Here is a 46,455-nt window from a genome sequence, read left to right as displayed (position 1 = left end):
TATCAATGTAACTGACCCACCGCCTTCGCGAGCAAGCCCGCTCCCACATGAGGTTCTGTGGTGATTCATAGGCGAGGGATCAGCGCTCCCGGCACCTGGATCACCCGGCTTGCCAACCGGTGCCCGGCCTCGGCGGCGTCCACCGGGCTGCCACCCAGCAGGCGGCTCGCCAGGTAGGCGGCGCTGAACGAATCCCCGGCCGCCGTGGTGTCCACCACGCGTTCGACGCGTTGGGCGGGCACCTCGTAAGACTGCCCCTCGTAGCGGATCAAACAGGCCTCGGCACCGCGCTTGAGCACCACCTCAGGCGTGCCCAGAGACGCATAGGCAGCAAACACCGCGTCGCTGTCCTGATGACCGAACAACGCCTGCTCGTCGTCCACCGTCAGCAACGCCAGCGTCACATAGGGCAGGACGCTGCGATACGCCGCCCGAGCCGCATCAATCGAGGCCCAGAGCCTGGGCCGAAAGTTATTGTCGAACACCACCTGGGCCCCGCGCCGGCGAGCCTCGACCAAGGTTTCGATGAGCTTGTCGCGCCCCTGCTCCCCCAGCACCGCCAGGGTGATACCGCTGAAATACAGCACGTCGTAGCCTGGCAGCGCCGCCAGGATCGGCGCGGCGGCCGGGGTGGTGAAGCAATCACGCACCGCCGCCTCGTTGCGCCAATACAGAAACCGCCGCTCGCCGGCCGCGTCGGTCTGGATGCAATACAAGCCCGGCAGGCGCCCGGGCAAGCGCTGGACCCGTTCCAGGCCAATGTTTTCCGCCGCCCAGCCCTGGCACATGGCGTCGCTGAAGCTGTCATCGCCCAAGGCCGTGACGTAATCCACCGCGCCCCTGTCGCCCAAGGCGCGGGCCAGGTACACCGCGGTGTTCAGGGTATCGCCGCCGAAACTCTGGTGCAGGCTGCCGTCGGCGCGTTGTTGCAGTTCGATCATGCACTCGCCGATCAGGGCGATGCGGGGGATGGAGTGGCTCATGGGTGATCCTGATTATTTTGTGGTGTCTGGCAGGTCGCTATCGCGAGCAAGCCCGCTCCCACAGTGGATTGGCTGAGAACACATGCTCTGTCATCACCACGAACCCTGTGGGAGCGGGCTTGCCCGCGAAGGCCGCGACGCGGTCTCAGCCTAGAAACATGTCTGCATGCTCTCGACCACCCGCAACTGCTCATCCACCAGGCACCCGACCCGCCACTTATCAAAGGTCAGGCACGGATGCGAGGTGCCGAACGAAATGATATCGCCGACCCGCAACGCCACCCCCGGCGCCACGGTCATGAACGCGTGCTGGTCCATCACCGCCGTCACCTGGCAACCGCTCACGTCGTCGCCCGCCACCGAATCCGAACCCGGCGTGTAGCGCTTGAGCGGCACCGGCAAGCCGGCGTCGTAGGCCACATCGCGCTTGCCCAGGGCGATCACCGCGAAACCCGGCTCCGGCAGCGATTGCACGTGGGCCCAGACTTCCAGGGCCGGGCGCAAGCCTTCGTGCAGGTCATTGCGACGCCCCAGCACGCAGCACTGGGCCTCTTTGTAGATCCCATGGTCGTGGGCCACGTAACTGCCGGGGCGCAGCACACTGAGGAAGCGCCCATGGGCGTTCTGGGCCTCGAACGACTCGGCGATCAAGTCGTACCAGGCCGACCCCGAGGCGGTGATGATCGGTCGATCGATGGCAAACGCGCCGCTGTCTTGCAACTGCACCGCCAAACTGACCAGGGACGCGGCGAACGCGCGGATACCGCTGATGGCGTGGTCACCGTGGATCACACCCTCGTAACCCTCGATACCGGTCAGTGCCAGCGCCGGTTGCGCCCGGATCGCCTCGGCCAGGGCCAGCACCTCGGCCTCCGTACGGCAACCACAACGCCCACCGACCACGCCGTATTCGATCATCACATTCAATGTCACACCGCGAGCGGCAAAGAACGCGCCCAGGTCTGCCACGTTGTCCGGGTGATCGACCATGCAATGGAATTCGAACGCTGGATCGGCGAGCAAATCGGCGACCAGGGCCATGTTCGGCGTGCCCACCAGTTGGTTGGCCATCAACACCCGGCGCACGCCATGGGCGTACGCGGCACGGGTCTGCACGGCGGTGGCGAGGGTCAGGCCCCAGGCGCCGGCGTCGAGCTGACGACGGAACAGGGCCGGGGTCATGCTGGTCTTGCCGTGGGGCGCCAGTTCGGCACCGCTATTGCTGACGAACGCTTGCATCCAGCGGATGTTGTGCTCCAGGGCCTGGCGATGCAGCACCAAAGCCGGCAGGCTCACGTCCCGCAACAGGTGAGCACCCACGGTGGCGGCGCCCTTCTCTACGGCTGCGTCCTGAATGGTAGAAGACATGGTCGAACTCCTCTCGCGGTCGCGGGTGACCGCTATTGTCTATTCATTGATGCGCCGGGCCAGGTGGTTGGCGCTTTCGATCAGTACCCGGCGGTAGTCGGCGTAATTGTTCTTGGCGTCGGCCCGTGGGGCGACGATGCACAGCGTGGCGATGGCGACACCGTTCGGGTCTTTGACCGGTGCGGCGAAGCAGTGGGTGAAGGTGTCGGCCACGCTGTCGAAAGAGAAGAACCCCTCGTCACCGGCCTGACGGATTTCCCTCAGGAACTGCTCCAGAGGCAGGCGCTCGCCGTCTGGCAGGATGAAGTCATCGGGATCGATCAGGTCGACGATCTGCTGGTCGCTCAGATGCGCCAGCAACAGGCGACCGGAGGCTGTCCAAGGGATGGGCGCGTTTTCGCCGATGTCCGATGAAATACGGAAATGCCGCTCGCCCTCCTTCATCAGCGCCACGGTGTATTTGCGCCCGTTGAGCAGGCACATCTGCGCGGTTTCCCGGGTCTGGCGCACGATGTCCTGCAAGGCCTGGTCGGCCTCGCGGCTCAGGTCGAAATGGCGCAGGTGCGCCTGGCCGAGAAAGTACAACTGGCGGCCCAGGTAAACATGGCCGTCCTTGCCCACCGGTTCGAGGATGCGTCGCTCCAGCAGCGACGCCACCAGCTCATAGACCGTGGACTTGGGGCTGCCGATGCCGCTGGCGATGTCGTTCGGACGCAGCGGCTGGCCGATTTCCTTGAGGAAATCGAGGATATCGAACGCCCGATCCAGTCCCCGGGCCCGGCGTTTGATGGTGTCTTCGGTCATGTCTTGGGTTTCCGATCATTCACTCGTAGGTGGCCAGTATTCACGGTGGCAAGGGCGCTTGCTGTGGCGAGGAACTGTGGCGAGGGAGCTTGCTCCCGCTGGGGCGCGCAGCGGCCCTGAGCTTTTGGGGCGGCTACGCCACCCAGCGGGAGCAAGCTCCCTCGCCACAGCAAGCTCCCTTGCCACCGTTCCTCGCCAGAGTAAGCGCCCGTGCCACAGCAGCGCTCTCGCCACGATGAATCAAACAAGCCCGCAGTGACAGTGCTTTCGCTGGACTCAGGCTTTTTTCTTGTACGCAATGCAATCGATCTCGACCTTGCAATCGACCATCATGCTGGCCTGCACACAAGCCCGGGCCGGGGCGTGTTCCGGGCTGAAATATTCGCCGAACACCTTGTTGAAGCTCCAGAAATCCCGCGGGTCGTCCAGCCACACGCCACAGCGCACCACGTCTTCCAGGCCATAGCCGGCTTCTTCGAGAATGGCGATCAGGTTCTTCATCGTCTGGTGCGTCTGCTCGACGATCCCGCCAACGATGATCTCACCGTCCACCGCCGGCACCTGGCCGGACACGTGCAGCCAGCCATCGGCCTCCACGGCCCGGGCGAAGGGCCGAGGCTGTCCGCCGCCTGCGCTGCTGCCAGTGCCGTAACGGGTAATGCTCATGGGTGTTTCTCCTTATGCAATGCAGTTAAAAACGGGTGTTCTTGAGAAATTCCGCCAACCGTGGCGATTGCGGGCGTTCGAACAATTCCTTCGGCGGGCCCTGCTCTTCGATGCGGCCCTGGTTCATGAACACGATCTTGTCGGAGACCTCGAAGGCAAAGCGCATTTCATGGGTCACCAGCAGCATGGTCATACCGTCTTCGGCCAGGCCCTTGATCACGTTCAGCACTTCACCCACCAACTCGGGGTCGAGGGCCGAGGTCACCTCGTCGAACAGCATCAGGCTGGGGTTCATGGCAATTGCACGGGCAATCGCCACGCGCTGCTGCTGGCCGCCGGACAACTGACCGGGAAAGTGATTGCGCCGTTCCAGCAGGCCGACCCGCGCCAACCACTTCTCGGCCAGGGCCACCGCTTCATCCTTGGGCAGCTTTTTCACCTTGAGCAGGCCCAGGGTGACGTTCTGCAAGGCAGTCAGGTGGGGGAACAGGTTGAATTGCTGGAAGGCCATGCCGGTCATGGCCCGATGCCGGGCAATGACCTTCTCGGGGTGGCGCACGCGCTTGCCGTCAATCTCGTCGTAGCCGATGGCCTCGCCGTCGAGCATGATTCGCCCGCCCTGGAACTCTTCCAGCATGTTCACGCAGCGCAACAGCGTGGTCTTGCCTGAGCCGCTGGAGCCGATCAGCGTGACCACGTTGCCGCGCTGCAGGCTCAGGTCCACGCCCTTGAGCACTTCGAGCGGGCCGTATTGTTTGCGCAGGCCGCGAATGTCCAGCAGCGGCTGGGCGTTGGAGGAAGTCGAAACATCAGTCATGGCAAGGCCACCCGCTTTTCAATGTGCCGGCCGAGTAACTCGATGGCGTAATTGATGATGAAAAAGAGAAAACCTGCGAACAGGTAGAACTCCAGCGTCATGAAGGTCCGGGCAATGACCTGCTGGGTGCTGAGCAGCAGTTCGGCCACCCCGATCACCGACAACAGCGTCGAGGCCTTGACGATCTCGGTGGAGGAATTGACCCAGGTCGGCAAGATCTGCCGCAACGCCTGGGGCAACAGCACATAGCCCAGGGCCTGGTAGAACGTCAGGCCGATAGCCTGGCTCGCCTCCATCTGCCCGCGGGGCAACGCCTGCAAGGCACCGCGCACGATCTCGGCCACGTGGGAGCCACAAAACAGCGTCAGGCCCAGGACACCGGCCTGGAACGCGCCGATCTGCCAGCCCAGCGCCGGGGCCATGTAAAAGCAGGCCAGCACCAGCACGAACACCGGCGTGCCACGAATCAGGTCGACATAGAAGCGAAACGGCGCGCGCATCCTGATTCGGCCATAGGTCAATACCAGCCCGGCGACCAGGCCGATCAAGGTGCCCAGCAAAATCGCCAGTATCGAACACTGCACGCTGGTCACAAAGCCCGCCCACAAGGTGTCCCGCGCCACCCACAACTCATGCAACCAACTGGGGGATTCGTACATGGCAAGCTCCTAACGGCGGATCGCCAGGCGCTGCTCGAAGTACCGCAGCAGCATGGCAATGAGGTAACAGGCCGCGACATACAGGGCCGTGGTCACCAGCCAGGTTTCGATCACCCGGTAGCTCTCCACGTTGATCTTGCGGGCGTAGTAGGTCAGCTCCGGCACGGCAATCGCCGCGGCCAGGGAGGTGTCCTTGAACAGCGAGATGAAGTTGTTCGACAAAGCCGGCAGTACGTTGCGCAGCATCACCGGCACGGTGATGTAGGCCTTCACCTGCCACTCCCCCAGGCCGATCGCCAGGCCCGCTTCACGCTGGCCCTTGTGAATGCTCATCAAACCGCCGCGGAACACCTCGGTCAGGTAGGCCCCGGCGTATAGCGACAAGGTGATGACGAACGACGGCAGCTTGTCCAGGCGAATGCCCAGGCTCGGCAAGGCGAAGTAGATCAACAGGATCAGCACCAGGATCGGCGTATTGCGGATCACCGTCACATACACCGAGGCCAGCAGGCGCAGGAGGCGGTGCTTGCTCAGCAGCGCGAATGCCATCGCCAGGCCGATCACACAACCGATGGCGATCGACACCAGCGCCAGGGAAAGCCCCAGCCCGAGCCCCGCCAGCAAGGTGTCGAAATCGCGCCAGACGGCGGCAAAGTTCAACTGATAGTTCATGGTCGACAGTACCTTCGGCGGGACGCCCGCGACGGGCATCCCGGGCTTACAGGGTCATTTGTATTCAACGGGGAAACCGATGGCCGGCGACGGCAGGTCCACGCCGAACCATTGCTTGAACGACGCCGCGTAGGTGGGGAACTCCACGCCGGTCATGGCTTCATGCAAGGTGGTGTTGACGAAGTTCAGCCAGTCCTGGTCGCCGCGCTTGACCGCACAGGCATAGGTTTGCGGGCTCCAGGCGTAGGCCGGGCTGCGGTAGCGGCCGGGGTTCTGCACCATCAGGTACTTCACCGAGGACTGGTCCGTGGCGGCGGCATCGGCACGGCCGGAGTTCACCGCCTGGTACATCAGGTCGACGCTGTCGTACTGGTCGACCTTGGCCTTGGGCAGTGCCTGGTGCACCAGCTCTTCGGCGTAGACGTTCTGCAGCACCGCTACGGTGACATCGTCGCCAGCGGCCTTGAGGTCTTCGATCTCCTTGTACTTGCTGTTGGCCGGCAACAACAGGCCGACCCCTTCGCGGTAGTACGGCAAGGTGAACGCCACCTGCTGCGCGCGGCTGGCGGTGACGGTGATGAACTGGCAGCTCATGTCGACCTTGTCGGTCAGCAGGTTGGGGATCCGCGCATCGGAAGACTGCACCACGAACTCGACTTTTTCCGGGTCATTGAACAGGCCCTTGGCGACCATCCGCGCAATGTCGATATCGAACCCCTGCAACTTGCCATCCGCTCCCTGGAAGTGCCACGGCGCATTGGTGCTGCCCGTGCCCACGATCAATTTCCCGCGTTGCAGCACGCTGTCCAGCTTGCTGTCCGCCGCCTGGGCGACACCCACGGCCGCCATGGAGGCGGCGAAGAGAAAAACACATGCTTTGAACAAGGAAGGTCGGCGTTGCATGGCTAGCACTCCAGGATGAGTTTATTCCGCTATACCGGAACATGGTTTGTAACAACGGAATAGACAGCAGAAAGTGTGCCACAGGCTTGGCGCCGATGGGCCAAGAAAATGGAAAGTGAATGGAATCAGATAGATGGGAAAATCAGCCGTGCGTGACGACGTCGGACGTCATTCCAGGGATTGCTACCGTTAGCTACGACAGGCGGGTAACAAGGCCCCAGAACGGTGCCTCGCCCCCCTGTGGGAGCGGGCTTGCTCGCGAAGAGGCCGGCATATCCAACATTGATGTCGATTGTCACACCGTCTTCGCGGGCAAGCCCGCTCCCACAGGAGGAGGTCGGCGGTATTGCGCTACTTGCGTTTGTAACTCTTGCTGCCGCCGGGCGTGAGGCAATAAACGCCGCCGCGCGGGCCAACGCAGTAACTGCCGCTGCCGCATTGGCAACCGTCGGCCTGCTTGAGTAATGACGAGGGTCGGGTTTCATTGCGAATCCCCAACACAGCGGAACAGGATTTTTTCGAAGCGCTGATGGACCCGTCGTTGCACAGGAACGTGTCACCGTCACACCCGGCGATCCCGCCCTTGCGCCCGGAACAGGGAGTATTGGCGGCGATGGCCGAAGCACAGACCATCAACAATACAATCGCGACACCGGCGCGAAGCAGGCTCGACATTCCGTGACAGCGGTTCATGGCAGCGTCCTGGCTGATAGATGGCCCTATGCTAGCACCTCATCCCATCTGCACCTAGCGTCCGCAGAACCTCACCCTCGACAATGCCCGCAGGTCCCCCTCGCGGTAATAGTCATCGCTCCAGCTGTCGTCCACTGCCAGCGGCCTGACCTGCTTGAGGGCGAGTTGTTTCGCGAAGTAGCGAAAGCGGTAATGCTCATAAAAACGCAGCAACTCCAGCCCGTAACGGTCAGCCAGGTCGATGTCGCCCTGGATGATGAGGTAGTTCTCGTCATTGTCATTGCTGGCGGCGGCACTCAGGTTGTGGCTGCCGCTGATGATGGTCGGCGAGTCACTGGTGAAGTCGGTGACGATGGCCTTGGTGTGGACCAGCAGGTTGCCTTTCTGGCCCTTCATGTTTTCCCTGAGCCAGCCTTCCAACCCGGTGTTGAGCAGCGCGGTGGCGGCGAATTGGGCGGTGCGGTCGGCATGGAAACCGGTGATGCGGCTGGCGGTGTTCTGCAGGCCGTAGCGCAGCACGTCATCGTTGGGCTGGCCGAGCAAGGCGTCGAGGATCCGCTCGGGCAGGACGAACGCGGTGACGAACAGCAGGTCCTTGCGGGCACCGTTGATGATGTCGACGAAACGGTCGAGGTCGCCTTCACCCGTACGCGGTGAGAAACCGGCGAACAGCGGCTCTTGCGGCGCCATCGGGTTGTTCAGGGTCAGCCACTGGCGGGTGGCGTCGACGTCTTGCGGTGCGGCCCAGATCTGCTCGAACACCTGGCGGTAGCTGTCGCTCACCCGCGGTTCATCCAGCACGTGAACGACGTTGGCCTGGCGATAGACACCGTTGGCGGTGAAGTTGGTGCTGCCGCACAGGACCGCTTGCGGTTGCAACGAACCGACGCCGTCCACCCGGCTCAGGACGATAAACTTGTCGTGGAAGATCTTATGAGTGACCCGCCCGCGCTTGTTGGCCGCCGGCAGTTTTTCGAGGCTGGCCTCGTTGCGCTGCGTGGTGTCGTCGCCCGGCTCGGCGTGGTACAGCACCCGCACCTGCGCGCCTCGGGCGAAAGCGGCGTTCACCGCGTCGACGATCACCGGCAGTTCGTATTCGTAGATGGCAACGTCCAGGGCCCAGGTGGCATCGAGGGCCCGGTCGATGAAGCCGATCAGGCGTCCCAACAGGCCGTTTTCCAACCAGCGACGCGGCGCGTCGGGCCAGTCATCGATGGACAGGTTGCGATTGGCGCTGATCAGCGCATCCAGCTCGGGAAACTTGCGCTGGAACGCCTGGCTGGCGGCCACGGCTCGGTTGAAGATCACGCGCTGGTTGACCGGCTGCCCGTTATCGCTGGTGACGCTGATGTCCAGTGATTCGCCCAACTGCGGCGCGTCGGGGCTGCCATAGGCCAGGTGCACGCGGTAGTTCATCGTCACGCCGGGGTTGACGGCGTAGTCGGCCCAGCGAAATTTCTGCAACGGCGCCTGGTCGCTGGGTGTGGCGTGAAACTGGGGGAACGTATGGGCCTTGCCGGGGAAGGTCAGGCTGTTGAACAGGAACAGCCAGGGCTTGTCGCCCTGCTGTTTCTCGATGGCAAAACCCAGCAGCCCCTTGCGACGGGACTCGGCCAGGTCCATGGCGAGCAGCACGCCGTTGGTGCCAGCGTAGGCCTTGACCCGAAAATCATCCTGGGGATTGGTAACGAGTACGCGCATGGTTCACTCCTGTGAGGGGCTGCCTGAGCATAGAACAGAGTGGGCGAATCCGATGCCGAGGTGATCCACACTTGATCGGCGGCATGTCGCGGCCCTTGTGGGAGCGGGCTTGCCCGCGAAGGCGTCCGCCCAGACAACCGCAAAAAAGGCATCAAACCTGGTCGATATGCCGATACTCGGCCCCCAACTGCCCCGCCAATTGCCGGGCACGACCCAGGCGGATCGGGCCGCGCTCAATGTCGATCAACAGGCTCGGGCAGTCGAGTGGCGACGGCGCCAGGCCTTCCTTCAGACGTCCGTCCGTCATCACCAGCACCCGCTGCTGCTCTGCCGGGTAGCGTTTGCGCCGGGCTTGCAGCCAACGCCCGGCCTCTTGCAACGCGGCCTGCAACGGCGTGCCGCCGCCGGCGCCGAGTGCATCGAGCCAGTGTCGCAGCCCAGCCGAGGCCTTGAGCCCCTGCACCTGCCAGCGCGGAGCACTGCCACTGGCGGTCAACAGGGCCAGTCGCGCGCGCTGTCGGTAGGCGTCGTCGAACAGTTGCGCCAGCAGGCCTTTGCCATCGCTCAAGGCACGATGACGACGGGTCGAGGCCGAGGCGTCGACGATCACCAGCCACAGTTCATGGGGCGAGCGATGACGGCGGTGAAAGCGCAGGTCGTCATAGCGTTGGGGACGGCCCTTGAGCAAAGTGCCCGGCCAGTTCACCGTGCCACTGGAGGCGACTTTGCTGCGCCCCTGGCGTCCATCGTCCAACCGCCCCGCCCGGGGCCTGGCATCCGCCCCCACGGCCGAACGGGGGCGAATGCCTAAGGCTTTTTTGGCCAGCTCGGCACGTCACGCCGTGCACCGGTGGGCAAGGCCTGGGCCGGCAAGTCGCCCCACTGGCCCTGGCCTTCGTTGGGCTGGGCCGCGCGATCGCCCGTCGAGGGTGCCTGGGGCGGCGCAGGGGCCGGGGCCGAGTGCCCGCGCCGCCGATGGCGCAAGGCAAACTCGGCGACGGCGTCGATATCTTCGTCGGCGATGGCCTGTGCCCCACGCCAGGCGGCGTGGGCCCTGGCGGCCCGCAACCAGACCAGGTCGGCACGCAGGCCATCGACCCCGGCGGCAAAACAGCGTTCGGTGATCTGGGCAAGCGTCACGTCATCCAGGGCGATTCCGGCCAGGCGGTCGCGGGCCTGCTGGCAGCGTTCACGCAGGGCCTGCTGGGCGCTCTCCCAGTGCGCACAGAACGCCGCCGGATCAGTGTCGAAATCCAACCGCCGCCGAATGATCTGCCCGCGTTCAACTGCCGGGGTGTGCCCGTCGAGGGCCACGTTCAGGCCAAACCGGTCGAGCAACTGCGGGCGCAGTTCGCCCTCTTCCGGGTTCATGGTGCCGATCAGCACAAACCGCGCCGGGTGCCGATGGGAAATGCCATCGCGCTCGATCAGGTTAGTGCCGCTTGCCGCCACGTCCAGCAACACGTCCACCAGATGATCGGGCAGCAGGTTCACTTCATCGACGTACAACACGCCGCCGTCGGCCTTGGCCAGCACACCGGGAGAGAACTGCGCGCGCCCCTCCCCCAGCGCCGCGTCCAGATCGAGGGTGCCCACCAGACGCTCCTCGGTGGCGCCCAAGGGCAAGGTGACGAACTGACCGCTGGCCAGCAGGTCGGCCAGGCCCCGGGCCAGGGTGGACTTGGCCATGCCCCGCGGCCCCTCGATCAGCACACCGCCGATCTTCGGGTCGATGGCGGCCAGGCACAGCGCCAGTTTCAGGTCATCAGCGCCGACCACGGCGGAGAGTGGGAAATGAGGGGTGTCGATCATGTGGAGGATCTCATAAATGTTCGATAGTCCGCTGTGGCGAGGGAGCTTGCTCCCGCTGGGGCGCGAAGCGGCCCCAAACCGGCCAACGCGGTGCACCTGAAGTGTCGCGTTGCCTGGATTACGACTGCTGCGCAGCCGAGCGGGAGCAAGCTCCCTCGCCACAAGTGCACCTCAGCCATCTTCTTCAATGTCCAACAGCAAATTCTCCAACGCCTCGCGGTAGTCGCCTGGCGCCTGCCACATGCCCCGCTGTTGCGCTTCGAGCATGCGCTCGGTCATGTCGCGCAGGGCGTCGGGGTTGTGCTGGCGGACAAACGCCCGGGTGTCCGGGTCGAGCAGGTAGGCGTCGGCCAGCAGCGCGTACTGGTGGTCGTCGATCAGTTGCGTGGTGGCGTCGAAGGCGAACAGGTTGTCCACCGTCGCCGCCAGCTCGAACGCGCCCTTGTAGCCGTGGCGCTTGGCCCCGTCGATCCATTTCGGGTTGGCCGCCCGGGACCGGATGACGCGGTTGAGCTCTTCTTTCAGGGTACGGATCCGCGGCAGGTCCGGCTGGCTGTGATCGCCGTGGTAACTGGCCGCCTTTTGCCCGCTCAAGGTTTCCACCGCCGCCAGCATGCCGCCCTGGAACTGGTAATAATCGTTGGAATCGAGCACGTCGTGTTCGCGGTTGTCCTGGTTCTGCAACACCGCCTGCGCCTGGCTCAAGCGCCGGGAAAACGGCTCCCGGGCGGCAGTGCCTTCGTCGTGGGCACCGTAAGCGTAGCCACCCCAGTTCAGGTACACCTCGGCCAGGTCCTCACGGCTCTGCCACAGGCGCCCGTCGATGGCGCCCTGCACACCCGCGCCATAGGCGCCCGGCTTGGCGCCGAAGATCCGCCAGCCGGCCTGCCGGGTCGCCGCCTCTGCCGTCAGGCCCGACGCCAGCAAGCTGTCACGCTCGCTGCGCACCTTGGCGGCCAGGGGGTTCATGTCGGCCGGTTCATCGAGGCTCGCGACCGCTTGAACCGCCGCATCGAACAGGCGAATCAGATTGGCGAAGGCATCGCGGAAGAATCCGGAGACCCGCAGCGTCACATCCACCCGAGGCCTGTCCAACAGGCTCAGCGGCAAGATCTCGAAATCGTCCACCCGCTGGCTGCCAGTGGCCCAGACCGGGCGCACGCCCATCAATGCCATGGCCTGGGCGATGTCGTCGCCGCCGGTGCGCATGGTCGCGGTGCCCCACACTGACAGGCCGAGCTGGCGCAAATGATCGCCGTGATCCTGCAAATGCCGTTCGAGCATCAGGTTGGCCGACTGGAACCCGATGCGCCACGCCGTGGTGGTGGGCAGGTTGCGCACGTCTACCGAGAAAAAGTTACGCCCGGTGGGCAGCACGTCCAGGCGCCCGCGACTTGGCGCACCGCTGGGGCCGGCCGGCACGAAGCGCCCGCCCAAGGCATCAAGCAGGCCGCGCATTTCTGCCGGGCCGCAGGCGTCCAGGCGCGGGGCAACGACGGCGCGCAGGTTTTCGACGATGCTGCGCGCCGTTTCCCAGCCCGGCGCCTCCAGCCGCTGGACGTCGCCTGCCAGCGCTTGCTCGATCAAGCACGCCGCGAACAGCTCCAGGCGCTCGCGCGTATCACCGGCGGTGCGCCAGGGTTCGGCGCTGACCTGCTGCAACGCCTCGGGACAAGGGCCGGCCCAAGGGTCGGCCAAGGCGCAATCCAGTGGATCGAAGCCCAGCTCAAAGGCGTTCGACAGCGCCCGCAGCAGGCTCGACTGTGCACCTTTGCCGTCGCCGCGGGGAATGCGCAATAACGCCAGCAACGTGTCGATGCGCAGCCGTCCGCTGGGCGACTCGCCGAAGATGTGCAGGCCGTCGCGGATCTGCGACTCCTTCAGGTCGCACAGGTAGGTGTCCAGGCGCGGCAGCCAGACCGCCGCGTCGGCGTCAGCCTCCAATTGCAGTTCGCGGTCGATGTGGGTTTCGCGCACCAGGTTCAGGATGTCCCGCTGCAATTCTCGGGCGCGGCGCGGATCGAGCAGTTGCGCCTCGTAGTATTCGTCGGCCAGCCGTTCGAGGTCGCGCAGCGGCCCGTAGGTTTCGGCGCGGGTCAGCGGCGGCATCAGGTGGTCGATAATCACCGCCTGGGTCCGGCGCTTGGCCTGGGCACCCTCGCCCGGGTCGTTGACGATGAACGGATAGATATTCGGCAGCGGGCCCAACAGCGCGTCCGGCCAGCAGTTTTCCGACAAACCGACGCCCTTGCCCGGCAGCCATTCGAGGTTGCCGTGCTTGCCGACATGGATCACCGCGTGGGCGCCGTAGGTGTGGCGCAACCAGAAATAGAACGCCAGGTAGCCGTGGGGCGGCACCAGGTCCGGGTCGTGGTAGACCGCACTCGGGTCGACCTGATAGCCCCGCGCCGGCTGGATGCCGACGAACGTCAGGCCCAGGCGCAGGCCGGCGATCATCAGGCGCCCGTCGCGGAACATCGGGTCCTGCTCGGGCGCCCCCCAGCGCGCCAGCACCGCCTGGCGATTGGCGTCAGGCAACGCGTCGAACAGCGCCTGGTAGGCCTCGACGGCCAGGCTCTGGTGACACGGCCGCAGGTCGAGGCTGTCCAGGTCGTTGCTGACCCCGCCGAGCAACTGCTGGATCAACGCGGTGCCGCTCGCCGGCAGTTCGGCCGGCAACGGGTAACCCTCGGTGTGCAGGGCCCGCAGGATATTCAACGCCGCGGCCGGGGTGTCCAGGCCCACGCCGTTGCCGATGCGGCCGTCCCGGGTCGGATAGTTGGCCAGCACCAGCGCCACCCGTTTCTCCCCGTTGGGCAACCGCGCCAGGGCGCTCCAGCGTCGAGCCAGTTGCGCAACGAAATCCATGCGCTCGGGCACGGCCCGGTAGCAGACCACATCGCTCTGGCTGCGCTCGCTGCGCCAGGCCAGGTCCTTGAAACTGATGGGCCGGCTGATGATTCGCCCGTCCAGCTCAGGCAAGGCAATGTGCATCGCCAGGTCCCGCGGCCCCAGGCCTTGCTCGCTGGCGCGCCAGCCGGGTTCGTTGTCTTGGGCGCAGATCGCCTGGATCACCGGAATGTCGCGGCGAAACGGCCGCAAGTGAGGCGCTTCCGGACTGGATTGGGCGAACCCGGTGGTGTTGAGGATCACCCCCGCCTCGACCTCATCCAGCCAATCCTCGACCTGCGCCAGGCAGGCCGGCTCCTTGAGGCTTGCGACGGCCATGGGCAACGGGTTGAGCCCCGCTGCTTGCAGGCGCTGGCAGAACACGTCGATGAAGGCGGTATTCGCCGCTTGCAGGTGCGAGCGATAAAACAGCAAGGCCGCCACCGGCTGGTCGGCCCGCCAGTCGGCTTGCCAATCGCCGAGGCTGGCGTTGGTGTTTTGCGGGTGATAGATCGCCGTACGCGGCAGGGCCTGCGGTTCGTCCCACGGGTAATCGCGACCGAACCATTGGCTGGCCAGGTTGTAGAACAGATTCAGGGCATTGCCCAGGCCACCCTGGCGCAAGAACTGCCAGAGCCGGTCGCGCCCCTCAAAGGGCACGTTGCTGAGGTCGCTCAGCTCCGGGTCAGGCCGATCGTCACCCGGCACCAGGATCAACGTCACCCCGCGCCCAGCCAATTCCATCAACCGTTCAATGCCGTAGCGCCAATAGCCGATGCCGCCGTGCAGCGACAGCAGGATGACCTTGGCGTGGCGCAGCACGTCTTCGAAGTACAGGTCTACCGAGGCGTGGTTCTGCACTTGCATCGGGTTTGCAAGGCGAAACGGCGGGTAGTCGTCCGGCAACTGCCGCGCCGCTTCGGCCAGCAGCGCCAGGCTGGAGTCGCCGCTGCACAGGATCACCAGCTCGGCGGGGGTTTGCCCCAGGTCGGCAATGTTGTCGTCCGCTACAAAGCCGCCCGGCTGGGTCCTGAGCAGGTGCATGGCTTAGACGCTAAGGGCGGCGCGCAGCTGCGCTTCGAGCAGGCCGGCGTCCAGCGCCTGGCCAATCAGCACCAGGCGGGTGACCCGCGCTTCATCGGCGCCCCACTGGCGATCGAAATGCTTGTCGAAACGCGTGCCGACACCTTGCACCAGCAAACGCATCGGCTTGTTCGGGATGGCCGCGAAACCCTTGACCCGCAGCACGCCATGTTGCACCACCAGTTGAGTGAGCGCGTCCAGCAACAGGCTCTCGTCAGCCTGGGGTAGTTCGATGGAGATGGAGTCGAAAGCGTCGTGATCATGGTCATCTTCGTCGCCATCATGGTGATGGTCGTGATGGCTGTGGCGAGCGTCGATGTGTTCTTCGGAGCCGGCGCCCAGGCCGATCAACACGTCCAGTGGCAGGCGCCCGCTGCTGGCTTCGATGACCTTGACCGCCGGCGGCAATTCCTCGGCCACTTCCAGACGGACTTTCGCCAGGTCTTCGGGGCTGATCAGGTCGGCCTTGTTGAGGATCACCAGGTCGGCGCTCGCCAGTTGATCGGCGAACAGTTCGTGCAGCGGCGATTCGTGGTCCAGGTTCGGATCGAGTTTGCGCATGGCGTCCACCTGGTCGGGGAACGCAGCGAAAGTGCCAGCCGCCACGGCAGGGCTGTCGACCACGGTGATGACCGCGTCGACGGTGCAGGCGCTGCGGATTTCCGGCCACTGGAAAGCCTGGACCAACGGTTTGGGCAAGGCCAGCCCGGAGGTTTCGATGAGGATGTGGTCAAGGTCGCCGCGCCGGGCCACCAGCTCGCGCATCACCGGAAAGAACTCTTCCTGCACCGTGCAGCACAGGCAGCCGTTGGCCAGCTCGTAGACGCGGCCGTTGGCTTCTTCTTCGGTGCAACCGATCGAGCATTGCTTGAGGATCTCACCGTCGATGCCCAGTTCGCCGAACTCGTTGACGATCACCGCGATGCGGCGACCCTGAGCGTTGTCGAGCATGTGCCGCAGCAACGTGGTTTTACCCGAGCCGAGGAAACCGGTGACGATGGTGACGGGGAGTTTGGCCAGTGTTTTCATCGGATGCCCTTTGGCAAGGTGGCGGGCAAACGGGACGACAACCGCAGGCACAGGCGTGCGCGGAAGATTTCGCCACCGGATCACCCCGCCCGGTTGTAGTGAGAATCTGTCTCGAGGCAGGTCTCCTGGCTGACGGCGGGCCCGGCCAGGCTTTGACAAAGCCTGGGGGGCAATTCCTGCGCCTTCCCGTGCGCATGCACAGTGGCCCGGCAGGAACGTCACCGTTCACAGTTGCGGGGGCAGCCGCGGCTTGGACCGCGTTCCCTTCTTAGCTTCGGCGCAAACCGAAGAACCTCGAAGGCGCAAGGCTACCCAGGGTGTGCGGGCGGGTCAATCTACGCAAGTAAGATGCAGGATGCTGTTGTGGCGAGGGAGCTTGCTCCCGCTCGGTTGCGCAGCGACCGAAAAGAGCCGGGGGCCGCTGCGCTGCCCAGCGGGAGCAAGCTCCCTCGCCACAACAGCCCGCTCGTCTGCCCTTGTACATTGACGCCCGCCCCCGCCCATGCTCTCCTGTGCACCTAGTTACGGGTGCCCTTCACAGGGTGAAACGGGAAACCGGTGAATCGTGTGCTTTACTTCAAGGTCACGTCAGTCCGGTGCTGCCCCCGCAACGGTAAGCGAGCGAAGCGTCTTAACCACTGTGCCCATGGCATGGGAAGGTGACGCTTGCCGGCAAGGCCCAGCCCCTGCCCCTCGCGAGCCCGGAGACCGGCCCATGACTCAAGCATCAACAAACCCGCGGTGGGCGGGCGCTGTTCGAACCTTGGCGGTCTTCGCCCGGGTTTTCATTGCGCTCGATTTACCCACTGGACGAGACAAGAACAGAGGGAAGCGCCATGTCGACCATCAGCAGCACCGTTCGTACCGCCAGCAGCACCACCACCCTGAGCCAGCGCCTGAGCGCGGCGATCCTTGCCTCGATCCTGGGTGCCGGGCTGGTCTATTTCGCCGGGTTTTCCCACATCGAAGCGGTGCACAACGCTGCCCACGACACCCGCCACAGCGCCGCCTTTCCGTGCCATTGAGACCTGACGACATGATCAAGCGTATCGCCCAGACCGCCGGTTTCAGTGGATTGCTGGCCGCCCTGCTGCTGACCCTCCTGCAAAGTTTCTGGGTATCGCCGCTGATTCTCCAGGCCGAGACCTATGAAAAAGCCCCCGCGGCTGAAGTCCACGAGCACGCGGCCGGGGTTGCCCATACCCATGACGCCGAAGCCTGGGAGCCCGAAGACGGCTGGCAGCGCGTGCTGTCCACCACGGGCGGCAACCTGGTGGTGGCGGTGGGCTTTGCGCTGATGCTGGCCGGCTTGTACACCTTGCGCACACCGACCCGCACCGCACAGGGCCTGCTCTGGGGGCTGGCCGGCTATGCCACGTTCGTCCTGGCTCCCACCCTCGGCCTGCCGCCGGAGCTGCCCGGCACGGCGGCGGCCGACCTGGCCCAGCGGCAGATGTGGTGGATCGGCACCGCCGCGTCCACCGCCGTGGGCATCGCCCTGATCGCCTTCGGCCGGCACTGGCTGCTCAAGCTGCTGGGCGTGGCGACCCTGCTGGTGCCCCACGTCATTGGCGCACCGCAACCGGAGGTCCACTCGATGCTGGCACCCGAAGCCCTTGAAACCCAGTTCAAGATCGCCTCGCAACTGACCAACGTGGCGTTCTGGCTGGCCCTGGGCCTGATCAGCGCCTGGCTGTTCCGCCGTGACGGTCAAGCCCACCACGAGGCATGAACAGCCGCTCTTCCCAGGCTGCGCCAGCCTTGGTGATCGGCCTGGGCTGCCAGCGTGGTTGTCCGGCCAGCGCGTTGCGCGCCTTGCTGGAGCAAACCCTGCAAGCCCACGGCATCGACCTTGATCACGTGCAGGCCCTGGCCAGTATCGACCTCAAGCAGAACGAAGCGGGCCTGCTGGAGCTGGCCGAACATCTGGCGTTGCCACTGGTGTGCTTCAGTGCCGAGCAGTTGGCCGGTTATCAGGACCGTCTCAGCCACCGCTCCGACATTGCCTTCGAACGGACCGGCTGCTACGGCATCGCCGAAAGCGCCGCCCTGGCCCTGGCCGACCGCCGGGGCACGGCACCGGCCACGCTGCTGATTACCCGCCAGCGAGGCCTCAAGAGCACGCTGGCCTTGGCGGTCGTGGCGTAAATCCCGATAATCGGCGCCCAGGATCATGAGCGATCTTCATCCAAGCGCCACTCACCTACCCTGCAGGAGCCGGTCATGACCGTTTACTTCATCGGCGCCGGCCCCGGCGACCCGGAACTTATCACCGTCAAGGGCCAGCGGCTGATCCGCAGCTGCGCCGTGATTATCTACGCCGGCTCCCTGGTGCCGGCCGCCGTGCTGGAAGGCCACCGCGCCGAGCAGGTGATCAACAGCGCCGAACTGCACCTCGAACAGATCATCGAATTGATCAGGGCGGCCCACCTCAAGGGCCAGGACGTCGCCCGGGTGCACTCCGGGGACCCGAGCCTGTATGGCGCCATCGGTGAGCAGATTCGCTGCCTGCGGGCGTTGGAGATTCCGTTCGAGATCATTCCGGGCGTTACCGCAACGTCCGCCTGCGCCGCCCTGCTGGGCGCCGAGCTGACCCTGCCGGACGTGTCCCAGAGCGTCATCCTGACCCGTTACGCCGACAAGACCGCCATGCCCGCCGGGGAGGAACTGGGCAGCCTGGCGCAACACGGCGCAACCCTGGCGGTTCACCTGGGGGTCAATCATCTGGAAAAAATCGTGGCTGAACTGCTGCCGCACTACGGCGCGGATTGCCCGGTCGCCGTGATCCACCGGGCCACCTGGCCGGATCAGGATTGGGCCGTGGGCACGCTGGCAGACATCGCTGCAAAGGTCCAGGCCAAGGGCTTTCGCCGCACGGCGCTGATCCTGGTGGGACGGGTGCTGGGCAATGATGTGTTCAGCGAGTCATCGCTGTACCGCGCCGGGCACGCGCACCTCTACAGGTCCTGAGCCACAGGCCCCGAGCCGTCAGCCGGATCGACCCGAATCCCCGTGGGAGCGGGCTTGCTCGCGAAAACGGTGTATCAGGTGGCTGACGTGTTGGATGTACCGCCGCCTTCGCGAGCAAGCTCGCTCCCACAGGATTCACCGCAATCCTTGTGGGAGCGAGCTTGCTCGCGAAGTGGTAGCCCGGCCTGCACCAATCAGTAGTAGGCGTTCTCTTTCTGGGTGTGGTCGGTCACGTCGCGCACGCCCTTGAGCTCAGGGATGCGTTCGAGCAGGGTGCGCTCGATGCCTTCCTTCAAGGTCACGTCGGCCTGGCCGCAGCCTTGGCAGCCGCCGCCGAACTGGAGCACGGCGATGCCGTCTTCCACCACGTCGATCAGCGACACCTGGCCGCCGTGGCTGGCCAGCCCCGGGTTGATTTCGGTTTGCAGGTAGTAGTTGATGCGCTCGTTGATCGGGCTGTCGGCATTGACCATCGGCACCTTGGCGTTAGGCGCCTTGATGGTCAGCTGGCCGCCCATGCGGTCGGTGGCGTAGTCGACCACGGCATCATCGAGAAACGCTTCGCTGAACGAATCGATGTAGGCGGTGAAGCTCTTGAGCCCCAGCGCGGTGTCTTCGGGTTTCTCTTCCCCAGGCTTGCAGTAGGCAATGCAGGTTTCAGCGTACTGGGTGCCGGGCTGGGTGATGAAGATACGGATCCCGATCCCCGGGGTGTTCTGCTTGGACAGCAGGTCGGCCAGGTAATCGTGGGCGGCATCGGTAATGGTTATGGCGGTCATGGAAACTCCTCGCAGGCTTGCCGGCAGTTTACGCCAATCATCGCGCCGGACAAAGTCCCAGTATTTTTGTCAGGAAAGCAGCCGGCGACACGATCCGCGAAGCCGGCCGTTCACGTCAGAGGTTCTGGTAGCGGTTCATGTCCAGCACACCGGCTTCCAACGGCTCCGTCTCCTGGATGTACTGGCTCAGGTCGTGGAAGTAGAACCAGAACTGCGGGTGACTGCGGCGAATCCCCCAGCGCTCGACAATCCGCTCGAACGCCGGCTCGTCCTGGGCGCTTTCCATGGCATCAACGAACGCCGGCACCTGTCCGGCCGGGATGTTGAAGATAAAGTTCGGGTAGCTGCTGAGCACCCCGGGGTACACCGTCAAGGTGTCCAGGCCGGGTTGGTAACGCAGTTCCTCGCCCAGCAGGAACGCCACGTTGCTGTGGGCCCGGTTGCGCATCAGGCTGTAGACCTCACGGTGGCCGCCAGGGGTTTCGACCCGCAGCAGGGTCGCTTCGGGCAGTTGATTGATGACGCTGAGTCCCGCCGCCGGGCGTGACACCAGGCGGCTGAGGGCCTGATCGGCGTTCTGCAGGGCCGGATCGATGTTCGGCCGCGAGCAATAGGCGCCCTCGCAGCGGTTGATTGGGTCGGGCCGCGCGTTCAGTTCGCCATAACGGGCCAGCAACTGCCGGGTGAAGTCACGCATCGGGTCGTGTTCATCGAGCTTGAGCGCGGTCGGCTTGTCATCGTCGATGGCCTCGTAATCGAGCCACATCTTGAACTTGCCCCCGGACTGGTACCAGTCGTCAAGATAGGCTTCGCGGGAATCGGCCGGCATCAGGCGCAGGAAGTTCTGCTCGGCACCGTTGCGGATCAGGTCGAAGTACAGCCGGGTCTGGGCCTGGTGGGACACATTGCCGAACACATCGAAGTTCACCGCCAACTGGTAATAGGTGCGCTCCAGCAGCGGGAAATCGAACAGCCACATCGTCTGCGGCACGTCGCCGATCAGGCCCTTGGTCACCGAGGCACTGTCGAAATGCCGGAAGATGCTCAACAGCGCATTGTCATTACCGGCCCACAACGTCGACCAACTCGGCGGCGGCAACTCGGCGTAGTTGTCGCGGCGCAACGCTTCGTACGCGTTGCGCTTGTCGCGGTAGTCGCGCCACAGGCTCAGGACGCTGCCGACGTCGTCATTCTGTCCCGGCATCGCCAGCAACGGCGTGGCCTGGCCGCGATAGTTCGGGTCGGTGATGTACAGGTCATGCTCGGGGGCCTGGAACAACGCCCAGAAATTGTCGCGGATCACATCCGTGGCGATCTGACCCCGGCACACCGGCCCACGGATGAAGGTGCGCACGAAGTACTCGGCGTTATCGAGCATGAACTGGTAGCGCGCCTGGGCCGGGATCGCCTCGAAGGTGGAGAACGGATTGGCCCGACGCTCCGGCCCATAGCCCGGCAACGCGCTGACCTGCCACTTGCCGCTGTAGAACAGGCTCTTGATCCGCGCCATCTTGGCCGGGCTCAAGCCATAGGTGATGTGGGTCTTGTGCACGATCACCCCCTGCACCGGCCACAGCCGATAATAGATGCGGGTGCCGGGATCGTCGTTCGGGCGGCGGGTGTTGATCAGGTCGATGGGCTGGCCGGTGGGCGTGCGTGAACGCACCCACTGGAAGAAATGCCCCGGCTCGCCGTCCTTGAAATAGATGTGCGCCAGAAACCAGTGCTCGAACAACCAGCGCCCCACCAGGCTTTCCCGGGCGCCAGGCGCATTGAGCAGGTTCTCCCACTGCACCACCTGCAAGGCCTCGGCAGCACTCGGAGCCAGGGCCTGCTGGTCGATGGGCGCACCGGCCGCCAGCCAGCGCTGCAACGTCTGGTACTGCTGGTCGGTCAGACCGGTGACGGCCAGGGGCATGCCTTCGCGCGGATGTGCGGCGGCATACTCGTCGAATTGCCCCGGGACCGCGCAACTGTTGTCGCGGTTGAGCCCGAGCACAATGTCTTCGGGCAGCTTGGCGTTGGGCGTCAGTGGCGTGCGGTGGCCCAGTTCCAGCATCCGCGCCATCAACGCCGCCTGGCTGCCCTGGGCATCGAGCACCGAATAGAACCCCTTGCGCTGCCAGGCCCGCTGGCCGGACGCGTCATAGAACAACCGGGTCGGCTCCGCCGCCACTCGCCGCTCACCGTCATACACCGACAGTTTGCTCGCGCCCCGGGCCACGCCTTCGCCGCTGCCCAGGTTCAACTGGCAGGCGGAATCGTAGCAGGCGTGGCAGGCCACGCATTTCTCCGTGAAGATCGGCTGGATGTCGCGCGTATAGGAAAGTGCCGGGGCGGGATCCCCGGCCACTGCAATGAAAGACCACAGCAGCAACAGACTGCCGACGAAAACCCGGTACGGCATGTCGCGGATCCTGAAAGAAAGTCCGGCGATTCTACCGGGCCAGCACTCCCTTGCAAACATGAGCGAGATTCATGCAAAAGGCACCTGCGATCAAATACCGCACAGGTTTGCTATCATCCCGGCTTTCGTCATCGTCATTTTTCCAGGTAGTCCTATGTCTGATCGCAGCGCTCGCCTTTATCTTCTCCAGCAAGCCCTCAAGGAACGCATCCTGATCCTCGACGGTGGCATGGGCACGATGATCCAGAGCTACAAGCTGGAAGAGCAGGACTACCGCGGCAAGCGTTTCGCCGACTGGCCGAGCGACGTAAAGGGCAACAACGACCTGCTGGTGCTGAGCCGCCCCGACGTGATCGGCGCCATCGAAAAAGCCTACCTGGATGCCGGTGCCGACATCCTCGAAACCAACACCTTCAACGCCACCCAGGTGTCCCAGGCCGACTACGGCATGCAGGGCCTGGCCTATGAGCTGAACGTGGAAGGCGCGCGCCTGGCCCGCCAGGTGGCCGACGCCAAGACCCAGGAAACCCCGGACAAGCCACGCTTCGTCGCCGGCGTGCTCGGCCCGACCAGCCGCACCTGTTCGTTGTCGCCGGACGTGAACAACCCCGGCTACCGCAACGTGACCTTCGATGAACTGGTGGAGAACTACACCGAAGCCACCCGGGGCCTGATCGAAGGCGGCGCCGACCTGATCCTGATCGAGACCATCTTCGACACGTTGAACGCCAAGGCGGCGATCTTTGCCGTGCAGGGCGTGTATGAAGACCTGGGCGTCGAGCTGCCGATCATGATCTCCGGCACCATCACCGACGCCTCCGGCCGCACCCTCTCCGGCCAGACCACCGAAGCCTTCTGGAACTCCGTGGCCCACGCCAAGCCGATCTCCGTGGGCCTGAACTGCGCCCTCGGTGCCCGCGAGCTGCGGCCTTACCTCGAAGAGCTGTCGAACAAGGCCAACACCCATGTCTCGGCGCACCCGAACGCCGGCCTGCCCAACGAATTCGGCGAATACGATGAATTGCCGGCCGAGACCGCCAAGGTCATCGAGGAGTTCGCCCAGAGCGGCTTCCTGAACATCGTCGGCGGCTGCTGCGGCACCACGCCGGCGCACATCGAAGCCATCGCCAAGGCCGTGGCCGGTTATGCGCCACGGCAGATTCCGGAGATCCCACGGGCCTGCCGCCTGTCGGGCCTGGAACCGTTCACCATCGATCGCAACTCGCTGTTCGTCAACGTGGGCGAGCGGACCAACATCACCGGCTCCGCCAAGTTCGCCCGGCTGATCCGCGAAGACAACTACACCGAAGCCCTCGAAGTGGCCCTGCAACAGGTCGAGGCCGGCGCCCAGGTGATCGACATCAACATGGACGAGGGCATGCTCGACTCGAAGAAGGCCATGGTGACCTTCCTCAACCTGATCGCCGGCGAACCGGACATCTCCCGCGTGCCGATCATGATCGACTCCTCGAAATGGGAGGTGATCGAAGCCGGCCTCAAGTGCATCCAGGGCAAAGGCATCGTCAACTCCATCAGCATGAAAGAAGGCGTCGAGCAGTTCATCCACCACGCCAAGCTGTGCAAGCGCTACGGCGCCGCCGTGGTGGTGATGGCCTTCGACGAAGCCGGCCAGGCCGACACCGAGGCGCGCAAGAAGGAAATCTGCAAGCGTTCCTACGACATCCTGGTCAATGAAGTGGGCTTCCCACCGGAAGACATCATCTTCGACCCGAACATCTTCGCCGTGGCCACCGGCATCGAAGAGCACAACAACTATGCCGTGGATTTCATCAACGCCTGCGCCTATGTGCGCGATGAACTGCCCTACGCGCTGACCTCCGGCGGCGTGTCCAACGTGTCCTTCTCGTTCCGCGGCAACAACCCGGTGCGCGAGGCGATTCACTCGGTATTCCTGCTGTATGCGATCCGCGCGGGCCTGACCATGGGTATCGTCAACGCCGGCCAGTTGGAGATCTACGACCAGATCCCGGTGGAACTGCGCGACGCCGTCGAAGACGTGATCCTCAACCGTACGCCCGAGGGCACCGACGCCCTGCTCGCCATCGCCGACAAGTACAAGGGCGACGGCAGCGTCAAGGAAGCGGAAACCGAAGAGTGGCGCGGCTGGGAGGTCAACAAGCGCCTGGAGCACGCGCTGGTCAAGGGCATTACCACCCACATCGTCGAAGACACCGAAGAATCGCGACTGTCCTTCGCCCGCCCGATCGAAGTCATCGAAGGCCCGCTGATGGCTGGCATGAACATCGTTGGCGACCTGTTCGGCGCCGGCAAGATGTTCCTGCCCCAGGTGGTCAAGTCGGCGCGGGTGATGAAACAGGCCGTGGCCCACCTGATCCCGTTCATCGAAGCGGAAAAAGGTGACAAGCCGGAAGCCAAGGGCAAGATCCTGATGGCCACGGTCAAGGGCGACGTCCATGACATCGGCAAGAACATCGTCGGCGTGGTCCTCGGTTGCAACGGCTACGACATCGTCGACCTGGGCGTGATGGTGCCGGCAGAAAAGATCCTGCAGGTGGCCAAGGACGAGAAGTGCGACATCATCGGCCTGTCCGGCCTGATCACCCCCTCGCTGGATGAAATGGTGCACGTGGCCCGCGAGATGCAGCGCCAGGATTTCCACCTGCCGTTGATGATCGGTGGCGCCACCACCTCCAAGGCCCACACCGCGGTGAAGATCGAGCCCAAGTACAGCAACGATGCGGTGATCTACGTCACCGACGCCTCCCGCGCCGTAGGCGTTGCCACGCAGTTGCTGTCCAAGGAGCTGAAGGCGGGGTTCGTCGAGAAGACCCGCCAGGACTACATGGACGTGCGCGAGCGCACCGCCAACCGCAGCGCCCGCACCGAGCGCCTGAGCTACAGCGCTGCCATCGCCAAGAAGCCGCAGTTCGACTGGAGCAGCTACCAACCGGTCAAGCCGACGTTCACGGGCGCTAAGGTGCTGGACAACATCGACCTTGACGTCCTGGCCGAATACATCGACTGGACGCCGTTTTTCATCTCCTGGGACCTGGCCGGCAAATTCCCGCGCATCCTCACCGACGAAGTGGTCGGGGAAGCCGCCACCGCGCTGTACGCCGATGCCCAGGCCATGTTGCGCAAGCTGATCGACGAAAAGCTCATCAGCGCCCGCGCCGTGTTCGGCTTCTGGCCGGCCAACCAGGTGCATGACGACGACCTGGAAGTCTATGGCGATGACGGCAAGCCACTGGCCCGCCTGCATCACCTGCGCCAACAGATCATCAAGACCGACGGCAAGCCGAACTTCTCCCTGGCCGACTTCGTCGCCCCCAAGGACAGCGGCGTGACCGACTACGTGGGCGGCTTCATCACCACCGCCGGCATCGGCGCCGAGGAAGTGGCCAAGGCCTACCAGGACGCTGGCGACGACTACAACTCGATCATGGTCAAGGCTTTGGCCGACCGGCTGGCCGAGGCCTGCGCCGAATGGCTGCACCAGCAGGTGCGCAAGGAACACTGGGGTTATGCCAAGGACGAAAGCCTGGACAACGAGGCGCTGATCAAGGAACAGTACAGCGGTATCCGCCCTGCTCCCGGCTACCCGGCCTGCCCGGACCACACCGAGAAAGCCACCCTGTTCCACCTGCTCGACCCCGAAGCCAGCGAGCTCAAGGCCGGACGCAGCGGCGTGTTCCTCACCGAACACTACGCCATGTTCCCGGCGGCGGCCGTCAGCGGCTGGTACTTCGCCCATCCGCAGGCGCAATACTTCGCCGTGGGCAAGATCGACAAGGACCAGGTCCAGAGCTACACCGGCCGCAAGGGCCAGGACCTGAGCGTGACCGAGCGCTGGCTGGCGCCGAACCTGGGCTATGACAACTGAGTGAAGGGATCACGGTCGGCAACGGCCGTGATCCTTTTTTTCACGGGTTGTCTATGCTTGTCCCAGACCCATGGCAAACGAGGGATTTATGGACGATCCAGTCGACAACAAGCCGCCGACCCTGCTGCAGATGATGCACAGCGTGCTGGCCGCCGCTTTCGGCGTGCAAAGCGGCAAGAACCGCGCCCGTGATTTCACCCACGGCAAACCGAGTCACTTCGTGATACTGGGCATCGCCTTCACGGTGATCTTCGCCCTGACGCTGTTTGGCATCGTCAAGCTGGTGGTGCACCTGGCGGGGTTGTAGCAAATCCCCCAGCCACCACACCCTTCTGTGGGAGCGGGCTTGCTCGCGAAATGCGGTGTGTCAGCCAACATTCATATTGACTGAATCACTGCATTCGCGAGCAAGCCCGCTCCCACAGGTTTTTCATCGCATAGTCGATCGATTACTGATGGCTGACCCAGAAAACCGCGGTGCCCACCACCAGGATAATCAGGAACAGAATGGCCCAGGCATCGACGGTACTGTCGCTTTTCCTTGCTTTGGTCGGATTGCTCATTGCATCGCCTCTTGTCGGTTTTGTAGGTGATTGCAGAAAGACTCGACCACAGTTAAGACGATGATTGCCCATACGACAAATGTGGGTTACGAGCCGATAGATCTCATTAGGCCATTTGGTTCTTTACATATACTCAAACATCACTTTTGCGCATAACTCAAAACAGGTATCTTGCACCGGCTCCTTTAGGAGTGCGCGGCCGTGCGCGCAGAATTGCCGAGGCAGAACCCGATTCCAGCGAGCCAACACGCAGCTGTTTCTGATCGGCCCAAGCCTGAGACCGAGACTTATATGTACGTATATGACGAGTACGATCAGCGGATCATCGAGGACCGCGTCAAGCAGTTCCGTGATCAGACCCGACGCTATCTGGCAGGCGAGCTGAGCGAAGAAGAATTCCGCCCTCTGCGCCTGCAGAATGGCCTGTATATCCAGCGGTTCGCCCCGATGCTGCGTGTGGCCGTGCCTTATGGCCAACTGACCTCGCGTCAGGTGCGCAAGCTGGCCCAGATCGCCCGCGACTACGACAAGGGCTATGCCCATATCAGTACCCGGCAGAATGTCCAGTACAACTGGCCAGCCCTGGAAGACGTGCCTGAGATCCTGGCCGAACTGGCGACCGTGCAGATGCACGCGATCCAGACCAGCGGCAACTGCCTGCGCAACGTCACCACCGACCAGTTCGCCGGCGTCGCCGCCGATGAGCTGATCGACCCGCGCCCGTGGTGCGAAATTGTCCGCCAGTGGACCACCTTCCACCCGGAATTCGCCTACCTGCCGCGCAAGTTCAAGATCGCCATCAATGGCTCGTCCTCGGACCGCGCCGCCATCGAAGTCCACGACATCGGCCTGGAAACGGTCTACAACGCCGCCGGCGAACTGGGCTTCCGGGTGCTGGTGGGCGGTGGCCTCGGGCGTACGCCAGTGGTCGGTGCGTTCATCAACGAGTTCCTGCCGTGGCAGGACCTGTTGAGCTACCTGGACGCCATCCTGCGGGTGTACAACCGCTACGGTCGTCGGGACAACAAGTACAAGGCGCGGATCAAGATCCTGGTCAAGGCCCTCACGCCTGAAGTGTTCGCCGAGAAGGTCGAAGCCGAGATGGCGCACCTGCGCGGCGGCCAGACCACCCTGACCGAAGCCGAAGTCCATCGCGTCGCCAAGCACTTCGTCGATCCGCAGTACAAGGCCCTGGGCAACCAGGATGCTGAGCTCGCCGCCCTCGACAAGGAACACCCAGGATTCGCCCGCTGGCGCAGCCGCAACACCCTGGCCCACAAGAAGCCAGGTTACGTCGCGGTGACGCTGTCGCTGAAACCGACCGGCGTCGCGCCGGGCGACATCACCGACAAGCAGCTCGATGCCGTGGCCGACCTGGCCGAGCGCTACAGTTTCGGTCAATTGCGTACCTCCCACGAGCAGAACATCATCCTGGCGGACGTTGAACAGACTCAACTGTTCACCCTCTGGGGCGAGCTGCGCGAACAAGGTTTCGCCACGCCGAACATCGGCCTGCTGACCGACATCATCTGCTGCCCGGGCGGCGACTTCTGCTCGCTGGCCAACGCCAAATCGATCCCGATCGCCGAATCGATCCAGCGTCGTTTCGATGACCTGGACTACCTGTTCGACATCGGCGAGCTGGACCTGAACATTTCCGGTTGCATGAACGCGTGCGGTCACCACCACGTCGGCCACATCGGCATCCTCGGCGTGGACAAGAAAGGCGAAGAGTTCTACCAGGTCTCCCTGGGCGGCAGCGGTAGCCGCGACGCCAGCCTGGGCAAGATCCTCGGCCCGTCCTTTGCCCAGGACGACATGCCTGACGTGATCGAGAAGCTGATCGACGTGTACGTTGAACAACGGACCGAAGACGAGCGCTTCATCGACACTTATCAACGTATTGGCATCGACCTCTTCAAGGAACGCGTCTATGCAGCGAATCATTAAGAACAACGAGGTCATCGACGAAACCTGGCACCTGCTGCCCAAGGACGCGACCCTCGACGGTATCTCAAACTGCGACGACCTGATCGTGCCCCTGGCCCTGTGGCGCGACCATGCGCATGCGCTCAAGGCCCGCGACGGCGGCCTGGGCGTCTGGCTGGATGCCGACGAAGAAGCGGAAGAGATCGGTGATGACGCCAATCAGTTGCAAGTCATTGCGCTGAACTTCCCGGCGTTCACCGACGGCCGTAGCTACTCCAACGCCCGCCTGCTGCGTGACCGCTACGGTTTCAAGGGCGAGCTGCGGGCCATTGGCGACGTGCTGCGCGACCAGTTGTTCTACATGCGCCGCTGCGGCTTCGACGCCTTCGCCCTGCGCGCCGACAAGGACCCGTACGAAGCCCTTGAAAGCCTCAAGGACTTCTCGGTGACCTACCAGGCCGCCACTGACGAACCGCTGCCGCTGTTTCGTCGTCGCTGAGCCTCAAGCAATAAAAAAGCCCTGGACCGGGTGACTGGTCCAGGGCTTTTTCATGGGTGGACGAGGCTCTTCAAACCACCTCGCTCCCTGTGGGAGCGGGCTTGCTCGCGAATGCTGTCAGCACAAGCAAAATGGATGTCGACTGACCCACCGCTTTCGCGGGCAAGCCCGCTCCCACATGGTAGTGGCGAGAGCAGGCTTGGTGGATTACCAGAACCGCTGCTGGGTCAAACGGCTCCACCAGCTCAACAGCACCCGGTCCACCGACCCGCTGGCCGCCATGCCGATGCGTTCCTGCAGGCTTTTGCGCTCGGCGTAGTGCAGGTGGTAAAGCTCGGCGCCCTTGGCCCGTTCGGCCAGGTATTCGTCGCTGGTCTTCAGCTCGTCCACCAGGCCTTTGCCCAGGGCCGCGACGCCCAGCCAGACTTCGCCGGTCGCCACTTCGTCGATGGCCAGTTGCGGACGGTAGTTGGAGACGAAGTTCTTGAACAGCTCATGGGTGATGTCCAGGTCTTCCTGGAACTTCTCCCGGCCCTTCTCGGTGTTTTCGCCGAACACAGTCAAGGTGCGCTTGTATTCGCCAGCGGTCAGCACCTCGAAATCGATGTCATGTTTCTTCAGCAGGCGGTTGACGTTGGGCAACTGGGCGACGACGCCGATGGACCCCAGGATGGCGAAAGGCGCGCTGATGATCTTCTCGCCGATGCAGGCCATCATGTAGCCGCCGCTGGCCGCCACCTTATCGATGCAGACTGTCAACGGCACGCCGGCCTGACGGATCCGCGCCAGTTGCGACGAGGCCAGGCCGTAGCTGTGGACCATGCCACCGCCGCTTTCCAGGCGCAGCACCACTTCGTCCTTCGGCGTGGCCAGGGTCAGCAGCGCGGTGATTTCATGGCGCAGGCTCTCGGTGGCCGACGCCTTGATGTCGCCGTCGAAATCCAGCACGAACACCCGGGACTTGGGCGCCGGCTTGGCCTTCTGCTTTTTCTGCGCTTTTTCAGTCTTGCCTTCGGTCTTGCGCAGGGCCTTGAGCTGGTCCTTGTCCAGCAGCGTCTGTTCCAGGCGCTCGCGCAGCCCCTTGTAGAAATCGTTGAGCTTGCTCACCTGCAACTGGCCAACCGACTTGCGCCGCCCCTTGCTGCGCAGCGCCGCAAAACTGGCCAGCACCACCAGGATGGCGATCACCAGCGTCACGGTCTTGGCCAGGAACCCGGCGTACTCGATGAAAAACTCCACAGCGACTCCTTAAATGCAATGCGCCACTGAACGCAGGCGCGTAACGCCTCCAGCATACCCATGCGCCTGCGCCGCGGCCAGCCAAGAAACCTATGGTTACCTTCGTCCGAGCGAGGCCGGACAAGGCTCCAACGGACATTTCAAACAAGCGTATGTTTTTTCATTGACAGCTCACCGTCATCCTCATAACCTCGCCAAACCTTCAACGTACCGGGATGACGCGGACGTGGGCAGCATCTATCTGATTCGACATGGCCAGGCCTCCTTCGGTGCGGACGACTACGATGTCCTTTCGCCCAACGGTGTACGCCAGGCCCAAGTGCTGGGTCATCACCTGGCAGAACTGGGTGTCGTGTTCGATCGCTGCCTCTCGGGAGACCTGCGCCGCCAGCAGGACACCGCCTCCGGTGCCCTGGGCCAGATGAGCGCCGCCGGGCTGCCGGTTCCCGAAGTGGAAATCGACACAGCCTTCAACGAATTCGACGCCGACGCCGTCATCCGCGCGCTGTTGCCGGACATGCTCACGCAGGAGCCCGAGGCGCTGGATGTCCTGCGCAACGCCGCGCAGAACCGTGCCGAGTTCCAACGCATCTTCGCGCTGATCATCGAACGCTGGCTCGAAGGGCGGTATGACCCGCCCGGCCTGGAAAGCTGGCTGGGTTTCGTCGAGCGGGTCCAGGGCGGCCTGCAGCGGATCCTCGAACAGGCCGACAACCGCCAGAAAATCGCTGTGTTCACCTCCGGCGGCACCATTACCGCCCTGCTCCACCTGATCACCCGGATTCCGGCCCGACAGGCCTTCGAACTGAATTGGCAAATCGTCAACACCTCGCTCAACCAGCTTAAATTCAGGGGGCGCGAGGTGGCCCTGGCGTCCTTCAACAGTCACGCCCACCTGCAACTGCTGAAGGCCCCGGACCTCATCACCTTCCGCTGAGGCCGAATTACCCAAGACCCTTGCTGTACAACCCAAATAAGGATCGACACCATGACCTCCGTAGCCGACGCCGTACAAGCCATGAAAGCCAAGTTCAACCCAGCCGCCGCTGCCGGCCTGGACCTGGTATTCGGCTTCAACATCACCGACGAAGACAAGCAGTACGCCCTGATCGTCAAGGACGGCACCTGCGAACTGCAGGAAGGTGAGAGTGCCGATGCCAACTGCACGCTGATCATGGACAGCGAAACCCTCAAGGGCATCGTCAGCGGCGAAACCGATGGCATGCAGGCGTTCATGGGCGGCAAGCTGCGCGTCGAAGGCGACATGATGCTGTCGATGAAACTGTCCGAGCTGTTCCCAAGCTAAGACCAGGCCGCGCGCAACACGCGCCTGCTGTCTGCAAACGAATCCCGCCCCCGTGGCGGGATTCGTGTTTCTGCGCGCCCCTCAACGGCTCCCGGCGCACGCAACCTTGACCCCTGTCAGCTTCGCCCCCTCCTCCAACCGCTAACGTAGCGCCTCCATCAGCCAGGGACGGCTCATCGGGAGCCTGTGCCTGCATCTCTCAAGGAAGGGAATTTCATGTCTGCACTGAAGATCATTCTGCTGTCGACCGCGTTCAATGGCCTGACCCAGCGCGTCTGGCTGGACCTGCGCGAAGCTGGCTATCGCCCCAGCGTCGTACTGTTCACCGACCCGGACTCGGTCTGCCAGCAAATCGAAGACAGCGGCGCCGACCTGGTGATCTGCCCGTTTCTCAAGGACCGCGTTCCCCAGCGACTGTGGCGCAATCCGCGGCGGCCGGTGGTGATCATTCACCCCGGCATTGTCGGTGACCGCGGCGCCAGTGCCCTGGACTGGGCCCTCATGCGCCAACCCGAGCGCTGGGGCGTCACGGCGCTGCAGGCTGTCGAGGAGATGGACGCCGGACCGGTCTGGGCCACGTGCGAATTCCACCTGCCCGAAGGCCTGCGCAAATCCGAGCTGTACAACGGCCAGGTCAGCGATGCCGCGGTCCAGTGTGTCCGCGAGGTCGTGCAGAAATACCTCAACGGTTTCACCCCGGTGCCATTGGACTACAGCCGCCGTGAAGTTGTCGGACGCCTGCAACCGAACATGACCCAGGACGATCGCACCTTCAGCTGGCACGACAACAGCGCGTTCATCAAGCGTTGCATCGACGCCGCCGACGGCCAGCCGGGCGTGCTGGCAAGCCTTGCCGGCGGCCAGTTTTATGTGTACGACGCGCACCTGGATGTACGCCGCGGCGTGCCCGGAAACCTGTTGGCCGTGCGTGACGACGCAGTGCTGGTGGCGACAGGCGATGCCAGCCTGTGGATCGGATCCTTGCGCCTCAAGCCGCAGCCCGGCGAACAGACATTCAAACGGCCAGCGCGTCATGTGCTGGCCCAACGGCTCGCGGGCGTTCCGGTACTCGACGGCTCACTGGCCCGGCAGCCGTTCAGCGACGAGCCTTACCAACCCATCCGTTACCGTGAATGCGGCCACGTGGGCGAACTTACATTCGAGTGCTACAACGGTGCGATGAGCACCGAGCAATGCCAGCGCCTGGTGGCGGCGCTGCGCTGGGCCAAGACGCGGGATACCGAGGTGTTGCTGATTCGCGGTGGCCGCGGCAGCTTCTGCAACGGTGTGCACCTGAACGTGATTCAAGCCGCCGCCGACCCTGGTCTCGAAGCCTGGGCCAACATCCAGGCCATCGACGACGTCTGCCTTGAACTGTTCAGCGCCCGGCAACTGGTGGTCAGCGGTTTGACCGGCAATGCCGGGGCCGGCGGCGTGATGCTGGCCCTGGCGGCGGATATCGTGCTGGCGCGGCGCGACATCGTGCTCAACCCCCACTACGCGACCATGGGCCTGTACGGCTCCGAATACTGGACCTACAGCCTGCCTCGGGCCGTTGGCCCGGACAGGGCCTACGCACTCACCCAGGACTGCCTGCCCGTCAGTGCCCCCCAGGCCTTGCGCTACGGCATGGTCCAGGAGATCGGCCCGCGCTGTCCCGACGAGTTCGGCCTATGGCTGCTGCAACGGGCCAACAGCGCCCTGCTCGATCCGGCCTACGAAAGCCTGCGGGTCCGCAAGGCCGAGCGAAGCCTGTCGGCGATCCAGGCCTGCCGCGACGGCGAGCTGGCGCAGATGCATCGCGACATGGTGGACAACCGCCACGGCTTTGCCGAGAAGTGCCATCGCTTTGTGTTCAAGCACCGCGCCTGCCGCACGCCGCAACGCCTGATGGCGCCATGGGCGCGAGCCGAACGGGTCCAACCCGTCCAATGATTCGCGGTATCGGGCAAGCGTGGCAGCTCTTACAATGCCCGCTTCCCCTGTACCGGCCTGAACATGGACATCGACCTCGCCCGCACTTTCCTGGAAATTGTCCGCCACGGCAGCCTCGCTGCCGCGGCTGAGAAACTGCACGTCACCCAGACGGCAATCACCGCCCGGGTGCAGAAACTCGAAAGCCAGCTCGGTTGCGCGCTGTTCGTGCGCAATCGCGCCGGCGCGCGGCTGACCGCCGACGGAGAAGCGTTCGTGGTCTACGCCAACCAGCTCGTGCAAACCTGGGAAGCGGCCCGGCGAGACCTGCCCTTGCCCGAAGGCTATCGCAACGTCCTGCACCTGGGTGGCGAGGTCAGCCTGTGCAACCCGTTGATGCTCGCCTGGGCCGGTGCACTGCGCCAAAAGATCCCCGGACATGCCCTGCGCATGGACATTCGTGATGGCGAGAAGCTGCTGCAACAGCTGGAGCTGGGCCTGTTGGACGCGGCGGTGGTGTACCAGCCCGAATACTGGCCACGGCTGCAAGTGGAACAACTGCTGGAAGAAAAACTGATCATGGTGCGTTTGGCGGCACGCCCCGAGCCCTATGTCTACATCGATTGGTGCGCCGACTTCCGCCGCCAGCACGACACGGCGCTCCCCGACAAAGCCAAGGCTGCCGTGACCTTCAACCTCGGCCCCCTGGCCTTGCAGTACATCCTGGAGCATGGTGGCAGCGCTTACTTCCGCACCCGGGTCGTGCAGAGTTACCTGGACAGCGGCATCCTGGAACGGGTGCCCAAGGCGCCGGAATTCAATTACCCGACCTACCTCGTCTATTCCCGGGACAGGGATTCAGCCGCGTTGCAACAGGCATTCGAGGTGCTGCGAGAAATTGTCAGAACCGGCAGCGATTGGTCGCAGCGTTGGGATCCGCTGAGCTGAAGGGGTTGTGTGGGGGGCCGCTCCGCAGCCCAGCGGGAGCAAGCTCCCTCGCCACGACGGTTCGGGCGGCAGACAGCTCCAATAGGAAGGCCCCTGCAAACAGGGGCCTTCGGGGCCATCCGTCACTGCATTTGCAAGTGCTCGGCGATCTTGTCCTTGATCAACAAGCGTTTTTTCTTGAGCGTCTCCAGGGCGTCATCGGACAGGGCTGGGGAAGACGGCTTTTCGGCGTCGACCACCTCGGCATCAAGTTGGGAGTATTTGTGAAGTAACGAGTCGAGCCTTGGGTTCTCGCTGCGTTTTTGCTGGATGTGGTCTTTTGTGCAGTTGAGATCCTGGCACAAATCGTGAGACACCGGCATGGAACACCTCCTTTTTGGTGGGTCGGTGGCAGACGCTTTTTGCGGCGTCCGTCGATTATCAGGATGGCCTCCTCGACGGGGTTCTGTCGACCGCCTATCCGACCAGCGGTGACCGTTCGTCGTGCCGCTACGCTTTCCAGGCAAACCTTTATTCGCGCCCAGGCCTCCATTGAACAGAGACGAAACAATCGTCCTATCACCCTCAACGGAGACTTACCTATGGACGGATTTACCCTGCGTCAACTCGGCCTGGCCATTGCCTTGAGCACCAGCATGGGCACTGCCTGGGCTGCCACTTCCAACGACTTCGTCGACAACGCGGCGGCCGGTGGTATCGCGGAAATCGAAACCAGCAAACTGGCCCTGGAAAAAAGCGCCTCGGCGGACGTGAAAGAATTCGCCAACAAGATGATCACCGATCACACCAAGGCCAACCAGGAACTGATGGCCCTGGCGAAAAAACACGACATCGAAGTGCCGGACGAAACCACGCTGGTGAAAAAGGCCAAGGCCAAGATCCTCGACATGCGCGATGAATCCTTCGACGCGGCCTACGCCAACAACCAGGTGAAGGCCCACGAAGAAACCATCGCCCTGTTCAAGAAAGAAGCCGAGACCGTGACAGACGACAAAAAGGCCGGCAACACTGAACTCAAGGCATTTGCCCAGAAAATGCTGCCGGACCTGCAACACCATCTGGATGCCGCCAAGAAGCTCCAGGCGGCGCATCCTAGTAAGTAACTGTTCCTCGCAATCGTTCCCACGCTACGCGTGGGAACGCTCTTGTGCGAAAGAACTAACCACCATCCGTATCAATATCGGCATCCGTGCTTTCACCGGGTTCAGGCCGGTCCGGGTCTGGCTTGAAGCCGGGGCTGAAGGTGTTGTCGTTGTCCTGGTGATGGTTCTTCTGGTCCACTTCACTGGCCGCGCTTTGGGCCTGGTCCGTGCCGGCGGGGCTGGCAGGTTGGGTGCCTGGGGGTGTCGGCTGGACCTGGGGATCGATGGCCGGGTCGTTGCGCGGTTGGTCTTGTTGCTGGGTGTTTGCAGGATCGTCGTTCATAGCCACCTCATTCATGACAGGGCCGGTTGGTGACCGACCTTGATTATTCGAAGGTGTGGCGGCGGCTTCGGTTCCATTTGTTTGCCGGGACGTTCACTGGCCCAGCACCGACCTGACCATGGCGGTCAGCGCTTCGGGACCATAGGGTTTGCTCAACAAATGAGTGTCGGGACTCAATTGGTGGTTCTGGGAAATGATGTCGCGGGTATGGCCCGAGGTGAACAACACCGGCACCGGCGGCACCTGCATTTTCGCCCAGGCCGCCAGGTCTGAACTCTTGATCAGGCCGGGCATGACCACGTCGCTGAAGATCAGGTCCACCGAGGCGCCGTCCAGCAGCAGTTTCATGGCCACGTCGGCGTTGGCGGCGGTCAGCGTGCGGTAGCCGGACTGTTCCAGCAGTTCCACCGAGGCGCTGCGCACCTCGTCGTTGTCCTCCACCACCAGGATCGTCTCCTGCTCGCCGGCCTGAAGCGGTTCGCGTGGGCGTTGCTCGTCGGTTTCCGGTTGGCAACTGCGGGGGAAGTACATGTGCGCTCGCGTACCTTTGCCCAGGTCGCTGGCAATCTCGATATGGCCGCCACTCTGTTTGACGAAACCGAACACCATGCTCAGCCCCAACCCGGTTCCCTGGCCTTCGGTCTTGGTGGTGAAGAACGGCTCGAACACCTGGTTCAGGATGTCGGGCGGCATGCCCGCGCCGCGGTCGATCACCGACAGTCGCACATACTCGCCCGGCGCAATGCCCTTGCCGGCGCAGGAGGCTTCGTCGAGCACGATGTTCTCGCCGACCATGCGGATGGTTCCCTCCCCGCCCATGGCATCGCGCGCGTTGATCGCCAGGTTCAACAGGGCATTTTCCAGCTGGTTGCGGTCGACGTGGATGCACCATGGGGTCTCGGGCAAGGTCACTTCGATCAGGATGGTTTCGCCCAGGGCCCGTTGCAAGAGTTCGACCAGGCCGTCGTAGATGCGCTGCGGGTTGTAGACCGCCGGTGACAACGGCTGGCGCCGGGCGAAGGCCAGCAATTGCGTAGACAGCTTGGCGCCGCGCTCCACGGCTTCGATGCAGGCGCCGACCCGTCGTTGCACATTGACGTTGTCCGCTTCATGGCGAGCCAGCAGGTGCAGGTTGCCGGCGATCACTTGCAGCAGGTTGTTGAAGTCATGGGCCACGCCGCCGGTGAGGCCACCAATGGATTCGAGCTTCTGCGACTGGCGCAACTGCTCTTCGGCGTTCAATCGCGCCTGCACTTCGTCAGCGACGCGCCGCTCCAGGTCGCGGGTGAACTTGAGCAGCGACGCTTCGGCGGTCTTGCGCTCGTTGATGTCGATCAGCACGCCGGGAAAACGCAAGGGCGTGCCCAGCTCGTCGAACTCGCACCGACCGCTGGCGAGCACCCAGAGGTAGTCACCGCTCAGGCGGCGGATTCGATATTCGGCGCTATACGGGATGCCGGTGCGCACGGTCAGTTCGACCCGCTGGTTCACTTCCTCGAGGTCGTCGGGGTGGATGCTCTGGCGGGCGATCTCGATGGGCAACGCGTCCAGTGGACAATCCGGCGGATAGTTGAAGCTACGGGCGAAGCGCTCGTCACCGGAGAGCCTGTCGGCCTGGATGTCCCAGACGAACGACCCCAGCAGCGGGCCAGCCGACAACGCCAACTGGATCCGCTCATTGACGGCGCGGTAACTGCGCTCGGCTTCTTGCCGAGCCCGCTCGGTCAACACATGCTCGGTGGTTTCCACCACGACCGCCAAGACCCCTGCCGGCGCCTGGTCCTCACCGGGCACGGGGCTGTAATAGAGGTCCATCCAGACGTCTTCGGGCTTGCCATCGCGCAGCAGCACCAGTTCTTTGCTGCGATAGGACAAGGTGCCGCCGGCCAGGCAAACGTCCAGCACATGGCGGTTGAAATCGGCCACTTCCGGCCAGCCCAGCTCCACCGGGCAACCCAGCAGGTACGGGTGGCGGCCGCCGGCAAACTCGGCATAGGCATCGTTGTAGATCATGAAACCCTGGCGCCCCCACAACATCACCATCGGCAGGGGCGACGCGAGCAGCATCTGGACCGCGTTGCGCAGGCTCGCGGACCAGTGCTCGATAACGCCCAACTCGGTCTGGCGCCAATCGAACGCCCGGATGCGCCCGGCCATTTCACCGCCCCAACCGAGGCATCCGTGATTGTGGGATAAAAACTCCATGAGAAGACTGTGAACCTCAACAGGCTTGCTGGGAATCGGCATACCACGAGTCCCTTGTGCTCAGTGCTTCGAGCGCGGCGGCTGCGTTTGGTTTCATATTCGCCAATTCAGACGCTCACCGTGGCGAGGGAGCTCGCTCCCGCTGGGCTGCGTAGCAGCCCCAAAATCGGCGGTCCTTCAGGCAGACCGCGCCAGGCTGTTGACGACGGCTGCGCCGCCGAGCGGGTGCAAACTCCCTCGCCACAGCGGCGGCAACTGTTGGAGATGACAACCGCGTCAGCGAAAATCACGGCTTTGCACCTGGATGCCGGCCAGCAATTCGGTCAGGTCGCTCAGGCGTCCAGCGATCAGGTGGCGGACTTCTCCCACGCTTTCCCAGCGCCCATCGACCCGCAGCAGTTGCGAGCCCACCAAGGTCTTGCGTTGGCGTTCGGCCAGGTCACGCCAGACCACCACGTTGAGGTTGCCAAACTCATCTTCCAGGGTAACGAAGGTCACGCCGCTGGCCGTGCCCGGGCGTTGGCGGCCGGTGACCAGACCGGCAACGCTGACGTTGCGGCCGTGTTCCACGTCCTGCAATTCCCGTGAGCTGCGGCACCGCCGGGCACGCAGCTCGGTGCGCAACAAGGCCAGCGGATGCGGCCCCAAGGTGGTGCCAAGCATGGCGTAGTCGGCAAACAGGTTTTCCCCCAGGGTGGGTTTCGGCAAGCTCACGGAGGGTTCTTCCTGGCTGGGCAAACCGGCGAACAGGCCCAATTGTTTCTGCACGCCGGCGACGGCCCAGCGGGCGCGATGCCGGTCGCCCGCCAAGCCGTGCAAGGCGCCGGCATCGGCCAGTTGCGCCTGGGCCCGGGCATCGAGTTGCGCCCGTTCGCCCAGGTCGGCCACGTCACTGAAAGGCCGATGCCGGCGAGCTGTTTCGATGCGCCGGGCGTCCTCCTCGCGAAACCCTTTGACCAGGCGCAACCCCATGCGAATCGCCGGTTGCCGGCCTTCCATGGGTTCGAGACTGCAATCCCAATCGCTGGCGCGCACGTCCACCGGGCGGATCTGCAATTGATGCCGGCGGGCGTCCTGCAGAATCTGGTCCGGGCTGTAGAACCCCATGGGCCAACTGTTGATCAGGGCGCAAGCGAATGCCGCCGGTTCGTGGCATTTGAGCCAACTGCTGACGTAGGTCAGCAAGGCGAAACTGGCCGCGTGGGATTCGGGAAAGCCGTAGTTGCCGAACCCCTTGATCTGCTCGAAGATCTGCGCGGCGAACTCAGGGGAATAACCATTTTTCTCCATCCCCCGGGCCAGGCGAACCCGATGCGGCTCAAGCCCGCCGTGGCGCTTCCAGGCGGCCATGGAACGACGCAACTGGTCGGCCTCGCCGGGGGTGTAGTCGGCCGCGACCACGGCAATCTGCATGACCTGCTCCTGGAACAACGGAATGCCCAGGGTCCGCCCCAGCACCGTCTCCAGTTCGGGCGAGGGGAACGTGACGGCTTCCTCGCCATTTCGCCGCTTCAGGTACGGGTGCACCATGCCGCCCTGGATCGGCCCCGGTCGCACGATCGCCACTTCGATCACCAGGTCGTAATATTCCCGTGGCTTGAGCCGGGGCAGCATCGCCATCTGCGCCCGTGATTCGATCTGGAACACACCGATAGTGTCCGCGCGGCTGATCATCGCGTAGGTCGCCGGATCGTCCTTGGGCAGCGATGACAACGTATGGCGCTGACCCCGATAGTGTTCGATCAGGTCGAAACATCGCCGGATCGCACTGAGCATGCCCAAGGCCAGTACATCCACCTTGAGCAGCCCGACCGCGTCCAGGTCGTCCTTGTCCCACTGGATGATGGTGCGCTCGGCCATGGCGGCGTTTTCCACCGGCACCAGGGTGTCCAGGGGCTGCTCGGAAATCACGAAGCCGCCGGGGTGCTGGGACAGGTGACGGGGGAAGCCGATCAGTTGCCGGGTCAGGCCGAGCACCCGGCGCAAGATCGGGCTGTCCGGGTCGAAGCCGCCCTCGCGCAGGCGATCCACGGGCGGCGCCTCATCGCTCCAACGACCGCAGCAGTCGGCCAGCGCGTTGACCTGGTCCGGCGGCAGGCCCAGGGCCTTGGCGACATCCCGCACCGCCCCGGCGCCGTGGTAGCTGCTGACCACCGCCGTCAACGCCGCACGATGGCGACCGTAGCGTCGGAACACGTATTGCAGCACTTCTTCACGCCGCTCGTGTTCGAAATCCACGTCGATGTCCGGCGGTTCGTTGCGCTCGCGAGACAGGAACCGCTCGAACAACAGGTTGCTCTGGCTCGGGTCGATCTCGGTGATGCCCAAGGCGTAGCACACCGCCGAGTTGGCCGCCGAGCCACGTCCCTGGCAGAGGATGCGCTGCTGCCGGGCGAAGCTGACGATGTCCTGCACGGTGAGGAAATAGCTGTCGTAGCCCAGCTCGGCGATCAACGCCAGCTCCCGGTCGATCTGTCGTCGGACCTTGTCACTGGCCCCGTCAGGCCAACGCGTGCACATGCCGCGCTCGGTCAATTCCCGCAACCACGACGCCGGATCATGGCCCTCGGGCACCAACTCACGCGGGTATTGATAGCGCAACTGACCCAGGTCGAAGGAGCAACGCCGGGCGATCACCAGGGTTTCATCGAGCAACGCACGGGGGTAGAGATCGGCCAGGGCCTGGAGGCTGCGCAAGTGCCGCTCGCCGTTGGGGTGCAGGCGCTGGCCGGCCTCGGCGACCGTCACGTGGTGGCGGATGGCGGTCATGGTGTCCTGCAAGGCCCGACGGCCACGCACGTGCATGTGCACATCGCCCGTGGCGACGGCGCGAAGATGCATGCGATCGGCCAGCGCCAGCCAATCCGCCAGTCGACGCCGGTCGTCCTGCCCGCAATGCAACTGGACCGCCAGCCACAACCGCTCGGCGAAGATCGACTGAAGCCAGCGACCCTGTGCTTCGTCGTCTTTGCCGTCTGGCACCCATAGCGCCAATAGGCCCGGCCAGGGCTCGTCGAAATCCTCGCGGACGACGCGATAGTGGCCCTTCTCGCTGCGTCGGCGAGCGCGGGTGATCAACCGGCACAAGGCCTGATAGCCCTCGAGGTTTTCCACCAGCAGCACCAGTTTCGGACCGTTTTCGACCCGGATCTCGCTGCCGATGATCAGCGGTAATTGCAGTTCCCTGGCCGCTTGCCAGGCCCGGACGATCCCGGCCAATGTGCATTCGTCGGTGATCGCCAGGGCCTGGTAGCCTTGCTCGCTGGCGCGCCTGCACAACTCCAGGGCGCTGGAGGCACCCCGCTGGAAGCTGAAGTTCGACAGACAATGCAGCTCGGCATACCCAATGCTCATGCGAACCACCCCTGCAACCACAGCGGCCCACCCTCGCCCACCGGCCGATAGGCCCAGCCCCGTTGCCCGCTGCGGGTCTCGACCAGGTAGTAATCGCGACGCACATCGGCGCCGTCCCACCAGCCCGTCTCGATGCGTTCCGGGCCCATGAGGATCTGCGCCTGGCTGGGCGACAAGGCCTGGGGTTCACTGAGCAACCAGCCGGGGCGTTGCACGTCTTGCACCGGGCAAGCCTGTGGCCGAGGCTGGGCGCTCATCTGCCAGGCACATTCGGGGCGGTGATCATCGCGAAACCCCAGGCCCTGCACCGCTTCGTCCCCCAGCCGGGCCCGCAGGCGCTCGCGCAATTGCTCCCAGGGCAAGGACTGTTGCGGGCGCTCATCGAACAGCTCCAGGCGTTGGGGCACGAAGCTCGGCAGGTCTTCGGCGCACAAGCGAAAGCCGCGCACCGGGGCTTCGACCTGGACCTGTTCCAGGCGACCACGGGCCAGCTCGAACAGCATCGAAGGCTCCCGCTCGGCGCTGAGCAGGCCGACCTTGATCACTGTGTCCGGCAGCCCGGCGTGTTCCAGGTGCAGGTCAAAGCGCTGTACGCCACTGTCACGCCCGCACAGGAACGCCGACAGGTCAGCGGTCAAGCGGCGCAACGGGAACAACAGCGCCTGGTGGGACTGGACGTCGTAGTTGAGCTCGATGCGCACATCGAAACGGTCCGGTGGCAGGTAAAACGACAGCGCCAGGGTGCGGCTGCCGGTGAGCGCATCGAGGTGCTTGAGCACCTGGGCTTCAAAGCGCCGCGCCAGGGTGTGCCGGGGCAAGGCCTGGACCTGGCTCAAACGGCGCAAGCCCATGCGCGACAACGCCGTGGCGACTTCGGCTTGCAGGCCGATCCGCTCCACCGGCATCTGCCCCAGGCATGCTTGCAGGGCCTCGTCATCGGGCACCACCAGGGCGTCGTAGGCATTGGCCAACACCCGCGCCGCCGCCGGGTTCGGCGCGGCGACGATGCGATGGCGGAACCCCAGCGCCGTCAACTCGGCCCGCAACCGCGCCTCGAACACCGGCCAGGGACCGAACAGGCCGAGGCTCGACTCGATCTCGAACAGCACCGTGCGCGGGTAATGCACGCTGACCTGGGCGCTGAAACGGTAGGCCCAGGCAGCCAGAAATTGCTGCCAGTGTTCGATCTGCGCGGCGTCGTACTCGGCGGTGGCAAAGCCTTTGCTCAAGGCTTGGGCAGCGGTCATGGTCTGGCCCGGACGCAAGCCCAGGGCTCGCGCCGACGCATTCACCGCTTGCAGCACCCGCCGCTGAGCCGGGCCGGTCAGCAGCGCCAGCGGCTCGTCGGGATCGGGGCGCTGACGCAGCGCGGCATCCAGCGCCAATTGCGGAAAGAGAATACAAACCCAGCGCATCGCAACCTCAGTGCCTTGTGGACGCGGCAAAGGCAATCGGCGCCGAACGGGCCAGCCCGCCTCGACACTTGAGCACGCGCAACTGCGCGGGTCGGGCGTCGATGGCGATGCGCAAGGCCGCCGGCGACGGGTTGATGGCTTCCTGCATCGAGCGCCAGGCGAACGCCAGGGTCTGGCCGGTTTCGGCCGCCACTTGCAGCCGGCGCAGGGCCCGGTCGTCTGCCTGGCGAGGCCAGCACAACACCGCGCCGCAACTGCCCGAGCGCAGGCATTGTTCGGCGGCCCACAAGGCATCGCGCTCATCGGCCTGAATCACCGACAACTGGCGCAGGTCCACCCCAGCGTTCTGCCAGGCCTGGGGGTAAGGCACGAACGGAGGCGCCACCAGCACGATGCGCTCCCCCGCGCTCGACAATCGGGCGAGGGTCGGCCACACCACTTGCAACTCGCCCACGCCCGGGGCGGCGATGAGTAATTCCGTCAACGCCGCTTCCGGCCAGCCGCCACTCGGCAAAGCCGCATCCAGCGCGGCATGCCCGGTAGGTTGCGGGCTGGCGGCTGGAGGCGCGGGCCGGCCCTTCCAGACCTGGCCCGCATTGAACAGCGTGTCCAGCGCGACGACAGCGCCCATCAGCCTTGCCTCAACAGGCCGCAGAACACGCCTTCGATGGCCAGGTCCTGATCGGCTTCGACAATGATCGGTTGATAAGCCGGGTTGCGCGGCAGCAGGCGCACGCGCTCGCCGATCCGCTCGAAACGCTTGATGGTGACCTCACCGTCGAGCCGCGCCACGACAATCTGGCCATTGGCGGCCTGGGGGGTGCGTTGTACACCCACCAGGTCACCGTCGAGGATGCCGTCCCCGATCATCGAGTCGCCCTGCACCCGCAGCAGGTAATCCGGCGCCTTGATGAACATCGCCGGGTCCAGCATCAGGCGGCTGTGGACCTCGGCGTCGGCGCCAATCGGCAAGCCGGCCGCCACCCGCCCCAGCACCGGCACGTCCAGCAGTTCGGGCCGCGGTGGCTGGTTCAACAACCGGATGCCCCGTGCCTGGTGTGGATTGACCTCGATGAAACCGGCTTCGGTCAGCGCCAGCACATGCTTGCGGGCGACACTGCGCGAGGCAAAGCCGAACGCCTCGCTGATCTCGGCGAGGCTGGGAGACTGGCCCTGATCGGCGATGCGTTCACGGATGAAGGTCAGGATGGCGGTGCGGCGGGGAGTGAGAGTCGTCATGGAGTACATTTGTACTCCTGTCGGTTTTTTCTGACAAGCGCCGTCAGTCAGCTCACAGCCATGCACCTCCCTGTGGGAGCGGGCTTGCTCGCGAAAGCGGTGTGCCAGTCAAAGAAAGTGTTGAATGCGCCGGCGCCTTCGCGAGCAAGTCCGCTCCCACAGTCAATGTCCAAGCCCCGCCAGGTAAGCCCATGGATAAATGCCGCGCCCATGGCCATCGCTGAAGACCAGTTGGACCCCATACCCCTGGGCATTGACCTCCACCACCCGAACCCGTGGATCGACCTGCACCGCCAGCCCTTGCAGGCGAAACGCCCGGCACTGGGAACAAGGACACTGGCGGCGCAGTTCAGTGTGGTCCAGGCGTTGTTCGCGGCCATCGGGCCAGTTCAACCTCAACTGGCCTTTGTCAGGGCTATTGCCCATCGCCAGCGGGCTCATTGCACTTGCGCCAGGGCGATGCGCACGGCCTTGCGGACTTCAGGGTCACCGTCGTCCTGGGCGGCCTGCAATGCCGGGATCGCAGCGGGGTCGTTCAACTCGCCCAAGGCCAGGGCGGCTTCCTTGCGCAGGTTGCTGATGCGATGGCCCAGGGTCTCGATCAACCCCGGCAACGCCGGGGCGTAGCGCAAGCGGCCGAGGCTACGGGTGGCGCGCAGGCGCACTTGCCAATAATCATCCCCCAGGGCCTCGACCAGCGCCGGGCCGGCATCGGTGTGGCCGACCTTGCCCAGGGTGGTGGCGGCTTCTTCGCGCACTGCCCAGGCAGGGTCCCGCAGCGCCTGGCGCAGGGCCGGCAAGACGTGTGCATCAGAGCCCAGGCCTAAGGCGCCGGTGGCCGCCCGGCGCACCTCGGTGTCCGGGTCGGCGCTGGCCAACCGCGCGAGCGCCGGCAACGCGTCGAGGTGCTTGAGCCAGCCGAGCACGCCAACCGCCTCACGGCGGACGCTGGCATCGGTGTCGGCCAGGGCAATGAGCGCGACCGGTGCCGCGTCGACCAGGCGCAATTCGCGCAAGGCCCTGAACGCGGCGACGCGCACGCTGACGGTCTCATGGGCGGCCCAGGGCAGGATCACCCTCCCCGCCGCCTCGCTCTTTAGCAGGCTCAGACTCTGGGCGGCGGCGCCCTGCACCGTCGGGGACGGATCGGTGAGGGCCTGGCACAACGCGGCGACCACCGGCGCGTCTTCCCAGGCTTCGAGCAGTCGCGCGGCCTCGGCGCGGACCTCGGCACTGGCATCGTGGGCCAGACGATCCACCAGCCACAGCAGGCCTTCGGGCTCCTCGAGGTCGGCCAGTTCAATCAGGGCGATGCGGCGCACACCAGGGTCCTCGTCCACCAGGCGCGGTTGCAGGGCGAGGATGTCATCGTTGTCGGTGTCTTCAAATAAAGAGGTCATAAGGCAAATCGCGGCAAGGAGGTTTCAAGGGGAAGCCCGAGGGGATTGAGGCGCGGCAACGGCTGGCCGTCCTCATGGCGCAACAACTCGAGGCAGTGGCGCTTCAACAGGGAAAACTCGGGGCGGGTGACCAGTTCGGTGGTGCGTGGCCGGGGAAAATCCAGGCGCAGGTCCTCGATGATCCGACCCGGGCGCGGGCTCATCACCAGCAGTCGATCGGCCAGGAACAGTGCCTCGTCGATGTCGTGGGTGACGAACACCACGGTGGTGCGGATGCGGGTCCAGATCTCCAGCAGCAACTGCTGCATGTTCAACCGGGTCAAGGCGTCCAGGGCACCGAAGGGTTCGTCCATCAACAGCAGTCGTGGCCGATTTACCAGCACCCGGGCGATCTCCACCCGCTGCTGCATGCCCCCGGACAGTTGGTCCGGCCAGTGCCCGGCGAATCCGTCCAGGCCCACCAGGGCGAGAATTTCATCCGCCGCCCGCTGCCGTTCGGCTTTGCCCAGGCCCCGCATCTTCAGGCCGAAGGCCACGTTGTCGCGCACGCTGCGCCACGGGAACAGCGTGTGCTGCTGGAACACCATCCCGCGCTGGGGCGAAGGCCCGGCCACCGGCAAGCCGTCGACATGCAAGGTGCCGGCGCGCGGTTGCAGGTGCCCGGCCAAGGCACCGAGCAAGGTGGATTTACCGCAACCGGACGGCCCCAGGACGCACACGAACTGGCCCGCCTCGATCTGGCAATCAAGGCCCTGGACGGCTTCGAACGCCTGGGCTCCCTGGCCCAGGACAATGGACAACTGACGGATATCGATCCGTCCCTCAGGCGTTTGCATCACACTCATCAGGCTTTACCTCTCGGTCGGTGCCAAGGCGTGAACAGCCCGCCCAGGCGCTTGATCAACACACTGCTGCCCAT

General features: G+C 64.4%; 41 protein-coding genes and 2 riboswitches (1 of these 43 running past the window's edge). Of the genes, 13 read left to right on the top strand and 28 right to left on the bottom strand.

The genetic code is table 11. From position 1 onward, the window contains the following. Window positions 1-65 precede the first annotated feature (65 nt). From AD664_RS22905 to cobW, 14 genes are all read right to left on the bottom strand, one after another. Window positions 66-983: a sugar kinase gene (locus AD664_RS22905; protein ID WP_053150065.1), complete on the bottom strand. Its 918-nt coding sequence runs from the start codon at window positions 981-983 to the stop codon at window positions 66-68. A gap of 150 nt (window positions 984-1,133) precedes the next feature. Beyond that, complete coding sequence (locus AD664_RS22900) at window positions 1,134-2,351, bottom strand: amino acid deaminase (protein ID WP_053150062.1); 1,218 nt, start codon at window positions 2,349-2,351, stop codon at window positions 1,134-1,136. A gap of 39 nt (window positions 2,352-2,390) precedes the next feature. Next, the gene (locus tag AD664_RS22895; protein WP_053150059.1) at window positions 2,391-3,155 is read right to left on the bottom strand and encodes an IclR family transcriptional regulator; all 765 of its coding nucleotides are present in this window, start codon (window positions 3,153-3,155) and stop codon (window positions 2,391-2,393) included. A 276-nt stretch (window positions 3,156-3,431) separates the two neighbouring features. Next, complete coding sequence (locus AD664_RS22890; RefSeq protein WP_047739096.1) at window positions 3,432-3,821, bottom strand: RidA family protein; 390 nt, start codon at window positions 3,819-3,821, stop codon at window positions 3,432-3,434. Between the two features lie 25 nt (window positions 3,822-3,846). Beyond that, on the bottom strand, window positions 3,847-4,638 hold the full coding sequence (locus tag AD664_RS22885) for an amino acid ABC transporter ATP-binding protein (protein WP_053150056.1): 792 nt from the start codon (window positions 4,636-4,638) through the stop codon (window positions 3,847-3,849). Continuing rightward, window positions 4,635-5,297, bottom strand: a complete 663-nt coding sequence (locus AD664_RS22880) for an amino acid ABC transporter permease (protein ID WP_053150054.1) — start codon at window positions 5,295-5,297, stop codon at window positions 4,635-4,637. Before AD664_RS22880 ends, AD664_RS22885 begins: the two co-directional genes overlap by 4 nt. 9 nt (window positions 5,298-5,306) lie before the next feature. Beyond that, window positions 5,307-5,969 (bottom strand): amino acid ABC transporter permease, encoded by a 663-nt coding sequence (locus AD664_RS22875; RefSeq protein ID WP_053150095.1) that lies wholly within the window; start codon window positions 5,967-5,969, stop codon window positions 5,307-5,309. Window positions 5,970-6,023: 54 nt separating this feature from the next. Continuing rightward, on the bottom strand, window positions 6,024-6,872 hold the full coding sequence (locus tag AD664_RS22870) for a transporter substrate-binding domain-containing protein (RefSeq protein WP_053150052.1): 849 nt from the start codon (window positions 6,870-6,872) through the stop codon (window positions 6,024-6,026). 351 nt (window positions 6,873-7,223) lie between these two features. Next, entirely contained in the window at window positions 7,224-7,547 is a 324-nt protein-coding gene (locus AD664_RS22865) for a hypothetical protein (RefSeq protein ID WP_371260985.1), read from the bottom strand. Window positions 7,548-7,619: 72 nt separating this feature from the next. Continuing rightward, window positions 7,620-9,266: a phospholipase D-like domain-containing protein gene (locus tag AD664_RS22860; RefSeq protein WP_053150050.1), complete on the bottom strand. Its 1,647-nt coding sequence runs from the start codon at window positions 9,264-9,266 to the stop codon at window positions 7,620-7,622. A gap of 151 nt (window positions 9,267-9,417) precedes the next feature. Beyond that, the gene (locus AD664_RS22855) at window positions 9,418-10,020 is read right to left on the bottom strand and encodes a VWA domain-containing protein (RefSeq protein WP_371260981.1); all 603 of its coding nucleotides are present in this window, start codon (window positions 10,018-10,020) and stop codon (window positions 9,418-9,420) included. A gap of 53 nt (window positions 10,021-10,073) precedes the next feature. Further along, entirely contained in the window at window positions 10,074-11,078 is a 1,005-nt protein-coding gene (locus tag AD664_RS22850) for an ATP-binding protein (RefSeq protein WP_053150047.1), read from the bottom strand. 171 nt (window positions 11,079-11,249) lie between these two features. Then, window positions 11,250-15,011, bottom strand: a complete 3,762-nt coding sequence (gene cobN / locus AD664_RS22845; RefSeq protein ID WP_053150044.1) for a cobaltochelatase subunit CobN — start codon at window positions 15,009-15,011, stop codon at window positions 11,250-11,252. Between the two features lie 3 nt (window positions 15,012-15,014). Further along, entirely contained in the window at window positions 15,015-16,079 is a 1,065-nt protein-coding gene (cobW, locus tag AD664_RS22840) for a cobalamin biosynthesis protein CobW (RefSeq protein WP_053150041.1), read from the bottom strand. 97 nt (window positions 16,080-16,176) lie between these two features. After that, window positions 16,177-16,391, bottom strand: a riboswitch (cobalamin riboswitch). Window positions 16,392-16,588: 197 nt separating this feature from the next. Next, window positions 16,589-16,811: riboswitch (cobalamin riboswitch) on the top strand. A 104-nt stretch (window positions 16,812-16,915) separates the two neighbouring features. Here cobW and AD664_RS22835 point away from each other — a divergent pair. From AD664_RS22835 to cobM, 4 genes are all read left to right on the top strand, one after another. After that, window positions 16,916-17,104, top strand: coding sequence for a CbtB-domain containing protein (locus tag AD664_RS22835; RefSeq protein ID WP_047739106.1), 189 nt, complete (start codon window positions 16,916-16,918; stop codon window positions 17,102-17,104). Between the two features lie 11 nt (window positions 17,105-17,115). Then, the gene (locus AD664_RS22830; protein ID WP_053150037.1) at window positions 17,116-17,811 is read left to right on the top strand and encodes a CbtA family protein; all 696 of its coding nucleotides are present in this window, start codon (window positions 17,116-17,118) and stop codon (window positions 17,809-17,811) included. Beyond that, window positions 17,808-18,227 (top strand): cobalamin biosynthesis protein, encoded by a 420-nt coding sequence (locus AD664_RS22825; RefSeq protein ID WP_053150034.1) that lies wholly within the window; start codon window positions 17,808-17,810, stop codon window positions 18,225-18,227. Before AD664_RS22830 ends, AD664_RS22825 begins: the two co-directional genes overlap by 4 nt. A 75-nt stretch (window positions 18,228-18,302) precedes the next feature. After that, the gene (gene cobM / locus AD664_RS22820; protein WP_053150031.1) at window positions 18,303-19,049 is read left to right on the top strand and encodes a precorrin-4 C(11)-methyltransferase; all 747 of its coding nucleotides are present in this window, start codon (window positions 18,303-18,305) and stop codon (window positions 19,047-19,049) included. Between the two features lie 194 nt (window positions 19,050-19,243). Here cobM and nfuA read toward each other — a convergent pair whose 3' ends face one another. Then, on the bottom strand, window positions 19,244-19,828 hold the full coding sequence (nfuA, locus tag AD664_RS22815; protein WP_024781251.1) for a Fe-S biogenesis protein NfuA: 585 nt from the start codon (window positions 19,826-19,828) through the stop codon (window positions 19,244-19,246). Window positions 19,829-19,943: 115 nt separating this feature from the next. Further along, window positions 19,944-22,235, bottom strand: a complete 2,292-nt coding sequence (locus tag AD664_RS22810; protein WP_053150028.1) for a fatty acid cis/trans isomerase — start codon at window positions 22,233-22,235, stop codon at window positions 19,944-19,946. Between the two features lie 154 nt (window positions 22,236-22,389). Between AD664_RS22810 and metH the strand changes: the two genes are divergently transcribed. The 4 genes from metH (at window position 22,390) to AD664_RS22790 (ending at window position 29,091) form a co-directional block, all read left to right on the top strand. Continuing rightward, complete coding sequence (metH, locus tag AD664_RS22805; RefSeq protein WP_053150025.1) at window positions 22,390-26,100, top strand: methionine synthase; 3,711 nt, start codon at window positions 22,390-22,392, stop codon at window positions 26,098-26,100. An 88-nt stretch (window positions 26,101-26,188) separates the two neighbouring features. Next, window positions 26,189-26,407, top strand: a complete 219-nt coding sequence (locus AD664_RS22800; protein WP_024781254.1) for a DUF2970 domain-containing protein — start codon at window positions 26,189-26,191, stop codon at window positions 26,405-26,407. 547 nt (window positions 26,408-26,954) lie between these two features. Further along, on the top strand, window positions 26,955-28,613 hold the full coding sequence (locus AD664_RS22795) for a nitrite/sulfite reductase (RefSeq protein ID WP_042728923.1): 1,659 nt from the start codon (window positions 26,955-26,957) through the stop codon (window positions 28,611-28,613). Then, a complete protein-coding gene (locus AD664_RS22790) occupies window positions 28,597-29,091 on the top strand; it encodes a DUF934 domain-containing protein (protein WP_042728924.1) in 495 nt (164 codons plus the stop codon). Before AD664_RS22795 ends, AD664_RS22790 begins: the two co-directional genes overlap by 17 nt. Window positions 29,092-29,298: 207 nt before the next feature. Here the strand turns inward: AD664_RS22790 and sohB are convergent, their stop codons facing one another. Then, entirely contained in the window at window positions 29,299-30,330 is a 1,032-nt protein-coding gene (gene sohB / locus AD664_RS22785; protein ID WP_042728925.1) for a protease SohB, read from the bottom strand. A gap of 226 nt (window positions 30,331-30,556) precedes the next feature. On the opposite strand from sohB, the gene AD664_RS22780 reads away from it, so the two are divergent. From AD664_RS22780 to AD664_RS22765, 4 genes are all read left to right on the top strand, one after another. Continuing rightward, entirely contained in the window at window positions 30,557-31,267 is a 711-nt protein-coding gene (locus tag AD664_RS22780) for a histidine phosphatase family protein (RefSeq protein WP_053150023.1), read from the top strand. A 51-nt stretch (window positions 31,268-31,318) separates the two neighbouring features. After that, complete coding sequence (locus tag AD664_RS22775; protein WP_053150019.1) at window positions 31,319-31,636, top strand: SCP2 sterol-binding domain-containing protein; 318 nt, start codon at window positions 31,319-31,321, stop codon at window positions 31,634-31,636. Window positions 31,637-31,852: 216 nt separating this feature from the next. After that, window positions 31,853-33,571 carry a hydrogenase maturation protein gene (locus AD664_RS22770; RefSeq protein ID WP_053150017.1) on the top strand — a complete coding sequence of 573 codons (1,719 nt, stop codon included), beginning with the start codon at window positions 31,853-31,855 and terminating at the stop codon, window positions 33,569-33,571. Window positions 33,572-33,634: 63 nt separating this feature from the next. After that, window positions 33,635-34,498: a LysR family transcriptional regulator gene (locus AD664_RS22765; protein WP_042728929.1), complete on the top strand. Its 864-nt coding sequence runs from the start codon at window positions 33,635-33,637 to the stop codon at window positions 34,496-34,498. Window positions 34,499-34,620: 122 nt separating this feature from the next. Here AD664_RS22765 and AD664_RS22760 read toward each other — a convergent pair whose 3' ends face one another. Further along, window positions 34,621-34,860 (bottom strand): YdcH family protein, encoded by a 240-nt coding sequence (locus AD664_RS22760; protein WP_053150014.1) that lies wholly within the window; start codon window positions 34,858-34,860, stop codon window positions 34,621-34,623. Window positions 34,861-35,079: 219 nt separating this feature from the next. On the opposite strand from AD664_RS22760, the gene AD664_RS22755 reads away from it, so the two are divergent. Then, complete coding sequence (locus AD664_RS22755) at window positions 35,080-35,601, top strand: DUF4142 domain-containing protein (protein ID WP_042728931.1); 522 nt, start codon at window positions 35,080-35,082, stop codon at window positions 35,599-35,601. 55 nt (window positions 35,602-35,656) lie between these two features. Here AD664_RS22755 and AD664_RS22750 read toward each other — a convergent pair whose 3' ends face one another. From AD664_RS22750 to AD664_RS22705, 10 genes are all read right to left on the bottom strand, one after another. Next, entirely contained in the window at window positions 35,657-35,923 is a 267-nt protein-coding gene (locus AD664_RS22750; RefSeq protein ID WP_053150012.1) for a hypothetical protein, read from the bottom strand. Between the two features lie 93 nt (window positions 35,924-36,016). Continuing rightward, window positions 36,017-38,128 (bottom strand): PAS domain-containing sensor histidine kinase, encoded by a 2,112-nt coding sequence (locus tag AD664_RS22745; protein ID WP_083454240.1) that lies wholly within the window; start codon window positions 38,126-38,128, stop codon window positions 36,017-36,019. 276 nt (window positions 38,129-38,404) lie between these two features. Beyond that, a complete protein-coding gene (locus AD664_RS22740; protein ID WP_172679757.1) occupies window positions 38,405-41,503 on the bottom strand; it encodes an error-prone DNA polymerase in 3,099 nt (1,032 codons plus the stop codon). Beyond that, the gene (locus AD664_RS22735; RefSeq protein WP_053150000.1) at window positions 41,479-42,897 is read right to left on the bottom strand and encodes a DNA polymerase Y family protein; all 1,419 of its coding nucleotides are present in this window, start codon (window positions 42,895-42,897) and stop codon (window positions 41,479-41,481) included. The genes AD664_RS22740 and AD664_RS22735 overlap by 25 nt, the downstream gene beginning before the upstream one ends. A gap of 7 nt (window positions 42,898-42,904) precedes the next feature. Next, on the bottom strand, window positions 42,905-43,528 hold the full coding sequence (gene imuA / locus AD664_RS22730; RefSeq protein ID WP_042731415.1) for a translesion DNA synthesis-associated protein ImuA: 624 nt from the start codon (window positions 43,526-43,528) through the stop codon (window positions 42,905-42,907). After that, entirely contained in the window at window positions 43,528-44,145 is a 618-nt protein-coding gene (gene lexA, locus AD664_RS22725; protein WP_053149997.1) for a transcriptional repressor LexA, read from the bottom strand. The genes imuA and lexA overlap by 1 nt, the downstream gene beginning before the upstream one ends. Window positions 44,146-44,298: 153 nt before the next feature. Next, window positions 44,299-44,577 (bottom strand): DUF971 domain-containing protein, encoded by a 279-nt coding sequence (locus tag AD664_RS22720; protein WP_042731413.1) that lies wholly within the window; start codon window positions 44,575-44,577, stop codon window positions 44,299-44,301. Next, the gene (locus tag AD664_RS22715; protein WP_053149994.1) at window positions 44,574-45,536 is read right to left on the bottom strand and encodes a HEAT repeat domain-containing protein; all 963 of its coding nucleotides are present in this window, start codon (window positions 45,534-45,536) and stop codon (window positions 44,574-44,576) included. The genes AD664_RS22720 and AD664_RS22715 overlap by 4 nt, the downstream gene beginning before the upstream one ends. Next, window positions 45,533-46,381, bottom strand: a complete 849-nt coding sequence (locus tag AD664_RS22710) for an ABC transporter ATP-binding protein (RefSeq protein WP_042731411.1) — start codon at window positions 46,379-46,381, stop codon at window positions 45,533-45,535. The genes AD664_RS22715 and AD664_RS22710 overlap by 4 nt, the downstream gene beginning before the upstream one ends. Continuing rightward, window positions 46,381-46,455: the 3' portion of an ABC transporter permease gene (locus AD664_RS22705; protein ID WP_053149991.1), read on the bottom strand. It continues 708 nt past the right edge of the window; only the last 75 of its 783 coding nucleotides appear in the window; its start codon lies beyond the right edge, outside the window — the gene reads right to left on this strand; its stop codon occupies window positions 46,381-46,383. Before AD664_RS22705 ends, AD664_RS22710 begins: the two co-directional genes overlap by 1 nt.

This window comes from Pseudomonas sp. P97.38, from assembly GCF_001269745.1.
Classification (GTDB): Bacteria; Pseudomonadota; Gammaproteobacteria; order Pseudomonadales; family Pseudomonadaceae; genus Aquipseudomonas; species Aquipseudomonas chlororaphis_E.
The sequence above is the reverse complement of the archived record's forward strand: the minus strand, read 5'-3'. Positions and strand labels throughout refer to the sequence as shown.

Coding starts and splice junctions, on each gene's coding strand:
- AD664_RS22905 (WP_053150065.1), bottom strand. CDS start 983: ATGAGCCACTCCATCCCCCGCATCGCCCTGATCGGCGAGTGCATGATC.
- AD664_RS22900 (WP_053150062.1), bottom strand. CDS start 2,351: ATGTCTTCTACCATTCAGGACGCAGCCGTAGAGAAGGGCGCCGCCACC.
- AD664_RS22895 (WP_053150059.1), bottom strand. CDS start 3,155: ATGACCGAAGACACCATCAAACGCCGGGCCCGGGGACTGGATCGGGCG.
- AD664_RS22890 (WP_047739096.1), bottom strand. CDS start 3,821: ATGAGCATTACCCGTTACGGCACTGGCAGCAGCGCAGGCGGCGGACAG.
- AD664_RS22885 (WP_053150056.1), bottom strand. CDS start 4,638: ATGACTGATGTTTCGACTTCCTCCAACGCCCAGCCGCTGCTGGACATT.
- AD664_RS22880 (WP_053150054.1), bottom strand. CDS start 5,297: ATGTACGAATCCCCCAGTTGGTTGCATGAGTTGTGGGTGGCGCGGGAC.
- AD664_RS22875 (WP_053150095.1), bottom strand. CDS start 5,969: ATGAACTATCAGTTGAACTTTGCCGCCGTCTGGCGCGATTTCGACACC.
- AD664_RS22870 (WP_053150052.1), bottom strand. CDS start 6,872: ATGCAACGCCGACCTTCCTTGTTCAAAGCATGTGTTTTTCTCTTCGCC.
- AD664_RS22865 (WP_371260985.1), bottom strand. CDS start 7,547: ATGTCGAGCCTGCTTCGCGCCGGTGTCGCGATTGTATTGTTGATGGTC.
- AD664_RS22860 (WP_053150050.1), bottom strand. CDS start 9,266: ATGCGCGTACTCGTTACCAATCCCCAGGATGATTTTCGGGTCAAGGCC.
- AD664_RS22850 (WP_053150047.1), bottom strand. CDS start 11,078: ATGATCGACACCCCTCATTTCCCACTCTCCGCCGTGGTCGGCGCTGAT.
- cobN (WP_053150044.1), bottom strand. CDS start 15,011: ATGCACCTGCTCAGGACCCAGCCGGGCGGCTTTGTAGCGGACGACAAC.
- cobW (WP_053150041.1), bottom strand. CDS start 16,079: ATGAAAACACTGGCCAAACTCCCCGTCACCATCGTCACCGGTTTCCTC.
- AD664_RS22835 (WP_047739106.1), top strand. CDS start 16,916: ATGTCGACCATCAGCAGCACCGTTCGTACCGCCAGCAGCACCACCACC.
- AD664_RS22830 (WP_053150037.1), top strand. CDS start 17,116: ATGATCAAGCGTATCGCCCAGACCGCCGGTTTCAGTGGATTGCTGGCC.
- AD664_RS22825 (WP_053150034.1), top strand. CDS start 17,808: ATGAACAGCCGCTCTTCCCAGGCTGCGCCAGCCTTGGTGATCGGCCTG.
- cobM (WP_053150031.1), top strand. CDS start 18,303: ATGACCGTTTACTTCATCGGCGCCGGCCCCGGCGACCCGGAACTTATC.
- nfuA (WP_024781251.1), bottom strand. CDS start 19,828: ATGACCGCCATAACCATTACCGATGCCGCCCACGATTACCTGGCCGAC.
- AD664_RS22810 (WP_053150028.1), bottom strand. CDS start 22,235: ATGCCGTACCGGGTTTTCGTCGGCAGTCTGTTGCTGCTGTGGTCTTTC.
- metH (WP_053150025.1), top strand. CDS start 22,390: ATGTCTGATCGCAGCGCTCGCCTTTATCTTCTCCAGCAAGCCCTCAAG.
- AD664_RS22800 (WP_024781254.1), top strand. CDS start 26,189: ATGGACGATCCAGTCGACAACAAGCCGCCGACCCTGCTGCAGATGATG.
- AD664_RS22795 (WP_042728923.1), top strand. CDS start 26,955: ATGTACGTATATGACGAGTACGATCAGCGGATCATCGAGGACCGCGTC.
- AD664_RS22790 (WP_042728924.1), top strand. CDS start 28,597: ATGCAGCGAATCATTAAGAACAACGAGGTCATCGACGAAACCTGGCAC.
- AD664_RS22775 (WP_053150019.1), top strand. CDS start 31,319: ATGACCTCCGTAGCCGACGCCGTACAAGCCATGAAAGCCAAGTTCAAC.
- AD664_RS22770 (WP_053150017.1), top strand. CDS start 31,853: ATGTCTGCACTGAAGATCATTCTGCTGTCGACCGCGTTCAATGGCCTG.
- AD664_RS22765 (WP_042728929.1), top strand. CDS start 33,635: ATGGACATCGACCTCGCCCGCACTTTCCTGGAAATTGTCCGCCACGGC.
- AD664_RS22760 (WP_053150014.1), bottom strand. CDS start 34,860: ATGCCGGTGTCTCACGATTTGTGCCAGGATCTCAACTGCACAAAAGAC.
- AD664_RS22755 (WP_042728931.1), top strand. CDS start 35,080: ATGGACGGATTTACCCTGCGTCAACTCGGCCTGGCCATTGCCTTGAGC.
- AD664_RS22750 (WP_053150012.1), bottom strand. CDS start 35,923: ATGAACGACGATCCTGCAAACACCCAGCAACAAGACCAACCGCGCAAC.
- AD664_RS22745 (WP_083454240.1), bottom strand. CDS start 38,128: ATGGAGTTTTTATCCCACAATCACGGATGCCTCGGTTGGGGCGGTGAA.
- AD664_RS22735 (WP_053150000.1), bottom strand. CDS start 42,897: ATGCGCTGGGTTTGTATTCTCTTTCCGCAATTGGCGCTGGATGCCGCG.
- imuA (WP_042731415.1), bottom strand. CDS start 43,528: ATGGGCGCTGTCGTCGCGCTGGACACGCTGTTCAATGCGGGCCAGGTC.
- lexA (WP_053149997.1), bottom strand. CDS start 44,145: ATGTACTCCATGACGACTCTCACTCCCCGCCGCACCGCCATCCTGACC.
- AD664_RS22720 (WP_042731413.1), bottom strand. CDS start 44,577: ATGAGCCCGCTGGCGATGGGCAATAGCCCTGACAAAGGCCAGTTGAGG.
- AD664_RS22715 (WP_053149994.1), bottom strand. CDS start 45,536: ATGACCTCTTTATTTGAAGACACCGACAACGATGACATCCTCGCCCTG.
- AD664_RS22710 (WP_042731411.1), bottom strand. CDS start 46,381: ATGAGTGTGATGCAAACGCCTGAGGGACGGATCGATATCCGTCAGTTG.